This window comes from Mesorhizobium japonicum MAFF 303099 (assembly GCF_000009625.1).
Classification (GTDB): domain Bacteria; phylum Pseudomonadota; class Alphaproteobacteria; order Rhizobiales; family Rhizobiaceae; genus Mesorhizobium; species Mesorhizobium japonicum.
Genome location: NC_002678.2, coordinates 2,655,553 through 2,712,418 on the forward strand (window position 1 = coordinate 2,655,553; position 56,866 = coordinate 2,712,418).

The following is a 56,866-nucleotide window of genomic DNA, read 5'->3' on the forward strand; positions in this document are numbered from 1 at the left end:
GTCTATTTCCTCAACCGGCTGTCCTTCTGCGTCGATGGCAACCTGTGCTCGCGCAAGGTCACCGATGCCTATTTCCGCGACTACGCCGTCTCGTTCTGGAGTTATTTTGCCGGCTATGTCGACAAGCAGCGCAAGGCGGGTTCACCGACTTTTGCCACGGCGATCGAGGCCTATGTTCGCAACGGGCAACCAGGCGGCGAAGCCAGATAGCGATGGGGAAACCCGGAACCACCTTCCGCCTCATGCGTGCCAGCCGCTGGCTGGCCATGGCTGGAGCCTTGATCACGGCCTCGGCCGCCTGCGCCGAGGACGCCCCGGATTTCCGCCTCGACCTCGACACCGGAGGCCATACCGCCCGGATTGCCCGCCTCGCCTTCACCCCCGATGGCGAGGACATTGTCTCGGCATCCGATGACAAGACCATCCGCATCTGGGACTGGCAGAGCGGCGTGACGCTGCGCACCATTCGCGGCTATCTCGGCAATGGCAGCGACGGCAAGATCTTCGCGGTCTCGGTTTCGCCGGATGGCAAGACGATCGCCGCAGGCGGCTATTTCGGCGCCGGTCTCGGCGACAAGCCGCCCTATGGCGACATCAGGCTGTTCGACTTCGCCACCGGCAAGATGAAGGCCGTGCTCAGGGCCGCCGACTACGCGACCTACGACCTCGCCTTCTCGCCGGATGGCAAGACGCTGGCTGCCGGTGGTGGCGACGGCATGGTCTATCTCTGGCGGCTCGACGACAAATCAGCGACAGGCTGGACGCTGGACAAGAAGCTCGACGCCGATTCCTGGCACATCGACAAGCTGGCCTTTGCCGCTGCTGGAACCCGGCTGGCGGCCACCACCACCGACAATGGCATCCGGCTCTGGGATGTCGCCAAGGGCGAGGAAATCGCCTTGCCTGATGAAGCCGAGCCGTTGCGGGACGTCAGCGTGCTGGCGCTGGCCATCTCGCAGGACGGCAGCCTGTTCGCCACCGGCAGCAAAGACGGCCAGGTCCAACTCTGGCGAGCGGCTGACGGCACGTTGGTGCACGCCATGCCCAAGCAGGATTTCCTCATCGGCTCGCTGACCTTCGCCAAGGGATCGCGGCTGGTCGCCTCCTGCGGCTATCGCTGCGCCGACAAGCACCGCTCTATCGTCTGGAACACCGACAGCGGCGAGAAGCTGCTCGACTACAGCGGCCATGACGGCACCGTCTATGCCAGCGCCGCCAATGCCGACGGCTCGCTGGTGGCGACGGCCGGCGGCACCCGCAACGCCATCCAGGTCTGGGACCCGGCGACCGGCGAACGCAAGGCCTTGCTCCAAGGAGTGGGCGAACCGGTGACCGCGATCGGCATCGATGCGGCAAACGGCATCATCGCCTGGGGAAATACCAACCCCTGCCCCGAGCGCGTGGCTTGCCCCGAGCAATTGGGCGCATTGGACAAGAGGTTGGAACTGCCCACAACGGAGCGGTTCTTCGATGACCCTCAGCCGCTGACGGAGCCGGGCTCGTTTGCCCGCGCCGCTCAGAGCGATGGCGAGTGGTCGCTGCACGCCACAAAGGGCGGCAAGGACGCGCTGGAGAACGCGGTTCTGGAGATCGCCAATGGCGGCAAGGTGGTGCGCTCGATCGAGAACGACGCCACCAACGGCTTTGCGCATTCGGCTTTCACGCTGATCGACAACGGGCTTGGCCTGATCACCGGCGGCAATGACGGCACGCTGCTGGAATACAAGGCCGCGACCGCCAGGGTCTCCGGCGAATTCACCGGCCATACCGGTGAAATCAACGCCATGGCCGCCTCGGAGAAAGCCGGCCTGCTGGTCACCGGCAGCGCCGATCAGACATTGAGGCTGTGGAACCTGAAGACGCACGAGCTGATCGTGTCGATGTTCTTTGCCGGCCCGCAATGGATCGCCTGGATGCCGCAGGGCTACTATTATTCCTCCGATGAGGGCGACAAGCTGATCGGCTGGCACGTCAACCAGGGCCGAGACCATGAAGGCCGCTTCATCCGCGCCGGCCAGTTGAAGAAATACCTCTGGAGCCCGGAAATGGTGCGCCGCGCCATCATCCTGCGCAGCGCCAAACAGGCGGTGAAGGAGATGCGACCGGGCGTCGACAACGAGTTGCAGAAGCTCTTGCAGCGCAAGCCGCCGGAATTCGGCGTTCGCCTGGCCGACGACCAGAGCAAGGTCCGCGACGGTTATGTCGCCGTCGAGATAACAGGTGCCAAAGAAGCCGGAACTGATGTCGCCGGCTTCTCGATCCTGTCGAACAGCCGCAATGTCGGCGACATCGCCACGCGTTCGGCCGAAGGCGACAAGACAACAGTCGAGGTGCCGGTCGAGAATGGCCAGAACACCATCCGCATCACCGGCACTAACGAATATGGCTATCTGACCGAGCGCAGCGTGACGGCGCTGGCGAGGAAGACCGAAAAGGCCGAGGCCAAGGGCAAGCTCTATGTCGCTGTCATCGGCGTCGACAAATATCCGTTCCTGACCGACGCCTGCTCCGGCCACGCCTGCGATTTGCGCTACCCCGTCGACGACGCCACCGAATTCCTCGAGGTGGTTGCGCAGAAGTCGGCGCCTTTGTTCTCGTCGATGGAGACGCTGGTTCTGGTCAATCGCGAAGCGCTCGACGAGAGCCCCGACAAGGCCAAGCAAACCTACACCGTCGCCAGCGCCGACAACATCATGGAGCCGGACTCGCACACGATCGACGACCAGCTCGCCGATTTCCTCGACAGGCCTGGCGAACACGACACCACCATCGTCTTCGTCGCCGGCCATGGCATCAACATCGACGAGGATTACTATTTCATCCCGACCGATGGCCGCAAACAGGATGCCGACCGCTGGAAGCGATCCTCGCTTGTCGACTGGGGCGACATCCAGAAATCGGTCGAGCGGGCCAAAGGCATGCGCTTCATGCTGCTCGACACCTGCCATGCCGCCAACGCCTTCAATCCGCGCCTGGAAAAGGACGCACAGGACGCGCGCATCGTTGTGTTCTCCGCCACTGCGGCCAACAACACCGCCGCCGAATTGCCGGAGCTCGGCCACGGCGTCTTCACTTACTCGATCCTCGAGGGCCTGCGCGGCAAGGCGAGAACCTCCGACGGCGGCATCACGCTTTTCGGGCTCGCCGATTTCATCTCACACGAAGTGGTGCGGCTGACTGCGTCGAAGCAGAAGCCGTTCTACTATGTCGGCGGCGTGGAGAACATCGTGTTGGCCGAGCCGTGATAGCCCGCCTGCTGACGGTCATCATCTTCTCCCTGGTTCTCGGCGGCACGGCACAGGCCGCCCCGATCGTCTGCCCACCCGGCACCGAAAACTTTCCACCCTTCTACGACGACGCCACGCTGTTCAGGGACGCCATCGCCAGCGTCGCCACTATCCCGCCCTCCAACCAGCGGCTGACCGGCATCACCGTGCCACATCACTTGCTGGCCGCCGACCTCGTGGCGCTGGGTTTTCATGCCGTCTCCGGCTTTCGTTACAAGCGCATCGTCATCCTATCGCCGGATCATTTCCACAAGACGCACAAGCTCTACGCCACCACGGCGCGCGGCTTCGACACCGTGCTTGGTCCGGTGGCCGCCGACAGCGATGCCGTGCGCCTGCTGGAAGCACACGGCGACATGGTCGAGGAATCCTGTCTGTTCGATAAGGAACATGGCGTGCGCGCCATGCTGCCCTTCCTGCACCACTATTTCCCCGAAGCGAAGATCGTGCCGGTGGCGATGTCGGTGAAGGCGAAGCGCGGCGACTGGGACAGGCTGGCCGAAGCGCTGAAACCGATTGTCGACCAGGACACGCTGATCGTCGAATCCACCGACTTCTCGCACTATCTGCCCCAGCACGATTCCAGGCGTTTCGACCAGCAGACGCTGAACATGCTGGCCGCCGGATCGCTCGACGGCATCGCGGCGCTTCGCCAGCCCGATCATGCCGATTCCGTCGGCGCGCTCTACATCCAGACCAAGCTGCAGCGCGAATTGTTCGGCGCCCAGCCACTGGTCGTCGCCAACGAGAACTCGCAGGAACACACGTCCGACTATGTCGAGCGCACCACCAGCTATGTCGTGGCGCTGTTCGGCGCCTTCGGTCCCGGTTTCAACAACCCCGCGCTGCCAAAGGACAAGATCTACTATCTCGCCGGTGACGTGAATTTCGGCCGCGCCATGAAGAAGATCCTGGTCCGCGACGACGTTGCCGACAAGATCGTCGACAGCATACTGGCACTGACCGGAGCGCGACCGCTGATCGTCAATCTCGAAGGCGTCATCCTGCCCAACGTGCCGGAAGCGATCGACGACATGACGCTGGCCATGCCGGAAGACCTCGCCGCCAGCATGCTGAAGCGGCTGCACGTCGCCGGCGTCAGCCTCGCCAACAATCACGCCCATGATCTCGGCCCCTCCGGCTATGCCGAGACGCTGCGCGCGCTGGACGGAGCCGGCATCCCGCATTTCGGCCAGGGTGAGACGCTGGCGCTGGCCGGCCTCGACCTTGTCGGCCTGACCGACATCGACACCAACGGTTCGAAGAACACCGACCTGCTCACCCCTGCCTTGCTCGACCGCCTGCTGCACGAGAATGCGCAGCGACCGGTGGTGGCCTTCGCCCATTGGGGCCGCGAATACAAGACCGAACCGTCGGCGCGCGAAGAGATGCTTGCTGATGAGATGCGGCTGCGCGGCGTCTCGGTCATTGTCGGCGGCCATCCGCATGTCTCGAGTGAGGCGATCGTCCCGCTCGCCGGCGGCGATGTGGCGGAGGTCTACTCGCTCGGCAATTTCCTGTTCGACCAGAGTGCGCAACGCTCCTCGGGTTCGATGGTGGAACTGCGCGTCTTCGCCCAGGGCACGATCTTTGTCAGGCTCATTCCGCTTCCCAACTATTTCGAGATGGGCCGAAAGTAGGCACTCCCCAGGGTGTCGAGATTCGGGTCAGGCCCAGCCGAGAATGGTGGTCTCCGGGGTCGCTCTTGCGACGAGCGGAGCGTACTTTTGGGTACGTGAGCTCAGTTCTACTGCGACGCAGTAGAACGGGGAAGCGCAGGAGAGTGCCATTCGCAGGCCGGCCTCACCTGAATATCAATACACCCTAGCCGCAGCCAATCATCTGGCGGGGCAAATAGCACGCCGCCGGCTCGGTCTTGGTCTCGAATAGCGATTGCTTCGGCCGGAAATAGAAAAAGGTCACCGGCTTGCTCTCGCGCACGCTGCCGTCGGCAAAATGCGCGGCGATGCTGAAACTGTGGATCGACGACATCGCCGACCACATCTTCAGCCGTGCCGTATAGGCGCTGATAGTCTTGTTGCCGCGCACCGGCATGGCGATCGTGTAATCGTGCTTGCCGATCGGGAATTCGATGTTCTGGTAGTGCATCGCTTCCGGGCTGCCGCCACCGCCATCGCCGCATTCGGCCATCGATTCGGGAGTCTCGAAGACCGCCATGGTTACCTGGGCGCGGAAAGGCTCGCTCTGCTGGTAGACGTTGCCCTGATCGTCAGCCCAGGAATAGTCCAACTTGCCGATCGCGTTCAGCATCATCGCCTGGTTCAAATTGGCGAGATAGTCGCCGACCTCGCCGAACTTGATCTTGTTGGTGAACTGGCTGCGGCAAACATTGAGGCTGTCGACCGAGGGACAGGGGAAACGTCCCGTTTCCAGGCTCGCCGTATCGACGCCGGCCTCGTCCAGCACGCTCTTGATCGACACGTCGACGCCTTCGCCGAAACCGCCGATGTCCTTGGTGAACATGCGGCTTGGCTGGCCGGTCGGATTGCCCTCCTCGTCCAGCGTGGTGAACTGGATCGACATCTTCATGTCCTTGGCGTCGCCCCAGCCATTGTTGACGATCGAGAAATCGGGCCGGAAGCCGATGCAGCCGAAATGCTCCGAGATCGACAGCATGGGTTTGCGGTAGGCGTCGCTGGCAGCGACCTTCATTTCCAGGCTGTCGAGCTTGACCCTGGACTCGTCCGTCGTCTTCAGATCGACCTCGGCAAAGGCCGGCGTGTTTTCCCAATCCGGACCGTCATAGACATTTGTGTTGTTGACCGTTCCGGTGCCGTTCCAGGCGTCGTTGTAGAGGGTGTCTTCGGGATAGATCGCGATGTCCTCGTCGCGCACCAGGTGCTGGTATTTCATGTCGGCCTGCTCGGTCACGCGCTGGTCGACGATGACGCCGATCTCGACCTTGTCGGCATCGCCGCCGCCAGCCTGCGCCTTGAGCAGGCCGCCGACCCTGGCATCGGCCAGGACGTCGGGACGCGAACCGCCGACCTCTTTGCCCATCACCCATTGCGATTCATAGACCGTGCCGCCGGCAAGCCGGGTCTGACCTTTGCCGTTCTTCAGGCCGTCAACAAAGGAGCCGGCGAATATTTCGCCTGTCTTCGAAAGCAACCGGCCCTCGCCATTCGGGACGCCGCCGACGAACTGCCCCTCATAGCGGTTGCCGTCGGCATCCACATGGATGCCTTTGCCGTTGAGTTCTCCGCCAAGCCAATGCCCGTCGAAAACCTCGCCTGAGCGCAGTTCGAGCCTGCCTTGCCCGTCGGGCCGGCCGTTCCTGACATCGCCGAAATAGCTGGAGTAGACGGTCTTCGGGTCATAGCTCGCCGAGCCGCGCACCCGCCACACCAGCCTGCCCTTGCCGTTGATGGTGCCGTCCTTGGCGATCGTCTTATCGGGTGACTGGCCCGCCGCCGGCTCCCAGACGAAGTCGAGGTTCTTCTCCGGATGGAAATCCCACACACGCACGGTCCTGCGCAGCACCGAGCGCGTGGCGGCCTGATAGAGGATCTGCACGCGCTCCGCCCAGGCGCCGCCGACAGGGGCGGGATCGGCAAAAGCCGATGAAAGCATCATCGCGCCCAACGTCGCTGCGGCCGCGACCCCCAACATTGCCCTTGTCCGCCCCATCTCCTTGAGCCCCCTGGACGCCTCGCCCCTTGGCAGGCCAAGCGTAGTCGGGGCGCCGGCCTCGCGCAAGGGAAGCCATGAGGGAAGGATCGGCACGAAAAAGGCGGCGGGATTGACCCACCGCCTTTGCCTTCACCGCGAACGCGCAGCGCCTATTTGTACAGGCTGTTGATCCACTGGACGTTGGCCGCGTTCAGGCGCACGGCGGTGTTCGCGTCGGGGCTTTCCGCGACGTTGACGCCGGTGATGATGCGCTGCTTGGACTTGGTGTCATAGGCATAGACCGAGCTGCCGCTCGACCCCGGGAACGTATCGCAATCATACTGGAAATATTCCGGGGCGATGTTCTCGGCATGCACTTCGCAGCTGGCCTTCCACATCGTGCCCATCGGCTTGTCCCCGGGATAGCCGACGAGGTTGGCGGTGAAGTCGCCGAGGTCGTCATAATTGGCGTAGCCCAGCCAGCCGAGGTTGGTGCCGACATCCTGCTTCAGCGTGATGATGCCAAGATCCCACGGGATCACCGAGCCGTAATAGCCCTGGTAGTTGTCGATGAAGCCTTGCAGCACATAGGCGCTTTCATAGGTGAAGGCACCGAATGGTGCGTCGTCGGCAGTGCTGCCGTTGAGGCCTGGCACGAACAGATACTCGGAGAGCCAGTCCTTGTCCTCATGGCTGTAGAGGCAATGCGCCGCGGTGAGCACCGTGCGCGGGCCGATCAGCGTTGCAGAACAGCTGCCATAGCTGCCCGTCTTCGCCGATTTGGCTTCCAGATAGCCGATGGCCGAGAACGGATAGGTCTTGGTGTTCCTGACCTGCTCGCGATCGTCGGGGCCGAAAACCTGGCGCCCGGCCTCGCCTTCGCCGAGCCCGGGGTCCTCGGTCTTGCGCTCAGCCCCGTCGGCGCCATTGGCCGGCGCGTTCAGTTCCTTGATGATGAGCTCGCGCAGCGCTTCGCTTGGTTCGATCTTGATCTCCTTGCCATCGGCGGAACGCCCGACGATGCCATAGGATTTGACAGCCGCCTTCTCGTCGGTGAGCGGCGCGGCGCGGCTGTCTTCATCAGTAAGCTCTGGAGTCGTGATCGGTTTTGCCCGACCGGCCTTGAAGTCGCCTGAAGTAACGTCCCGCATGCTTTCGCCATTGCCGGCACTGGCGGAACCAGGGTCGGCGGCGAAAACCGGGGCCGTCCACATTGCGGTGGAAAGCAATGCGGACGCAAAGATAGCATTTGTCAGTTTTGTCATGGTGAGACTCTCCCAAAAGTCAGCAAGGACTGGATCAAAATAGAGAAATATTGTCGAGATCGTGGTGACGCCGAAAAATGAGTCTGCTCGCTGGCATTCCCCGCGAGCGTTGTTCTAGGCTGTCATTTTCAAGGCCCCCGCCAAAAAAACTCTGCAATGGTATACTGCCTAAAATAATCCAAGATTGGCAATGACAAATCGCTTCCACCTAGCCCGTGGGGGGCTATAGGATTTTGTGCGGGTTCTGCTCGCGGGCACGGTTAGCAAAAGTGGGATTCGGTTTTGTGACCGATCGCGCGCCGTTTTCGATACGGCACGCGCGCGGATCGCCGGACCGGCAACATCTTCTTGCACAATGCCCGGCGTCGATCCGCACGCGAGAATTGTCTGAGGAGGTTCAGGTGCACATCACAAATCGGTTCGGGCCAATCGCCGCCGCATCGCTGCTTGGCATTGCCGCCGCCTTTGTATCGATCAACCATGGTCGGGCGGATGAAGGCGCCGCAAGGCCCGAAGCAGCGGTCTCGCCGATGCATCGGGTGACCGAGGCCAGGGCCAAGGCGGCCGCCGAGAACCCTGACGGCACCGACCGGGTCTACGGCGGCAACCAGGCCGAAAAGGGCGCCTATCCGTTCCAAGTCGCGCTGCTCACCACCGCCAGGCTGGACGATAACCCGGCCTCGCAGGCCAATGCACAATTCTGCGGCGGCAGCCTGATCGCCCCGCAATGGGTGCTGACGGCGGCACACTGCCTCAACGACAAGGGCCGGCCGATCTCGCCGGACTCCGTCACCGTGCTGACCGGCGCCACCGACCTCAGCGAAGGCAACCGCCACAAGGTCTTGGAGGTCATCGTCAACGAGGGTTACAGCGAGCAGACGCTAGACAACGACCTCGGCCTGCTCCGGCTTGCCGAGCCGGCCGATGCGCCGGCCATCAAGCTTACCCGCGAGGCGACCCCCGACACCGGCAAGACCACCGTCACCGGCTGGGGCAAGATGCAGGACGGGACATTTCCGACCACGCTGATGGTCGCGGACCTCGATCTGCAGCCGAACAGCACCTGCAACAGCGGCATCAAGGCCATCTATGCGCATGACCTCAAGGCCGCGCTCGGTGATCTGTCCCACCGCATGCGCTATTCGGAAAAGGGCATCGATGCCGCCGCCAATGCGATTGCCGCCGACATGACTGACCCGCTGACCGGCAACATGATCTGCGCCGGCACCACCAGCGGCGTACGCGATGCCTGCAATGGCGACAGCGGCGGTCCGCTGTTCATGACCGGCGCCGACGGCCCGGTCCAGGTCGGCGTCGTCAGCTGGGGCGAAGGCCCCGCCGACGGCAGCGCGGCCTGCGGCCACAAGGACGCCTATGGCATCTACACGCGGCTGGCCAACTACGGCGGCTGGATCGAGGCGAAGATGAAGACCCCTGCTCCCGCGCCGGAAAAGCCGAAAGCCGGGCTGGGCACCGCCCAGAAGCCGAAGACGCCCTGAAACCCGGCTATTTTGTCCGACATTTTGCTTGTCATGAAAACGGCGGGAGAGATTCCCGCCGTTTTTATTTGCCGGCTTGTCCGATAGCTTTATTTCCTCGGCGGGCCTTTGCGCTCGGCGGAGGCTGCCCACAGATTGATGTCGGATTCGCGTGCGTAGCTATCGATCTCGGCCAATTCGGCATCGCTGAAGTCGAGCACCTTCAGGGCGCCGACGCAGTCCTCGACCTGCTCCGGCCGGCTGGCGCCGATCAGCGCCGACGTCACCTTACCCTTGCGCAGCACCCAGGCCAGGGCCATCTGCGCCAGCGTCTGGCCGCGCTTGCCGGCGATGGCGTTGAGCGCCCTGATGTTGGCGATGGTGCGGTCGTTGATGAAGGCCGACTTCAGCGACTTGCCCTGCGAGGCACGGCTGCCTTCGGGGATGCCGCCAAGATATTTGTCGGTCAGCATGCCCTGGGCCAGCGGCGAGAACACGATCGAGCCGACACCGAGCCCTTCCAGCGTGTCGAGCAGGCCGTCTTCCTCCACCCAGCGGTTCAGCATCGAATAGCTCGGCTGGTGGATGACGCAGGGCGTGCCGAGCTGCCGCAATATGTCGGCAGCCTCGCGGGTGCGCTGCGAATTGTAGGACGAGATGCCGGCATAGAGCGCCTTGCCCGAGCGCACCGCATGGTCGAGCGCCCCCATGGTTTCTTCCAGCGGCGTGTCGGGGTCGAAGCGGTGCGAATAGAAGATATCGACATAGTCGAGCCCCATCCGCTTCAGGCTCTGGTCGAGGCTGGCCAGCATGTATTTGCGCCCGCCCCATTCACCGTAAGGGCCGGCCCACATTTCATAGCCGGCCTTGGTCGAAATGATCAGCTCGTCGCGATAGGCGGAAAAATCGGTGCGCAGGATTTCGCCGAAAGCGGTTTCGGCCGAGCCGGGCGGCGGTCCGTAATTGTTGGCGAGATCGAAATGCGTGATGCCGAGGTCGAACGCCTTGCGCACGATCGCCTGCTTGGTCTTGTGCGGCGTGTCATTGCCGAAATTGTGCCACAGGCCGAGCGAGATCGCCGGCAGCTTGAGGCCGGAGCGCCCACAGCGGTTGTAGATCATCTTTTCGTAGCGATTTTCGGCGGCGACATAGGGCATGGGGAAAGATCCTCGAATCTGAACAGGCCGGGCAGCTTCATCGCAAAAGCGGTGAGCCGGCCCGGCGCCCTTTTACCCTCTCCCCGGCCGAACGGGGAGAGGGGCAAATCAAAATTATCGATAATCTCTGCGCCTACTTCTTCGCCAGCAATTCCTTGGCTGCCTTGACGCCAAGTGCCGCCGGCCGCTCGCAAGTGGTCTGCATGGCCACGAACTTGCCAGTTTCGCCGGAACGCAGGATGCCGGTCATGACATCGACGGCATGCAGCGCCAGCTCCATCGAGCAACGATGCGGCCGCCCCTCGACTATCGCCAATGCCATGTCGGCGAGGCCTGCCGTGCGGTAGTTGGCCATCATGCCCTGGCCGTGCATTTCATTGGGCACACCCAACGGGTGCTTCCATTTCGGCAGCTTCTTGACCGGCTTGCCCTCTTCGGTGAAGCGCACGTCGCCGCCGAAGAAGTTCGGATCCGGCACGAACACCGTGCCCGCTTCGCCATAGAGTTCCATCGGCGCGTGACCGTGGGCCCAGACATCCCAGCTGGTGTTCAACGTCACCACGGCGCCGTTCTCGAATTCCAGCAGGCCATGGATGGTCGTCGGCGTGTTGACCGGGATTTTTTCGCCCGCGCGCGGTTTCGATGAAATCGTCCGCTCCTTGGCCGGGGTTGTCGCAAAGGCCGCCACCTGTTTTACCGGCCCGATCAGCTGGATCAGATTGGTGATGTAATACGGCCCGATATCGAGCACCGGTCCGGCGCCCGGCTGGAAGAAGAAATCCGGATTGGGGTGCCAATGCTCCATGCCGTGACCCATCACATGGCAGGTGCCGCTGGTGATCTTGCCGAGTTTCCCCACGTCGATCAGCTCACGCACCAGCTGGTGCGCGCCGCCGAGGAAGGTGTCGGGCGCCGAGCCGATGCGCAGCCCCTTCTTTTCAGCGCGCGCCTTGAGGTCCTTGCCCTCTTCGAGCGAGAGCACGAACGGCTTTTCCGAATAGACGTGCTTGCCGGCATCGAGCACCCGTTTCGACACCTCGTAATGCACCGCCGGTATCGTCAGGTTGACGATGATGTCGATGTCATCGGCCTTGAGCAGGCCCTCGACCGTCTCGGCGCGCAGCTTGAACTCCTTCGCCCGCGCTCTGGCCGCGTCCATGTTGATGTCGGCGCAGGCGCGCATTTCGATGCCGCGAAACAGCGGCGCCAGCGAGAAATACGCCTTCGAGATGTTGCCGCAGCCGATGACGCCAATACCCAGTTTCTTTGCCATGATGATTGTTCCTAGTAAGCCTTGACGGATGCGATCGAGCGGCGGGCGAAGCGCTCGATGTCGTTGGGGTTGTCCTGTTCCATGACAAAGTAATTTGCCGCGCTCTTGGCCCGCAACACCTTGATCAGGTTGGCCCAGTCGATCGTGCCGTGGCCGACATCCGACCAGCCATCCTCGTCCAGCCCTTCGCCCGGCCTGGCGATGTCCTTGACGTGGACGGCGACGATGCGTTTGCCGTGCTTCTCGATCCAGGGCAGCGGATCGGCGCCGCCGCGCACCACCCAGGCGAGGTCCATCTCCCAGCCGATATCGGGCGCCGAAGACAGGATGTGATCTTGCGGCACCGACCCGTCGGCGAGTGCCTTGAACTCGAAATCATGGTTGTGCCAGGCAAAGCCGTAGCCGGCCTTCGAGGCGACCTCGCCGACCTTGGCCAGGCGCTCGCCAAAGCCGCGCCAGCCGGTGGCGTCGGACGGCCTGTCCTCTGCCATCAGATAGGGGCAGATCAGAAGCTTGATGCCGAGCGCTTCGGCCGTTTTGCGCACGCCGTCGAAATCCTTCTCCAGCGCATCGATGGAGAAATGCCCGGTCGGCATCGAAAGCCCGTTCTTGTCGAGTTCCGCGCGGAAGGCCTTGGGATTTTCATAGACGCCACCGAAGCCTTCAACCTCGGTGTAGCCGAGCTTGCCGAGCGTCGCGAGCACGCCCTCCCAGGGTTGAAAATTGCGGGCGCTGTAAAGTTGGAATGACCAGTTCATCGTCTCTGTCCGTTCTGCTTGGTAGGGTGGGTTCTTGGGAGGAGGGCCTGGGAGCTATAGGCGGTTGCCGGATGGGGTGTCGAACAGCGAGGCGCGAGCTGGGTCAAAGCCGATCCGGATTGGATCGCCGGTGCGCAGCGTCTTTTCCGCCTCGACGCGGAAGGAAAAATTGCGGCCGCCAAGCTTGGTCCACACCAGCGTGTCGGAGCCCATCGGCTCGACGATCTCGACGGCGGACTCGGCGGTGAACGGCATGGCCTTGGCCGCATCTCCAAAGGCGACGTGCTCGGGCCTGATGCCGAACACACAGGGCTTGCCGGCGCTGCCGCGGTCCTTGTCGAACTCATAGCGGTCGAGCGGTATCGAAACCCCGTCGGCGGTGAACGCCGCGGCATCGCCGGCTCCCAATTGACCCTCGATGAAATTCATCGCCGGCGAACCGAGGAATCCCGCGACAAAGCGATTGACCGGGCGGTTATAGATAGTCTGCGGGGCGTCGAGCTGTTGGATGACGCCGCCCTTCATCACCGCGATCCGGTCGGCGAGCGTCATCGCCTCGATCTGGTCGTGGGTGACGTAGATCATGGTGTTCTGCAATCTGCGATGCAGCAGCTTGATCTCGACGCGCAATTCGGATCGCAGCTTGGCGTCGAGGTTGGACAGCGGTTCGTCGAACAGGAACACGTCGACATCGCGCACCAGCGCCCGCCCGATCGCCACGCGCTGGCGCTGGCCGCCGGACAGTGCGGAGGGCTTGCGCTGCAACAGCGGTTCGATCTGCAGGATCTCCGCGGCGCGCGCGATGCGCTTGGCGATTTGGTCCCTGGGCAGGCCCGCGACGCGCAGGCCGAAGGACAGGTTCTTCTCAACCGTCATCTGCGGATAGAGCGCATAGGACTGGAATACCATGCCGATGCCGCGATCCTTGGGCTCTTCCCAGGTGACGTTCTTGCCCTTGATGAAGATGCGGCCCTTCGAAATGTCGAGCAGCCCGGCAATGCAGTTGAGCAAGGTCGACTTGCCACAGCCGGAGGGCCCCAGGAGCACGATGAACTCACCCTCGGCGATATCGAGATTGAGTGTCTGCAGAACCGACACCGCGCCATAGTTCAGCGACAGGTTCTGGATCGATACGCTGGGTTTCGCGATTTCTGCCATCATCACCCTTTCACCGCGCCGGCAGCGATGCCACGCACAAAAAGCCTGCCGGAAATGAAATAGATAACGAGCGGCACCAGCCCGGTCAGGATGGTCGCCGCCATATTGACGTTGTATTCCTTCACGCCCTGCACGGAGTTGACGATGTTGTTGAGCTGAACCGTCATCGGATAGGTGTCGGGGCGCGTGTAGACGACGCCGAACAGGAAGTCGTTCCAGATGCCCGTCACCTGCAGGATGACGGCAACGACGAAGATCGGCAGCGACATCGGCAGCATGATGCGCAGATAGATGCCCCAGAAGCCGGCGCCGTCGACACGCGCCGCCCGGAACAATTCCTCCGGCATGGAGGTGAAATAGTTGCGGAACAAAAGTGTCAGGATCGGCATGCCGAAAATGGAATGGACGATCACCAGGCCGGTCAGGCTGCCATAGAGGCCGATCTCGCGCAGGATGATGACGATCGGATAGATCATCACCTGATATGGGATGAAGGCACCGACGATCAGGATGATGAAGAATGTGTCGGCGCCCTTGAAGCGCCAGTTGGCCAGCGCGTAGCCGTTTACGGAGGCGATCGCGATCGACAGGATCACCGAAGGTACCGTGATACGAACGGAGTTCCAGAAGCCGCGTGAAAGCCCGTCGCAATTGAGGCCGGTGCAGGCTGTCGACCACGCCTTGACCCAAGGCTCGAACGTGATCTCGAGCGGTGGCGAGAAGATGTTGCCGAGGCGGATTTCGGGCATGCCCTTGAGCGAGGTGACGATCATCACATAGAGCGGCAGGAGATAGTAGAGCGCCGCCATGATGAGCGTGCCATAGAGGAAGATGTTGCGGCGCGAGAATATGTGACGCGGCTTCGGTCCGCTCGGTCCCGAGGCATCCGTATGGCCGACGCCGGACGGCGCGGACAGGGAAACGGTTTGGTCAGACACGCTTCCTGCCTCCGAATTCGAGATAGGCCCACGGCACGATGACAATCATCACCGAGAGCAGCATCATGGTCGAGGCTGCGAAACCCTGGCCGAGATTCTGGGCGAAGAACATGTAGTCGTAGACATACTTTGCCGGCACTTCGGAGGCGATGCCCGGCCCGCCGCTGGTCTGGGCGACGACAAGGTCGTAGACCTTGACGATGCCGGACGCGATGATGACGAGCGTGGTGATGAAGACCGGCCGCATCATCGGGATGATGATGAACAGATAGGTCTTCCACATCGGAATCCCGTCCACCCGCGCGGCCTTCCAGATATCCTCGTCTATGCCGCGCAGGCCGGCCAGCATCAAGCACATGATCAGCCCGGTGCCCTGCCAGAGCGCGGCGATCGATATGCCGTAGATGACGATGCTGGAATTGTAGAGAGGATCGAAAGCGAAGCTCGTCCAGCCAAGCTTTCGTATCACGCCCTGGATGCCGAAATCCGGATTGAGCAGCCATTGCCAGACAAGGCCGGTGACGATGAAGGAGAGCGCGAAGGGATAGAGAAAGATCGTGCGGAACGTGTCCTCGAAACGGATCTTCTGATCGAGCAGGGCAGCGAGGACGAAACCGATCACCAGCGAGAAAACCAGCGAGATCACGCCGTAGATCAGCAGGTTTTCGATCGAGATCAGCCAGCGCGGGGTCGCCCACAACCGGTAATACTGGTCGAGGCCGACGAAATTCAGCCGCGGCAACAGCTTCGAATTGGTGAACGAATAGAGCACCGTCCACGCCGTACCGCCGACGAAAACCACCAGCGCGGTGAGGATCATGGGGATCGACGCGACCTTCGCATTGAGATTGCGAAACAGTCGGCTGGGGCGTTCGCTCTTGCTCATCGGTGCAGCCATGCTGGATCGGGTAAGGGCGCGCCCTCCCGGCCTGGAGTTCACCAGACCGGGAGGAAGGGACTTTGCCGGCGGTATCAGTCAGCCGTGGCGATGATGGCGGCGAAGCGCTTCTGCGCCTCTTCCACGGTCATCTCGGGCTTGGCGAAGAACTCGGAGAACAGGTCCTCCTTCTGCTTCTGGCTGTCTTGCGAAAGCAGCTGATCGGTCCATGGGATGACGGCGCCCTTGGCCAGGATGGCGAGACCCTTCTTCATGCAGTCATTGGCGGCGTTAAGGTCGACGTCGCCACGCACCGGCAGCGAGCCCTTCTTGAGATTGAAGGCGACCTGGGTCTTGGGATCGAGCAAGGTTTCGGCCAGGACTTCCTGCGCCTTGGACTTGTCGGCATCCTTGAGCACTGGGAAATAGAAGGCATCGCCACCGGTGGCGATGACCTCGTTCAGGCCAAGGCCGGGAAGACAGGTATAGTCCTTGCCGGCGGTCTTGCCGGCAACCTGGAACTCGCCCTGCGCCCAGTCACCCATGATCTGGCCGCCGGCCTTGCCGGTGATGACCATGTTGGTGGCCTGGTTCCAGTCCTGCACATTGGTGTTCTTGGCCATCTTGCGCGCATCGTCGGCCGCCTTGAACACCTTGGCGACTTCGGGGCCGGCCGCGAACTTGGCGTCCTTGTCCTTGTAGACCTTGAGGAAGGTGTCGGTGCCGCCGACCGCCGCAAGCAGCACGTCGAAGGCACCGGACGACTGCCAGGCCTGCCCGCCCACCGCCAGCGGGACGATGCCCGCCTTCTCGAGCGCCGGGGCGGCGGCCACATACTCATTCCAGTCCTTCGGCACCGGCACGCCAGCCTTCTGGAAGGCGTCGTTCGAGAGCCACAGCCACTGCCAGGAGTGGATGTTGACGGGCACGCAGTAAATCTTGCCGCCGATGGTGCAGCTGTCGAGCAGGCTCTTGGGCCGCACGACCTCTGTCCACTTGCCCTTGGTGGCGACATCGGTCAGGTCGCGCATCAGGCCGGCCTGCACCAGCTCTTCTGCTTGCCGGCCGTGATTGAACTGGGTGGCGCCCATCGGATCGCCGCCGGTGATCCGGCTGATCATGATCGGCCGTGCCGTGCCGCCGGAGCCGGCAATGGCGCCGTCGACCCAGTGGTTGCCGGTGGCGTCGAAAGCCTTGGCGAGTTCCGCGACCGCCGCCGCTTCGCCGCCGGAAGTCCACCAATGAGTGACTTCCAGGTCCGTCGCGGCGGCCGGGCCGGCGAACTGCAGCGCGGCCGTGGCCGCCAGGGCAGCGGTCAAAAGTTTGTATCGCATTTCGGTTCCTCCCAGAATCTGAAACGTTACAGATTTTCGATACGGCAATTGCGGGGATGGCGCAACCCCAGGCGTGACGACCGTTCGATATTTTTTCGAGCCGCGAATAAAATCTATCGACCGACCGTGTCGTTGTGCGCCGCAATATGAGCAACTGCAGTGCAAAATAAGAAACGATCCATGAAAGCCGGCGAAGAGCGTCGCCAGCACGGCGTTTCGCTCTGGATTCTCAAGGGAATTCGCGTCTCATGTCGTGCTGCGAATTCGCCGGCCAGCGCGGCGCGATTGGCAATCTGTAACGTTTCAGTATATTGACGAATTGCCGGGCTTGAAATCATGCCGCGCCGCCAATCATGGCGATTGCCGACCCGGCCTGCGGCTGCTATGCGCCTGACGGGCGGGACGAATGGACAGACGGCATACGGAAAAGAACGCGGAAGCGTCGGCGCAAGGGCGGCCAACGCTGAAGACGCTTGCCTTCATGACCGGGCTCGGCGTCACCACCGTGTCGCGCGCCTTGAAGGATGCGCCTGAGATCGGCGCCGAAACCAGGCGCCGCGTCCAGCTCGTCGCCAAGCAGATCGGCTACCGCCCGAACCGCGCCGGCGTCAGGCTCAGAACCGGCAAGACCAATGTCATCAGCCTCGTGCTCAACACCGAGCAGGAGATCATGAGTTTCGTCTCCGACATCATCTACGGTGTCTCGGAGGTCATTGCCGACACGCCCTACCATCTGATCGTCACGCCCTATTCGCGCTCGCAGGATCCGCTCGACCCGATACGCTACCTTGTCGAGACCGGCTCGGCCGACGGCGTCATCATTTCACGCACGCAGCCGAACGATCCCCGGGCCCGCTACATGCTGGAGCGCGGCATTCCCTTTGCCACGCATGGCCGCACTGAGATGGGGCTGGTCCACCCCTATCATGATTTCGACAATCACGCCTTCGCGGTCGAAGCCGTCCGGCGCCTTGCGAGCCTGGGACGCCGCAAGCTCGCTCTGCTGACGCCACCCGCCGGGCTGACCTATTACGGCCATACGGTCAACGGCTTTGCCGATGCGTTGAGCGAGGTCGGCGCCAGCGAGATCCCGTTCAGCACCGTATCGATCGACCATTCGATCGAACAGATCCGGACGAGGACCGCCCAGCTGATGCGCCGCGACATCAGGCCGGACGGCTTTGTCAGCAGCGCCGCCGCCGCCACCCTTGCGCTCGTCGCCGGCATCGAGGATGCCGGCCTCAAGCTTGGCCGCGACGTCGACATCGTCTCCAAGCAATCATCGGACCTTTTGCATCTGTTCCGGCCGGAACTGCTGATCGTCAACGAGAACTTCCGGCTGGCGGGCTCCGAACTCGCCCGCTCCGTGCTCGGCTGGATCGGCGGCGCCGCACCCGGCTCGCTGCAAAGTCTCAGCGTGCCGGGCGAGGTCCTGGCCTACCAGCGCTCCACGGACTAACCGGCGGCGCCGCTGCCCCACGGGCCGTGGAAGGCACCCTGCTCGTCGATGCGTTCGAAGCCATGCGCGCCGAAGAAGTCGCGCTGTGCCTGGATCAGGTTCGAAGTGCCGCGGCCCTGGCGATAGCTGTCGAAATAGGCAAGTGCCGAAGACAGCGCCGGCACCGGCGCGCCGGCCTCGGAAGCCTTTGCCACGATGCGCCGCAGCGACGGATGCGCTTCCTGCATCAAGCTGATGAAAGCCGGCGCCATCAAAAGATTGGTCGAAGCGCCGCCGCTGCTGAAGGCCTCGGCCATCGTATCCAGCATCTGCGAGCGGATGATGCAGCCGGCGCGCCAGATCCGGGCGATGGTCGGCATCGGCAGGTTCCAGTTGAACTCCTTCGAGGCGCCGCTCATCACCGCGAAGCCCTGCGCATAGGCCGCGATCTTGCCGGCGAACAGCGCCAGTTCGAGATCTTTCAGCAGCGCATCCTTGTCGCCGGAAATCTTCGATACCCCGATGTTACCGTAGGCTTTCTCGGCCGCCAGCCGCTCGTCCTTGATCGACGACAGCACGCGGGCCGCCACGGCCGCCTCGATCGCTGTCGCCGGAATGCCGAGCTGCTGCGCCTCGATGACGGACCATTTGCCGGTGCCCTTCTGGCCGGCGCGGTCGAGGATAATGTCGACCACCGGCTTGCCGGTCTTGGGATCGTCGGCGGCCAGCACCTTGGCGGTGATCTCGATCAGGTAGGAGTTGAGCCGGCCCTTGTTCCAGTTGGAGAACACCGTGCCGATGTCCTTCGGCCCCATGCCGAGCCCATCACGCAGGATGCCGTAGATCTCGGCAATCATCTGCATGTCGGCATATTCGATGCCGTTGTGGATGGTCTTGACGAAATGCCCGGCGCCATCGGTGCCGAGCCAGGCGGCACAGGGCTCGTCCTTGAACTTGGCGGAGATGGCGGTCAGCACTTTCTCGACCCGCTTCCACGAATCCTCCGTGCCGCCGACCATGATCGACGGACCATGGCGCGCGCCCTCCTCGCCGCCGGACACGCCCATGCCGATGAAGGTCAGCCCGGAACCGGACAGTTCGGAGAAGCGCCGCATCGTATCGCGGAAATTGGCGTTGCCGGCATCGATGACGATGTCGTTGCCGGACAGCACGCCACGCAAGGCTTCGATCTGCTCATCGACCGGCTTGCCGGCCAGCACCATGATGATGATCGGGCGCGGCGGCCGGATCGCGGCGGCAAGTTCTTCCAGGCTGTAGCAGGGCACCACCATGTCCTTCAGCGCGCCGGCATTCTCGACGAAAGCGTCGGTACGTGCCCTGGTGCGATTGAAGACGGCGATGCGGTGTCCGTGTTCGGCGATGTTCAGCGCCAGGTTGGAGCCCATCGTGCCAAGGCCGATCAGGCCGATTTCGGCTTTTTCCATCGTTTCTTCCCTGCTTTCGGATCTTGTTGGTTGGAGCCCGCGATTTTACCGGATGCCCGTTCTTCCCGGGATGATTGACGGGCCTTTCGGGCCGCGTCAACCGCCTCGCCGAATTGTGTTGCTGTTGCACAGCGCAGACGTTCGACAACGTTCACATCTGTCGGCTACGGCCGGATGTCCACAGGCGCTTCGATCTTCACCATCTTGAAATCCGAGACCAGAATGTCGATGCGCACCGTCCAGCGGCCGGGAACCGGGATGACGAGGTTGTCGACACGCCAGCTGCCGTCGCCGGGCTTGGTCGCCGCGCGCTTCAGCGGCTCGATGCCTGAATCGGGCTTCGACAGCACCAGCGTCACCTCCTTGGCGTCGAGCGGCCCGAAATCACCGGTCATGATGATCATCGAGGCAGCGACAGGCCCGGCATGGCCTGGCGTGATGCTGAGATCGGCCATCGCCTCCAGCGCGTGGATGTGGACCGAGACCGGCTGCGCCGCCGCGATCGCCAAAGCCCGTGGCGGCGGCGTGAAGCGCCAGCCCGCGGCAACGCCGAAGATCGCCAGCACGATCAGAATTTCGACGCCGATCGAACGGGTGAGCCTGCGCTGCACCTCCGTGGCGCCCGCCTCGGCTGAAGCAGTGAGTTTCCATCGATTGACCGCGGCCAGCGTGAAGAGGAAGACCAGCAGCGCCAGCTTGACCAACAGCAGCCGGCCATAGGCGGTGCCGACCAGCGCCGAGGTGGTTTGCACCTGGATGACGGCGATTACGACGCCGGCCGCGGCAAGCACGGCCACGACAGGCAGGATCGCCGAGGAGAAGCGGCGCAGGAAAGCGACGGCGCCAGCCGCCTGGCGCTTCAGCGCGAAACCGAGCGGCACCAGCGCGCCGGCCCAGAAGGCAATGCCGATACCGTGCACGAACACCAGCGGCCGCGTCAGCCATTGCGGTTCGGCCGCGCTGGCGTGGCCGCTGGCGGCAAGCGCGACGCCGACGCCAGCCAGGCCGGCGAGCGCCAATGGCCTGGCGAGGACACGCGGTCCGGCCAGCGACAGCAAAGCGAGACCCAGCGCCGTCAGGGCGACCAGCACCGTCCAGCCGAAGGAGGTGCCGAGCCCGGTCCGCCAGATCACCGGCTGTGCCAGATGGGAGAGCGGCGCTCCGAGCGCATCGAGCCCCTGAAAGCCGAGCGACAAGGGTGCCGCCACGAGCCCGCACAGGATCGCGGCCGTGACAAAACGCTGACCGACGCGTCCGTTGCCCGCCAGCCAGGCAAGGGCGAAGGCGCCGCCGACGCCCAGGAAAAGACCGATGTAGAGAAAGACCTTGCCGATCCAGATCGACGACCGCAGCGGCCAGTCGACGGCTTCGGACACGACGGGCGGCTCGGTCGGCGCACCGATGGAAAACAGCAGCGAACCGCCGACCGGGTGGCCGTCGGCGGAAATGACACGCCAGCTCAGCACATGCGTGCCGGATTTGAGCGCCTGCGGATTGTCGATCTCGAGCGTCTGGTCGGTGAGCCGAAAGGATGTCAGCGCAACCGGCGTGCCGTCGGGCTTCACCAGCGTCAGCACCAAGGGCGAAACCGGTTCGCTGAAGGTCAGTGAGAACTGCGCCGGAGCCTGCGCCAGGACGGCACCGTCGGCCGGGTCGGTCTTGATCAGCGCGGCATGGGCAACGGCCGGACTGGTCGAGGCCATGACCATAAGCGCCATGAGCACGGCCAGCAGCCCGCCGGCAATCCGACCGACGCGCTTGCCGTTGGTATCGACCATCCGGGAGGATATTGCGGTCATGCCATGCCACGAGGATGCGGCGCGCTCCGGCAAGCGGAGCGCGCCAGGGGAGAAACTATTTCTTCGGTGTGAGCTTGATGCCGGGCGCCGGTGTCTCCAGCGCGTCTTCATCCTGCCCCGCCGCCGGGATCTCGATCCAGCGGTCGGCGGCATCGCCGCATTCCTGCACCACCGGGAAATAAAGCTTCTGGCCGACGGGCAGATCCGCCGTCAGCGTCGCGCGGAAGACGAACTCGTCGTAGAATTCATCCGGCAGATTGCCGCCGCTCCAGTCGACTTCCTTGACGCCGTCGCTCACCGCCTGGCCATAGAGCTGGTAGGATTTTTCAAATTTGCCCTTCTTGGTCTGCAGCGTCCAGCCGGATTTCGGCATCGGCTTCACTGCGATCACCCCTTCCGGAATCTGCACGCGCACGGCGGTCGTCGCCTTGCCGTCGCAACCATGCGGCACCCGCAGCACTGCCTTGTAAGTCGAGCCGACCGCCGCTTCCTGGGTTTCCAGCGTGATATGCGCGAAGGCGGTATTTGTCCCCAAAGTCAGTGTCGCGCCGGCAGCCAAAAGATACTTGTTCATCATGGTCCCTCTAGAATCTTGATCGGTACGATGGCCGGTTCAGTCGTTGTCTTCTTGAGGCGCCGCGCTGCCCATGGCCTGCACGGCGAATTTGATCGTCACCGTCCCTGCCTTTTCGAAGGTCAGCGTGGCGGCGAACATCTCGCCTTGCTTGGGTGGCTGCTTCAGATCCATGAACATCACGTGATAGCTGCCGGGGCCCAAAACGACCTTGCCGCCGGCTGGAATCTCCAGGCCGCCGACAACGGGCCGCATGGTCATGACGCCGTCCTTGACACCCATCTCATGCAGTTCGGCCTTGTCCGAGATGTCGGACGAAATCGATAGCAGCCGGTCCGGCGCGCTGCCGTTGTTTGTAATGGTTAAATAGCCGCCGGCAACCTTGGCGCCGGCCGGCGTGGCGCGTGACCAGGGATGGCCGATCTCGATATCGCCGACCTTGAACTCATGCGCCAGGACAGACTGTGCGCCGGCGAGCATGATCGCCAAGGCCAGCACGGCAGTGCCGAGACGCTCCTGGACGCGGGACAGAATGCGGCTGAACAGAGTGCCCGCCGCTATATCGGAAAAATGGGACATGGTTGCTCCATGAAGTGATGATCGCGCCGTCGCCGGTCGCGAGCCGTTTGGTCGTTGGATGGGTGCGCCCGCGAAAGGTTCCGCCGGGCAAGCAAGCTCAGGCCGCAAGTGGCGGCGCGCGGGGGTTCGACGGCGAGCGTTCGCGCGCGAAGTCGAGATGAATGCTCGCGGGAAAAACGAACGCGACCGCTTCAAAGGAAAGGCTGGCCAGGGCCAGCCCGGCATCGGGCAGCGGCGCAAAGGCGGATGAAAACATGCTGCAGCCAAGCATGCAGCAGGCCGGCAGATGGGACGGGTGCTGGTCACCGCCGGGAAGCTGGGTGGCGCCGTCGCGGGTACAGATGACATTGCCGAAGGCGTCGAGTTGCGCGGCATTCGGCCCGGTAGCAAAGGCGAAGGCGCCGAGCGTCGACTGGAGCAGCAGCAGGCAGGCCGCGACAAACGCGGTCGGCATGCTCCAGCGTCTCCCCCGGCGGTTCAAGCCATCTGCCTCTTCAAGCAATTCCTGGAAGGATACCTATCATGGCGGCGGCAGGTCGAAAATCGCCAATTCGATGCTGCGGCAACGCGGCGCGATCAGGATTTCAGCAAGGGCCGGCTTTCGGGGATGGAGGTCAACAGCGTGTGGCGCGCCGATTTCAGGTGCTTGCGGCAGGCGGCGTCGACCTTGCCGAGGTCGCGCGATTTGAGCGCCTCGATATAGGCAAGGTGCTCGCCGACCGCGACTTCGTTGCGCTCGCGCTCCTGCGCCTTGTTCCACTGGTAGTGGTAATGGAAGATCATGGCGATGACGTCGTAGAAATCGACGATGAAACGGTTGTGCGAGGCCCGGTGGATGAGCCGGTGGAAGCGCTCGTCCAGCTCGGAAAACGCGTTGAAGCGCGTGGCGATCTCTCGCGCCAGCAGACGATGTTCGTCCTCCAGGCGGTCGAGATCGGCCCAGACCGGGCTGTCCTGCGGCAGCGCGGCGAAGGCAGCCGCCGAACGCAGTTCGAACATCTCGCGGATCTCGGTCAGTTCGAGCGCGAAAGCCCGCGTAAAACCCTTCAGCACCCAATGGCTGTTGCGGCGCTTCTCTATCAGGCCGAAGCGCGAGAAGCGGATCAGGAACTCGCGCACGCTGGTGGTGCCAACGCCGATCTCGCGCGCCAGTTCGAGTTCGTTGATTTGCATGCCGGCCTCGGCGCCGCCGGCGAGCAGGCGCCGCATGAACGACCGCTCGATGATCTCGGCCAGTGTGTCGGTCTCTTCCTCGGGGAAGAAATCGTCGGGACGCGGGTCGCGAAGCACCGTCTTGGCGCGCTTGTTCCAGGCGATCAGCCCGGTTTCCTCCATGCGCGCCAGGATGCTGCGCACGGTCGTGCGGCTGACGCCGAGCAGCGTGCCCAATTCCGGTTCCGACGGCAGGCTGCGCGTTTCGTCGAGCAGCCTGAGGCACCTGTTATAGGCGTCCTTGTAGACGTTGTTGCTCTTGGACATCCCCTGACCCATTCATGCCGGCGCTTGCGGCGGCCGGCTTGAAGCGCAATATGACGTTCCCATGACCCTGAAAAGCAGGAATCGCTTTCGCCGGGGCACGGTCCATTGTTTGCAGCGCCGCCGCCAGCCAGAGGCGTGCGGAACGCCTGCGAAAAAACAATTGACGCAAAACTGTTTTTTCACGATAAAAGACATTAACTCTTAACAGGCGCGTGTCAATCCGCGCATCCCAGGATCACCCAGGAAACCGCCCGTGAACGTCTCGAACACCATTCTTCTGTCCCCCGCCGACAATGTCGCCGTTGCCAATGGCCGTATCGAGATCGGCACGGCTCTGCCGGGCGGCGCACTTGCCACCGCCGTCATCGAGCCCGGCCACAAGGTGGCGATCAAGCCGATTGCCGCCGGTGAAGCCGTGGTCAAATATGCCCAGGCGATCGGCCGCGCCACGCAGGACATCGCGCCGGGCGAGCATGTCCATTCGCACAATCTGGTGTTCGAGGCCGGCCGCCTTCCGGTGGTGCCGCCGAGCGAGGCCGAGCATGCGACAGCGGCCGACCGCGCCCGTACTTTCATGGGCTATCGCCGCGCCGATGGCCGCGCCGGCACGCGCAACTTCATCGGCATCATCGCCAGCGTCAATTGTTCGGCCACGGTCTGCCATTCCATCGCCGACACCGCCAACCGGACCTTGCTGCCGAAATATCCCGGCATCGACGGTTTCGTGCCGATCGTCCACGGTCAGGGCTGCGGCATGAGCGGCACTGGCGACGGCATGATGGTGCTGCACCGCACGCTTGCCGGCTATGCCCGCCACCCGAATTTCGGCGGCGTGCTGATGGTCGGCCTGGGATGCGAGGTCAACCAGCTCACCCTCTATGGCCAGAAGGGCGCCGCCGCCGGAAAACGCCATTTCAACATCCAGGACGCCGGCGGATCGCGCAAATCGGTGGAAAAGGCGATGGGCGTGCTGGCCGAAATCGCCGAGGAAGTCGGTCAGTTGAAGCGCGAGCCGATCCCGGTCAGCGAGATCGTCGTCGGCCTGCAATGCGGCGGCTCCGACGGCATGTCGGGCATCACCGCCAATCCGGCTCTGGGGGCGGCCGTTGACATTCTGGCCGGTGTCGGCGGCATCGGCATCCTCTCCGAGACCACGGAAATCTACGGCGCCGAGCATCTGCTCGCCTACCGCGCCGCGACGCCCGAGATCGCCAAGAAGCTCGATGGCTATGTCAAATGGTGGGAAGATCACGTCGCCAAGCATGGCGCCTCGATCGACAACAACCCCTCGCCTGGAAACAAGCGCGGCGGCCTCACCACCATCCTGGAAAAGTCGCTGGGCGCGGTCGCCAAGGGCGGACAGACGCCGCTCAATGGTGTGTTCGGCTATGCCGAGAAGGTCACCGGCAACGGACTGGTGTTCATGGACACGCCCGGCTACGACCCGGTCTCGGCCACCGGCCAGGTCGCTGGCGGCGCCAATGTCATCGTCTTCACCACCGGCCGCGGTTCCTGCTTCGGCTGCCGGCCGACACCGTCGATCAAGATCGCCACCAACTCGACCATGTATAACCAGATGGAAGAGGACATGGACGTCAATTGCGGCGTCATCGCCTCGGGCGAAAAGACCATCGCCGGCATGGGCCGCGAGATCTTCGAACTCATCGTCGAGACGGCTTCCGGCCGCAAGACCAAGAGCGAGGATTTCGGCTATGGCGACAACGAGTTCGTGCCCTGGCATCTCGGCGCGACGCTCTGAATTCAACTGAAATGTGGTAGAACTGCCGGGCTGGACAACGGCCGGCAACGGGGAGGGTTTGCATGAAAAAACGCCGCATCGGCAAGACGGCGCTCGAGGTCACCGAAGTCAGCTTCGGCGGCGCCGCGATCGGCGGCCTGTACCGCGCCTGTCCACGCGAGGCGGCGATGGAAACGCTGCAAGGCGCCTGGGACGCGGGCTTGCGCTATTTCGACACCGCGCCCTTCTATGGTTTCGGCCTGTCGGAACGGCGCTTTGGCGATTTCCTGCGCTACAAGCCGCGTGATTCCTACGTGCTGTCCACCAAGGTCGGACGCCTGTTCCGCCCGGTGCCTGAAGACCAGGTGCCCGATCACTCCTATGTCGATCCGCTGCCCTTCGCGCTCGACTACGATTATTCCTATGACGGCATCATGCGGTCGGTCGACTTCAGCTATGCGCGGCTTGGGCTGAACAAGATCGATATCCTGTATGTGCACGACATTGGCGCCTACACGCATGGCGTCGAGAAGAACAAGCTGCACTTTCGCCAGTTGATGGATGGCGGGCTTAAGGCGCTCGAGGAGTTGAAGCGGGCCGGCACGATTTCCGCCTACGGTCTCGGCGTCAACGAAGTCCAGATCTGCCTCGACGTGATGCGCCGGGCGCCACTCGACTGCATCCTGCTCGCCAGCCGCTATTCCTTGCTCGACCGCAGCGCCGAAGCCGAACTGCTGCCGCTGTGCCGGCAGCAGCAGACATCGCTGGTGATCGGCGGCGTGTTCAACTCCGGCATATTGGCGACCGGGCCGGTGCAAGGAGCGCATTTCGATTACCAGCCCGCCGGCCGCGATATACTCGATCGGGTCGACACCATGGAAAAGATCGCCGGCGAAGGCGGTTACCCGCTGGCCGCTGCGGCCTTTCAGTTTCCCCTGCACGAGCCGACGGTCGCCACCGTGCTGACCGGCACCGCCAAACTGGCAAACCTGACACGCAACCTCGAACTGCTCGACACCGACGTGCCAGGGACGGAATACGCCAAATATCGTCCCTACACGGTCGTGCAGAGCCTGGCGTGAAACCGGCGTCCACCAGCCTTGACGGAAGAGGCTCGACTTCACAAACGCGCGACTCCACAGAAAGAATGAACGTTCCATATTGACTAATGAATGGAATTAATATTCCATGTATTCACGAAACGGGAGCGTTCGGCTGCGTCCAGGGAGGAGCGGCGCGTGAATGTGTCAGTGCCTGAGATGGGGATCAGGTGCGAAACACCGCTTGCATCGTCCAGATCGATGCACTATCAAAACAGCGTAAATGTTTTTTATTGATAAAGTTCTGTTTGGGCCACGCCTATCCGAACGGAGCTTCCGTAACGTTCACCGGGCGACTTAGGGAGGAATCCTATGAAATTCGTGACCAGCATTCTCAACCGCCGCGCCGTGATGGCTCTGGCAGCAGCATCGATCCTCGCCGGCGTCATGCATTCGGCGCCGGTTTCGGCGGCGGACGTGACCATTCCGATCATCGTCAAGGACACCACGTCCTTCTACTGGCAGATCGTGCTCGCCGGCGCCCGCAAGGCCGGCAAGGATCTCGGCGTCAACGTGCCGGAACTCGGCGCCCAGGCTGAAACCGACGTCAACGGCCAGATCTCCATCCTCGAGAACGCCGTCGCCGGCAACCCGGCCGCCGTCGTCATCGCGCCGACCGAAGCCAAGGCGCTCGGCAAGCCGATCGACGAGGCAGCGGCCAAGGTCAAGGTCATCGGCATCGACTCCGGCGCCGACTCCAAGGCCTTCACCTCGTTCCTGACCACTGACAACGTCCAGGGCGGCCGCGTCGCCGCGGACGGTCTTGCAGCAGCCATCGGTGCGGCCAATGGCGGCAAGGTCGAAGGCAAGGTTGCCCTGATCACCGCACTGCCTGGCGCCGGCTCGCTCGAGCAGCGCGCCCAGGGCTTCAAGGAACAGCTCAAGGCCAAGTACCCCGGCCTCGAGCTGATCGCCGACAAATATGCCGACGGCCAGGCCACCACCGGCCTCAACATCGCGACCGACCTGATCACCGCCAATCCGGACCTGAAGGGCATCTTCGCCTCCAACCTGATCATGGCGCAGGGCGTCGGCCAGGCGATCGCCGAGAACAAGCTTGCCGGCAAGGTCGGCCTGATCGGCTTCGACAGCGACGAGAAGCTGATCAAGTTCCTGAATGACGGCGTCATTTCCGGCCTCGTCGTCCAGGACCCCTACCGGATGGGCTATGACGGCATCAAGACCGCGCTCGCCGCTTCGAAGGGCGAGAAGGTTGAGGCCAATGTCGACACCGGCGCCAACCTTGTCACCAAGGCCAACATGAAGGATCCCAAGATTGACGCGCTGCTCAATCCGAAGCTCAAGTAAGCAACGGTAGAGACGCACAGTTTCCGGGGCCTCGTGCCCCGGAAACGACAGCGATATCGCTTGGAAATCCGGCAGCCTGGGCTAGGTTGCTCTGGCGGGCATTTCGAATGCCTGCCGCGTGCCAGATCGTGAGGCCAATCTGGGAAGCCAATCAGGGAGGATTGTCATGACATCGACGGCGCAAGACCTGCACCCTGCCCCCGTGCTCGAGCCCGGCAGGACGATCCTCGAACTGCGTGGCCTCGAGAAGAAATATCCGGGCACCCATGCGCTGAAGCCGGTGACACTGGCCTTCAAGTCAGGCGAAATCCACGCCATCGTCGGCGAGAACGGTGCCGGCAAATCCACTCTGATCAAGCTTCTGACCGGCGTCATGCCGCGCACCTCTGGCGATGTCATCTGGGAAGGCAAGCCGGCGGCGCTGGCGACCCCGCATGAGGCGATGGCGCTCGGCATCAATGCCGTGCACCAGGAAGTCGTGCTCTGCCGTCATTTGACCGTCGCCGCCAACATGTTCCTCGGCGAGGAGAATTCGCGCTTGGGCATCCTGCAGCAGCGCGCCATGGTCAAGGAAGCGCAGAAGATCATCGACGATCTCGGCTTCGATCTGCCGGCGCATGTCGTGCTCGGCGACCTCACCATCGGCCAGCAGCAGCTGATCGCCGCCGCTCGCGCCACCGTGCGTGGTACCAAATTCCTGATCTTCGACGAGCCGACCGCCTACCTCACCCGCAAGGAGGCCGACCAGCTCTTCACCCTGATCCGCCGCCTGAAGTCCGAGGGCGTGACGATCATCTACATCAGCCATCGCATGGAGGAAGTCTTCGAGCTCGCCGATCGCGTCTCCGTGCTGCGTGACGGCACGCTGGTCGGTACCAGAAACATCGCTGAGACCAACGATGCCGAACTGGTCAAGCTGATGATCAATCGCTCGATCGAGCAGGTCTATCATAAGGAGCACTTCACGCCGGGTGCCGCGATCGTGGAAACGAGGAACCTGTCGGGCAAGGGCTTCGAAAATGTCTCGATGACGGTCCGCGCCGGCGAGATCGTCGGGCTCTACGGGCTGATCGGCGCCGGGCGCAGCGAATTCGTCACCACGCTCTACGGCCGCCATCGCAAATCGGCCGGCCAGATCCTGTGGGAAGGCAAGCCGGTTCAGGTCAATTCGGAGCATGACGCGATCAAGCTCGGCATGGCGCTGGCGCCGGAAAGCCGCCGCGATCAGGGTCTCTGTCTCAATTTGCCGGTCGGCCTCAACCTCAACCTGCCGATCTACAAGCGCATCTCCAAAAACATGTTGATTTCCGGCGCGCAGGAGAAGACCCAGGCCGACCGCCAGATCGCCGATCTGCGCATCAAGACGCCGACACGCCACGCGCTGGCCTCCAGCCTGTCGGGCGGCAATCAGCAGAAGATCGTCATCGGCAAATGGCTGGCGCATGGCGCCAAACTGTTCATCTTCGACGAGCCGACAGTCGGCGTCGATGTCGGCACCAAGGCCGAGATCTACCGCCTGTTCGGCGCGCTCTTGTCGAAGGGCGCCGGCATCATCCTGATCTCGTCCTATCTGCCGGAAGTCTATGAACTGGCCGACACGCTGCATGTGTTCCGCCGTGGCAAGCTGGTGGCGACACACGGATTCCGCACCGCCGATCACGAGGAAATTCTCACACAGGCGCTCGCCGAGAAACAAGAAAAGCTGGGAGGAAAGATATGAGCACCGAGGCGATTGCTGCCGAAAAACCCAAGCGCAATTACAACGCACTGTTCGGGCTGACGCTGCTGGCGCTGCTGGTGTTGCTCTGGGTCATCCTGTCGCTGTCGACATCGAGCTTCGCCTCGGCCAACAACATCTCGAACCTTTTGCGTCAGGGTTCGATGATCGCCATCCTGGCGGTCGGCCAGACCTTCGTCATCATCACCGGCGGCATCGATCTGTCCGTCGGTGCGGTGGTCGGCTTCGCCACCGTCATTGCCGCGATGCTGATCAATGCCGGCATACCGGTCTTCCTCGCCATCCTGATCACGCTGCTGGTCGGCGTTGCCATCGGCCTGTTCCACGGCTTCGGCATCGTCAAGATGGGCCTGCCGCCCTTCATCATCACGCTGGCGACGCTGACCTCGCTGCGCGGCATCGGCCTTCTGATGACCAACGGCAACTCGATCTCCATCAACAATGATGCCTTCCAGGAATTCTCGCGCAACTCCTTCCTCGGCGTGCCCAATCTGTTCTGGATGGTCATCCTGGTCGGCATTCCGGCCTATATCTTCCTGCATCACAGCCGCTGGGGCCGCTACCTCTTCTCGGTCGGCTCCAACGCCGAGGCCTCGCGCCTCTCCGGCGTCAATGTCCAGCGCACCATCTACATGGCTTACACGCTGTCGGGCCTCTGCGCAGCCTTTGTCGGCGTGCTCCTGGCCTCGCGCATCGGCATCGGCAACCCGACCCAGGCCGAGGGCTGGGAATTGCAGGCGATCGCGTCCTCGGTCATCGGCGGCACCTCGCTGTTCGGTGCGGTCGGCTCGGTGCACGGTCCGCTGCTCGGCGCCTTCATCCTCGCCACCATCAACAACGGCGCCAACCTGCTCAACGTCAACGCCTTCTGGCAGCGCATCATCACTGGCGTGCTGATCATCGTCATCGTCTATTTCGACGGTCTGCGCCGCCGCGGCGGCAAGTGACCACTGCTGAAATCGATCTCCGGCCCGGCGTGAAGACGGGTCGGAAACCCAACTGGACTGAAACATGAAAGCCGTTATCTGCCGCTCGCCCGGGGAACTCGTCCTGGAAGACCGCCCCGCGCCCGGCGCGCCTCCTGCCGGCTGGGCGCTGGTCGCCGTCAGCCATGTCGGCATCTGCGGCACCGACTACCACATTTTCGAGGGCAAGCACCCGTTTCTCGCCTACCCCCGCATCATGGGCCATGAAGTCTCCGGCACCGTCATCGAGACCGGCGAGGGCCCCGACCTTGCCATTGGCGAACCGGTCGTCATCAACCCCTACCTCTCCTGCGGCAAGTGCATCGCCTGCCGGCACGGCAAACCGAATTGCTGCGTCAAGATCGAGGTGCTGGGCGTCCATCGCGACGGCGCCATGTGCGAACGCATTCTTGTCCCGGCGCAGAATCTCTATCCGGCCAATGGCCTGTCGCTGGCCGACGCCGCCGCTGTCGAATTCCTGGCCATCGGCGCGCATGCGGTACGTCGCGCCCGCGCCGATTCTGGCGCCCGCGCGCTGGTCATCGGCGCCGGCCCGATCGGGCTCGGCAACGCCATCTTCGCCCGCATCGCCGGGCTCGACGTGACGCTGCTCGACATGAGCAGTGAACGCCTCGCATTCGCCGAAAACGAACTTGGGTTCAGTATCCTCGACGGCTCGCGCGGAGCGGTGCCAGACCTGGTCAAGGACGCGACATCAGGCGAAGGCTTCGACGTGGTCTTCGACGCCACCGGCAACACCCGGTCGGTGCAGTCGGCCTTCGCCCATGTGGCGCATGGCGGCACACTGGTGCTGGTCAGCGTCGTCAAGGACGACATCGTCTTTTCCGATCCGGAATTCCACAAACGCGAAATGACGCTGGTCGGCAGTCGCAATGCCTTGCGTGCCGATTTCGATCATGTCGCTGCCTCGATCCGAAACGGCGCGGTGCCGTTGGCCAAGCTCGTCACCCACCGCACCACGCTTGCCGATACGCCGAGCGATCTCGCCCGCTGGGCGCACGAGAAATCCGGCCTGATCAAGGCCGTGATCGAGATCGGATAGTCGGCAGAATCCGGCTCACAGCGCCGACAATTTCAACTCCACCCGTTCCGCCGGAAAGCGCGACTCCGAAAACTGGATCGGCTGGCCGTCCGGCGTGATGTTGACGGCCACCGTGACCAGCACGATGGCGCCTGGCTGCAGGTCGAGGTCGGCGAGATCGGCCGCATCGGCATGGCGCGCCGACAGCACGGTCGATTGCCTGAGATAATCGTCTATACCGAAGCGGGCCAGCGATGCAGTGATCGAGCCAGTCTCAGCCATCGCCTTGTCGATGCCGGCAAAGCGCCTGGCATCGAACCAGCCGGCAGCGCGCGACACAGGCCGCCCGTCGGCCTCACCGCGTGTCTCCAGCCGGATCACCTCGGCGCCCCTGGTCAGGCCAAGCCCCTCGGCGACGCGCTGGCTGGCCGGCTCGACCGACGAGGAGAGCAGCACGATATGCCGTTCCGAGGTCTGCCCTTGCAGGCCGGTCGAAAAGCGTGTGCGCGCGCCGATCGGATAGGACAACCGCTTGCGCGACAGGACGAAGGTGCCCCGCCCCTGCTCGGCCCGCAGCACCCCTTCCTGCACAAGCGCGGATATGGCGCTGCGCACCGTGTGGCGATTGACGCCATAGCGCTCGGCCAGCGCCACCTCCGGCGGCAGCGCGGCATTCTCGGCGAAATCGCCAGTGGCGATCGCCTGCAGGATTCTGTCGGCGATCTGCCGCCACAGGGAGACACCGCTGCGCCGCTCGATGCTGTCGGCTTCCTGTTGCCCGATCATGAATTGCCCCCGGCTTTCCGCCCCTGTCATCCACCCGTCATGGACTCGCGTTAGGTAATATGTATAATTTGTATAATTGTCTATATCAATAGACAAATTTAGCAAAGAGGAATGCTGCTGATGCGAGGACAGGAAGCCCGCGACCAGGCCGAACGCAAGGCCGCCATGGCGACGCTGGCGCAATCGAGCGGCGACGACATCGTCCGGCTCTGGAACGAGGCCGGCCTGCCGTCGCAAGCCGAGCTGCTGCGCGGCCCCGAGACCGGGCTGGTGACGCTGCGCGGCCGCATCGGCGGCGGCGGCGCGCCGTTCAATATCGGCGAGGCGACCGTCACCCGCGCCACCGTCCGGTTGCCATCCGGACAGGTCGGCCATTGCTACGCGCTTGGCCGCGACAAGCAGAAGGCGAAGCTGGCGGCGATAGCCGACGCGCTCTGGCAGGACCCTGCCCGCCGCGCCGAGGTCGAGACCAGGCTGATCGCGCCTTTGAGGTCGGCGATCGCCACTGCCCAGGAAAAACGCCGTGCCGAGACGGCGGCAACGAAGGTGGATTTCTTAACCATGGTTCGCGGAGAAGACTGATGGACATCGCAGCGCAATCGATCGAGGGCGGCTTTGCCGATCCGGTCTTCGACGCCCAGACAGTGTTTCGCGCGGTCATGGACGCGATGGCGCGGCCAGGCAGCGTGCAGCCTCTGCCGGCTCTTGCCCGTCCGCCCGCGCCGCTCTCGGCAACCGCTGGCGCCGTGGCACTGGCGCTGTGCGACAACGACACGCCGCTTTGGCTCGACCCGGCCCTGCACACCTCCGCCGTGATCGGCTCCTGGCTTGGCTTCCACACGGGCGCGCCGCTCGCCAACACGCCTGCCGACGCGCATTTCGCCTTTGTCGCCACGCCGGCCGAGATGATGGCGCTCGACGGCTTTGCGCAGGGAACGCAGGATTATCCCGACAGGTCGACCACCCTGATCCTGCAAGTCAGCGACCTCGTTTCAGGCACTCCGTTGCTGCTGGAGGGCCCCGGCATCGAAACCAGCGCCGCGATCGCGCCGGCACAGATGCCACGTCATTTCATCGAGCAGTGGAAGCAGAATATCCAGCGCTTTCCGCGCGGCGTCGACATCATCCTCGCCACCGCTGAAGGCATAGCCTGCCTGCCGCGCACCACGCGCATCAAGACGATGGAGGCATAGGATGTATGTCGCGGTAAAAGGCGGCGAAGCCGCTATTGCCAACGCCCACAGCCTGCTTGCCGACCGCCGGCGCGGCGACCGTTCGGTGCCGGCCCTGCGCCTCGACCAGATCGTCGAGCAGCTGGCGCTCGGCGTCGACCGGGTGATGAGCGAAGGCTCGCTCTATGACCGGGAGCTCGCCGCACTCGCCATCGTCCAGGCGCGTGGCGACATGATCGAGGCGATCTTCCTGGTACGCGCCTATCGCACCACGCTGCCCCGCTTCGGCTACAGCAAGCCGATCGACACCGGCGCCATGCTGGTAGAGCGACGCGTCTCGGCAACCTACAAGGACCTGCCCGGCGGCCAGTTGCTCGGCCCGACCTTCGACTACACGCACCGGCTGCTCGACCCCGAGCTTGCCGCTGGCGCCAACGTCGCCGCACCCTTGCGGCGCGAGACGGAAGCGCAGGCCATGCCGCGTGTCTCGGCGATCCTCGCCCGCGAAGGCCTGATCGAACCGGATGGCGAGATGCCGCAGGACCATGTGCCCGGCGACATCACCCGCGAGCCGCTGGAATTCCCGATGGCGCGCGACATCCGCCTGCAGGCGCTGTCGCGTGGCGATGAGGGTTTTCTCCTGGCGCTCGGCTATTCAACCCAGCGCGGCTATGCCCGCAACCATCCCTTTGTCGGCGAAATCCGCATTGGCGAGGTCGAGCTGGAACTCGATGTCCCCGAACTGCCCTTCGCAGCCCCCCTCGGCACGGTGCGGGTCACCGAATGCCAGATGGTCAACCAGTTCAAGGGCTCGGCCAAGGCGCCGCCGCAGTTCACCCGCGGCTACGGCCTCGTCTTCGGCCAGAGCGAGCGCAAGGCGATGGCCATGGCGCTCTGCGACCGGGCGCTGCGCGCCTCCGAGCTCGGCGAGGACATTGTCGCCGCCGCCCAGGATGAGGAGTTCGTCATCTCACATTCCGATAATGTCCAGGCGACCGGTTTCGTCGAGCATCTGAAGCTGCCGCACTATGTCGACTTCCAGGCCGAGCTGGACCTCGTGCGCCGCATGCGCGCCGAATATGAGGCCCGTGAAAACCCCACCAGGGTGGAAGAAAAGCGGGAGGCCGCGGAATGATCGAAGGCCTGTCCCACATGACCTTCATCGTTCGCGACCTCGAGCGAATGACAAGGATACTCGAGGGCGTCTTCGACGCGCGCGAGGTCTATGCCAGCGACACCGAGCAGTTCTCGCTGTCGCGCGAAAAATTCTTCCTGATCGGCGACATCTGGGTCGCCATCATGCAAGGCGAGAAGCTGGCCGAGCGCAGCTACAACCACATCGCCTTCAAGATCGATGACGCCGATTTCGACCGCTATGCCGAGCGCGTCGGCAAGCTAGGCCTCGACATGCGCCCGCCGCGCCCACGCGTCGAGGGGGAAGGCCGCTCGATCTATTTCTACGACGACGACAATCACATGTTCGAACTGCATACCGGCACGCTCACCGAGCGGCTGGCGCGCAAAGCCAAGGGGTTGGAGGCTGCGCAATGAACTTAGTGCCCGCCCCCGTGGCCGCCACCGTCGTGGGAATGACCGCCATAGCTATCATACCCGGAGTAGCCGCCACCTCCGACGCCCATGGATTCACCTTGAGAGCCCTCTTTGGGAGCGGGAAAAACCATGCGCCGAAGGAAAAAGAGAACGACGCCGGCGAACACCGCCAGCACAATTCCGAGATGCATCCATCCGGTCGAGTTCATCTGAATTCGCCCCTGTTTCCGCGTCCTGGACGCCAATTCGATACCACAATGTGGATGTGATCGCCATGACCGACATCGCCACCTACAACTTCGCCTATCTCGACGAGCAGACCAAAAGGATGATCCGCCGGGCGATCCTCAAGGGCATCGCCATTCCTGGATACCAGGTGCCGTTCGCCTCGCGCGAAATGCCGATGCCCTATGGCTGGGGCACTGGCGGCGTCCAGGTCACAGCCTCGATCATCGGTCCCGACGATGTGCTGAAGGTCATCGACCAGGGCGCCGACGACACCACCAACGCGGTATCGATCCGCGCCTTCTTCAAGAAGGTCGCCAATGTCGCTGTCACCACCAATACCGCCAGCGCCACCATCATCCAGACCCGCCACCGCATCCCCGAACATCCGCTGACCGCGGGCCAGGTGCTGGTCTACCAGGTGCCGATCCCCGAGCCGCTGCGCTTCCTCGAACCACGCGAGACCGAGACGCGCAAGATGCATGCGCTTGAGGAGTATGGCCTCATGCATGTGAAGCTCTATGAGGACATCGCCAAGCACGGCCGCATCGCCACCACCTATGCCTATCCGGTCAAGGTCGAGGGCCGCTATGTGATGGACCCCTCGCCGACGCCGAAATTCGACAATCCCAAGATGCACCGCTCGCCGGCGCTGCAGCTGTTCGGCGCCGGCCGCGAAAAGCGCATCTACGCGGTGCCGCCCTTCACCGATGTCGTCAGCCTCGATTTCGAGGATCATCCGTTCGAGGTGCAGACCTTCGACCAGCCCTGCGCGCTGTGCGCGGCCGAGAATGTCTATCTCGACGAGGTCATCCTCGACGACCATGGCGGCCACATGTTCGTCTGTTCCGACACCGACCATTGCGAGAAGCGGCGCGAAGAGGGCCATCGCGGCCATCTTGCCCCGGAAACCCACCTTGGCTCCGAAAAAATGGAGCCGGCACAATGACCGACGAACCGCTGTTGCGCGTCTCGGCGCTCTCCAAATTCTACGGTTCGCGCGTCGGCTGCGACAACGTCTCCTTCGACCTGTGGCCGGGCGAAGTCCTGGCTGTCGTTGGCGAATCCGGTTCCGGCAAGACGACGCTGCTCAACTGCCTGTCGACGCGGCTCTTGCCCTCCTCCGGCACCGCCGGCTACCGCATGCGCGACGGCCAGTTCCGCGAGCTGTACCGCATGAGCGAGGCCGAGCGCCGCTTCCTGATGCGGACCGACTGGGGCTTTGTCCACCAGAACCCTGCCGATGGCTTGCGCATGACGGTGTCGGCCGGCGCCAATGTCGGCGAGCGGCTGATGGCGGTCGGCGACCGCCACTACGGCAAGATCCGCGCCACGGCCGTCGACTGGCTGTCGCGCGTCGAGATCGAGCAAGACCGTATCGACGACGAGCCACGTGCCTTTTCCGGTGGCATGCGCCAGCGCCTGCAGATCGCCCGCAACCTCGTCACCGGCCCACGGCTGGTGTTCATGGACGAGCCGACCGGCGGCCTCGACGTCTCGGTGCAGGCACGCCTGCTCGACCTGCTGCGTGGACTGGTCACCGATCTCGGTCTCGCGGCCATCGTCGTCACTCATGATCTCGCCGTGGCGCGCCTGCTGTCGCAGCGCATGATGGTGATGAAGGACGGCCGCGTCGTCGAAAGCGGCCTCACCGACCGCGTGCTCGACGACCCGCGCGCGCCCTATACGCAGCTTCTCGTTTCTTCCATTTTGCAGGTGTAACGATGCCAACCCCGCTCGTTGTTTCCGACGTCGCCAAGAGCTTCACCATGCATCTGCGCGATGGCATCAAACTGCCTGTCGTCGCCGCTGTCTCGTTCTCGATCAAGGCGGGAGAATGCACCGTGCTCGGCGGCCCGTCCGGCGCCGGCAAGAGCTCGATCCTGAAGATGCTTTACGGCAACTATGCCGTCGACGAGGGCCAGATCATCGTCAGGCACGAGGACGGACTGATCGATCTTGCCAATGCCAGCCCGCGCACCGTGCTTGCCGTTCGCCGGCAAACGATCGGCTATGTCAGCCAGTTCCTGCGCACGGTGCCGCGCGTCTCGGCGCTCGACGTCGTCGCCGAACCGCTGGTCGAGCGCGGCGAGGAGCGCGAGGTTGCACGCGGCAAGGCACGCGCGCTGCTGGCGCAGCTTAACCTGCCGGAAAAACTCTGGGCGCTGCCGCCGGCGACCTTCTCCGGCGGCGAGCAGCAGCGCGTCAACATCGCGCGCGGCTTCATCACCGAGCACCCTATCCTGCTGCTCGACGAGCCAACCGCCTCGCTCGACGCCACCAACCGCGACGTGGTGATAGAACTCATCGCCGCCAAGAAGGCGGCGGGCGTCGCCTTGCTCGGCATCTTCCACGATCATGATGTGCGCGAGGCGGTAGCCGACCGCATCATCGACGTCACCGCTTTTGCTCCAGGAAAACTCGCCGCATGACCAGGAAATTGTCAGAGACGCCGCTGGTCCACCCGACGGCGGAGGTGCACAATTCGACGCTCGGCCGCTGGACCGAGATCGCCGACCGCAGCCGGGTTTCGGAAAGCGAACTCGGCGACTATTCCTACATGATGCAGGATTGCTCTGTCTGGTGCGCGACAATCGGCAAGTTTGCAAACATTGCCGCCTCGGTGCGCCTCAACGCCACCAACCACCCGACCTGGCGGCCGACGCTGCACCACTTCACCTACCGCGCCTCGGACTATTGGGACGACGCCGAGCACGAGAGCGAATTCTTCGCCCAGCGCCGCGCCAAGCGCGTCACCATCGGCCACGACACCTGGCTCGGTCACGGCTCGACCGTCCTGCCGGGAGTCACTGTCGGCGATGGCGCGGCGGTTGGTGCCGGAGCGGTCGTCTCGAAGGATGTCGCGCCCTACACCATCGTCGCCGGCGTACCGGCCAAACCGATCCGCGAGCGCTTCGACCGCCGCACCGCCGAACGCTACCAGGTGCTTGCCTGGTGGGACTGGGACCACGCGCGGCTGCGCGCGTCGCTCGAGGATTTTCGCGAGCTGTCGGCAGAGGCATTCCTGGAGAAATACGGGGGATAGTTCCTCACATCATCGTAATCAGGGGGGGCCCGTTCATATCCCTGACACAGGACTCGGACAGGACGCCATCTCCCCCAAGGAGATCGCCATGCTCGACACCGTCAAACCCTCGCTCGCCGGATTCTTTGCCGGCTCCAACCCGGCCACCCCGGCGCATCTCGGCACGCGCTACGACATCTCAGGTAATTTCCTGACCGAGCCCGGCAACACGGTTGTCAGCCATCTCGTCAGCGGCTCGCCCTCCGAAGCCGTGGTCCTGGAGATCCGTGAGCGGATGCTCGCCATGCCCGATGCCGACCGTCTGGCTTTCACCCCTGTTTCCAGCCTGCATATGACGCTGTTCCAGGGCATCATCGAATATCGTCGCCGCTTGCCCTACTGGCCGCAGGACGTGCCGCTAGACACCAGCATCGACGCCATGACCCGGCTCTATCTGGAGCGCCTGAAGGGCTTCGAGGGCTTCGGCCCGTTCAACATCAAGGTGGTCGAGGTCGTGCCGACCGGTCTCACCGTGGCAGGTGCAACCGACGAGGATGTGCGCATCATGCGTCAATGGCGCGATGCGCTGGCGGTGCCGTTCGGCTACCGGCACCCCGATCATGACGCCTACGTCTTCCACATCACCTTCGCCTATCAGATCCAGCGCCTTGCGGATGACCGTGCGGCAGCGTGGCAGGCTCTATTCGACGATTGCCTGGCGCTTTTCGCAAGGCAGGCACCGATAATCGAGATCAAGGCGCCCTCCTTCTGCGCTTTCCGCGACATGAAGCATTTCGAGGAATTGCTGGTGCTCGGCTGATCGACGGCCAGGCACCAATGCATGTCGCCCGAAAGCGGCCCCGGTCTTGGGAGAACGACATGCATAAAACAAAGACCCGAAGCGCGTCGCATGAATTCGTTTCCGCGCGACGCGCTTCAGCCGTCGCGCCTGTGGAGCGTAACAAAACTGACATGCTGGCGACACGGCAGGTTCATGTGGCTGCGCTAGGCGAGAGCCTGATGATCAATAAGGTCCGGACTGGAACCTGCTCATGTCAAGCTCTGCCACACTCGAAATCCGCGGCGTCAGCCGACGATTTGGCAAGAACACCGCCGTCAGCGACATCAACATCTCGATCCCGCAGGGTCAGATGGTTGGCGTCATCGGCCGTTCGGGCGCTGGCAAATCGACCCTTCTTCGCATGATCAACCGTCTTGTCGACCCCAGCCAGGGGTCGATTTTTTTTGACGGCGCCGAGGTCTCCCGGTTGCGCGGCTCGCCGCTGCGGCGCTGGCAGCGCGACTGCGCCATGATCTTCCAGCAGTTCAACCTGGTGCCGCGCCTCGACGTGCTGACCAACGTGCTGCTTGGCAAGTTGAACCACCGTTCGACCCTGTCCAACCTTCTCGGCATGTTCTCGCGCGCCGAATGCGCGGAGGCAGTCGCCGCGCTCGAGCGGCTCGACATAGCCCGCACAGCGCTTCAACCCGCCGGCACCTTGTCCGGCGGACAGCAGCAGCGCGTCGCCATCGCCCGCGCCCTGATGCAGCAGCCCAAGGTGATCCTCGCCGACGAGCCGATCGCCTCGCTCGACCCGCTCAACGCCAAGGTGGTGATGGATTCGCTGCAGGACATCAATCTGCGCGAGGGCATCACCGTCGTCACCAATCTGCACACGCTGGATACCGCACGCACCTATTGCAACCGCATCATCGGCATGGCCGCCGGCAAGGTCGTCTTCGACGGCCCGCCGGAAGAGCTCAACCGTGAGGCCGTGCGCCTCGTCTATGGCGCCGACAGCAGTGGCGCAGAGATATCGGAGGCCATCACCTCCACCAGCGTTGCCTTCAAGCCGAAGATTGCAGCATCCGCCGGACCGCTCGAACCCGCATTTCCGGGATACTGAGCGCACTGGATCGTCCGCCCGCGTCAAGGGCACTTGTCAAGATCAAGAACGCTGCCGGCGCGGGGCCGGAACTTACAGGAGAGACATCAAATGTTCAGGAAGATGGTTTTCAGCGCCGTTTCGGTGCTCGCCATGGCGACCAGCATGGCCCACGCCGCCGACATGAAGGAATTCCGCGTCGGCATTCTGGGCGGTGAAAACGAGACCGACCGGCTGCGCAACTACCAGTGCCTGGCCGACCATCTGAAGGCCGAATTCGGCTTCGAGAAGGTCTCGCTGTTCCCCGCCGCCGACTATGACGGCGTCATCCAGGGCCTGCTCGGCGGCACGCTCGACTTCGCCGAACTCGGCGCCTCCGGCTATGCCAGCGTCTATCTCAAGGACCCGAAGGCGGTAACCCCGATCCTCACCACCAAGCAGACCGACGGTTCCACCGGCTATTATTCGATCGGCCTGGCTCTGAAGACCTCGGGCATCACCGACATCAAGTCGGCCAAGGGCAAGAAGCTCGGCTATGCTGACCCGGATTCGACCTCCGGCTACCTGATCCCGCTGACCCAGATTCCGAAGACCACTGGCGCCTCGAACGAAGCCTTCTTCGCCTCGACCCAGTTCAATGGCGGCCATGAGAACAACATCCTGGCCGTGCGCGACGGCAAGGTCGATGTCGCGGTCGACGATTCATCCGGCATCGGCGACTTCAAGAACGGCTTCACCTCCGGCACCTTCCACAAGGTCGTCGCCAAGGGCGCCGTCGACCCGAACGACTTCGTCGAAGTCTGGCGCTCGGGCCTGATCCCGAACGGCCCGCTGGTCGTGCGCACCGCGCTCGGCGACCAGATGACCGCCAAGCTCGCCGCCTTCTTCACCGAGCTGCCGAAGAAGGACAAGGCTTGCTTCGAGGGCGTCGAAGGTGGCGATTTCACCGGCTACGTTCCGGTGAAGCCAGACTTCTACAAAGTCATCGTCGAAGCCCGTAAGGCAGCCATCGGCGGCTAACGGCGAAATCGGAAAGGGCGGTGCTGAAGCACCGCCCTTTTTGCATCTCCGATCATGACCCTTTCCGTGACAGCCCCCTCATTGACGGCCTCTTCTGGCGCCACCCACCCGATGGCCGATGCCTGGCGACGCCAGACGTCGCTGCGCCGGTTCTATACCGTGCTCGGCGTCGGTCTGCTGCTCGCCGCGATGCTCGCCAGCATGTGGTTCGCCGACGAAGCAAATGCCGGGCACTTCTTCGACAGGCTGCCGCATATCCTGGATTTTCTGAGCTGGCTGGTCCCCAAGGACTGGAACGACGTCTGGCGGGCACTGTTCGACATTGCCTCGCCGCATGACACCGGAACCCAGGAATACAATTTCCCGCTCGGCCGGATCTATGTCTGGGGCGGTTTCTACATCCCCGAATATTTCGAGCTGATGATCACGACGGTCAATGTGGCCCTGGTCTCGACCTTCGTCGGTTTCATCTTCGCCGTGCCGTTTTCCTTCATCGCCGCACGCAACCTGACGCCCCATCCGGCGCTGCGGCTGGTGGTCAAGCGCTTCATGGAACTGCTGCGCGCCTTCCCCGAGATCGTCATTGCCGGCCTGTTCGCGGCCATCGTCTCCATCGGCCCGATCGCCGCCATCATCGCCATCGGCCTGCATTCGATCGGCGCGCTCGGCAAGCTGTTCTACGAGATCAACGAGAACATTGACATGCGTGCGGAGGAAGGCCTGCGCGCGGTCGGAGCCAATTGGTTCGAGCGCGTGCGCTTCGCCGACCTGCCGCAGGTGCTGCCCAATTTCATGTCCTACACACTGCTGCGCGTCGAGATCAATGTCCGCGCCTCGACCATCATCGGCGCCGTCGGCGGCGGCGGCATCGGCGAGGAATTGAAGCTCTCCATCTCGCGTGGCTTCGGCGCCAAGACGCTGGCGCTGGTGCTGCTCTTGTTCACGACCATCTTCATCATCGACCAGTTCTCCGCCTGGCTGCGCCGCAAGCTGGTCGGCGAGCAGGCCTTTATGATGGGAGCGTGAACCATGGCGACCTTGACCGCCGAAGAGGTATTGTCGATCGAGGAGCGCTATCCGCAAGTGTTCCGGCGGCCGCTGTACAAACGCTTCGCTCCGCTGTTCCTGTTCGTCGGCATCCTGACCTATCTCATCTATGTCCTGTGGTTCTTCAGCCTGCCGCAGGTGCTGCGGGAATCGCACTGGGAACGTCTGCCGCTGTTCCTGACACAATGGATCAGCTACGACCTGCAGCCGGAATTCCGCCTCGACCAGCCTGAGATCACGCCAAAATACCCCCGCTTTTCCGCGCTTGGCGAGAACCCGAACCCCGACTGGGTGATCAGAAACCCGGACGGCACCTTCACCGTGCTGATCGATGGTCCGGCAAAATCCGTCACCTTCGACAAGGCGCAGGCAACGATCGTAGCCAACGGCCAGACCGTGCCGGTTTCGCTGACAAGCGGCAAGCCGTTGATATCAGGCCCGGTGCCGGACTGGATCACCGCGCATGACGACGAGGTGGTCGCCAAGATGGGTTTTGTCGGTGAGGTGCGCGTAACCGCCGATCGCGTCAAAGTGCGCAAGCGTTTCCTCGGCTGGGCGAATTTCGTCTTCGACACACGCTCGCCCTTCTTCGGCAAATCGGCGGGAGAGGTGATCTCGCTGATCGTGTCCGGGCCCGAACTGAAGCCGGGCACCTCGAACCTGGCGCTGGCCGGCGACAACATCTGGAACAACGCTCAGTGGCAGCACGGCGACGTCTGGACAAAGCTGCTGCAGACCATCGTCATGGCGTTCCTGGGCACGCTGCTTGGCGGCATCGTCGCCTTCCCGCTTGCCTTTTTTCTCCGCCCGCAACATCACGCCGAGCGGCGTGCTCAGCCAGGTCCTGAAACGCTTCTTCGACTTCATGCGCTCGGTCGACATGCTGATCTGGGCGCTGTTCTTCACCCGCGCCTTTGGCCCCGGTCCGCTTGCGGGCAGTGCCGCGATCTTCTTCACCGAGATCGGTACGCTCGGCAAAACCTACTCCGAGGCGCTGGAGAACATCGACGACAAGCCGCGCGAAGGTGTGCTGTCGACCGGCGCCAACGGCCTCCTGGTGCAGCGCTATGGCGTCATGCCGGAAGTCATCCCGGTCTTCATCAGCCAGACGCTCTACCAGTGGGAATCCAACACCCGCGGCGCCACCATCATCGGCGCCGTCGGCGCCGGCGGCATCGGCCTGAAACTGTGGGAAGCGATGCGCACCAATTCCAACTGGGCCAACGTCTTCTACATGGTGCTGCTGATCCTGCTGGTCGTCTTCATCTTCGACAACATCTCGAACTTCCTGCGCCGCCGGCTGAGCCGGACGATTCACGACTACAACAGGATCCAGGCCGAGCAGGGGTGATGCACTCCGCTCCAGGATCGACAGCGGCTCACCGCGCCTTCGTCATCCACGGGCGGAGCAAGGAGCGAAGCGACGCGGCGCAGACCCGAGGATCCATTCCGTGACGTCTGGGCTAGAATGCAACGGTGCAAAAAAGGCCTCCATTCGCATCCCTGTCAGCACCGCTGCGGCGCTCGAATGTCGCGGCATGGATCCTCGGGTCTCCGCGTCCGCTTCGCTCCCGCTCCGCCCGTGGATGACGAAGAGAGGAGCCTAAGCCGCCTTCTTCCACCCATTCCTGATATGCTTATACCCCTCGCGATAAACCGCTTCCGGCGTTTCGGAAAAATCGCGCCAAACCTTGGTCGCCGCCGCCAGATCCTTCAGCGACCGCCCGAACGCCTCGATAGTCAGCCAGTCGTCATAGCCGCTCTTGCGGATCGCCGCGAACGTCTCTTTCCACGGGATGTTGCCGCGTCCCGGCACGCCGCGATCGTTCTCTGATATGTGGATGTGCACGACATTCCGGCGATGCTTAGTATAGGCGCCGATCGGGTCGGCCTCCTCGATATTGGCATGAAAGGTGTCGTACATCGCCTTGATGTGCGGTCGGCCGACGGCATCGATGTGCTCCGACAGGTCCGCCATCGTGTTGAAAAGATAACATTCGAAGCGGTTCAGCGCCTCCAGCCCGATGGTCACGTTGCGCGTGCCGGCATGGTCGCCGATGGCGCGCTGCGAGGCGATGGAACGGTTCTTCTCGGCGGGTGTCGGCCCGCTGCCGGAAAAGGCGCCGAGCGTCGAGTGCAGCGGTCCGCTGAGCGTTCTGGCGCCAAGCGCATCGGCACAATCAACAGCCCATTTCATGTAAGCGATACCGGCCTTGCGCGTTCCCGCATCGGCCGAGATCAGGTTCATCGTGGGATCGCCCATCGCCGAGACCGCGGTCCGCTCCAGCCCGATGCGATCGAGCAGGTCGCCGAGCTTTTTATAATCGTCCGGCATGCCGGCGAAGATCGGTATTTCGACACCGTCGAAGCCCGTCGCCTTGATGTCGCGAAGCAATGGCTCATGCTTCTTCGACACCGCCGTCGTCCACAAAAACATGCACATGCCGATTTTCATCGACGGCCCTCCCCCCCCGTTTGATCCCCCCGGATCATTTTTGTTTTAGAGCTTGGTCCACGCTCCATTCTTCTTCGACGATTTCACGCAGGCTTCGATGAAGGCCATGCCTTCGACGCCATCCTGGATGGTCGGGAAGATGACGTCCCTTGCCGGCTTGCCACCCTTCTTGCGCGCCGCACGAATGGCGCGTGCGGCCTCCTGATAGATGTTGGCGAAGCCTTCGAGATAGCCCTCGGGATGGCCTGACGGCACGCGGCTGACACGGCCCGCCACCGGCAGCGCGCCGGCGCCGTTGCGGGTGATCAACTGCTTGGGCTGGCCGAACGGCGTGTACCAGAGATAGTTCGGATCGGCCTGCACCCATTCCAGCCCGCCCTTCGAGCCATAGATGCGCAGCTTCAGCCCGTTCTCGTGGCCCGGCGCCACCTGGCTGGCCCAGATCATGCCCTTGGCCGGATGCGTCTTGCCGGTGGGCTTGAAGCGCAGCATGACGTTGACATTGTCGTCGAGCAGCCGCCCCGGCACGAAGGCATCGAGATCGGCCGACAGCGAATCCAGCTCCAGCCCGGAGACGAAGCGGGCGAGATTGTAGGCATGGGTGCCGATGTCGCCCAGCGCGCCGCCGGCGCCCGCCTGCTTGGGATCGCCTCGCCATGAGGCCTGCTTCTGGCCGGTGGCTGCGAGATCCTCGGTCAGCCAGTCCTGCGGATATTCCGACTGCACGATGCGGATGTCGCCAAGTATACCCTTGGCTACCATTTCGCGCGCCTGCCGCACCATCGGATAGGCGGTGTAGTTATGGGTGAGCACGAACACCTTGCCGGTCTTCTCGACGATCGCCGCGAGCTTTTTTGCCTCGGCCAGTGTCGTCGCCAGCGGCTTGTCGCAGATCACGTGGATGCCGGACTCGAGGAAGGCCTTGGCAGCCGGCACATGGACATTGTTGGGCGTGACGATGGCCACCGCCTCGATGCCGTCGGGGCGCTTGGCCTCGGCCTTGGCCATCTCGGCATAGGAAGCGTAGCTACGGTCCGGATCGAGCCCGAGTTCGGCGGCTGAAGCCTTGGCGCGCTCGGGGTTCGCCGAAAGCGCACCAGCCACCAGCACGAACTCATTGTCCAGGCGCGCCGCGATGCGGTGCACCGCGCCGATGAAGGCGCCTTGCCCGCCGCCGACCATACCATAGCGGATCGGGCCGCCTCCCGTTTCCGATTTCGATGCGCCGACCATGTTTTCTCCCTCGTGTCTTGGATGCTCCTCCCCTGAAGGGGAGGGAAAGCCCTGTCAAATTCCCATCATCGCGCGCAGCACTTTCTTGTCCGTCGCGCCGCCGGCAAAGTCGTCGAATGCCTTCTCCGTCACACGGATGATGTGGTGCTGGATGAAAGGCGCCCCTTCGGCTGCTCCATCCTCGGGGTGCTTCAGGCAGCACTCCCATTCCAGCACCGCCCAGGAATCATAATTGTACTGCGTCAGCTTGGAGAAGATGCCGCCGAAATCCACCTGCCCGTCGCCGAGCGAGCGGAAGCGTCCTGCGCGGTTCGTCCAGCTCTGATAGCCGGAATAGACGCCTTGCCGGCCGGTCGGGTTGAACTCGGCGTCCTTGACGTGGAAGGCCTTGATGCGCTCGTGGTAGATGTCGATGAATTCGAGATAGTCGAGCTGCTGCAGCAGGAAGTGCGACGGGTCGTAGTTGATGTTGCAGCGCTTGTGGCCGCCCACAGCGTCGAGGAACATCTCGAAGGTGGCGCCGTCGAACACGTCCTCGCCGGGATGGATTTCGTAGCCGACATCGACTCCATTGTCCTCATAGACGTCGAGGATCGGCTTCCAGCGCTTGCCGAGTTCGGCGAAGGCCTCTTCGATCAGACCGGCCGGCCGCTGCGGCCAGGGGTAGAGGTAGGGGAAGGCCAGCGCACCGGAGAAGGACACCGAAGCCTTGAGGCCGAGATTCTTCGAGGCCTTGGCGCCGAACTTCATCTGTTCGACCGCCCATTTCTGACGCGCCTTGGGATTGTTGTGGACCGAGGCCGGCGCGAAGCCGTCGAACTGCGCGTCATAGGCCGGATGCACCGCCACCAACTGTCCCTGCAGATGCGTCGACAATTCGGTGATCTCGACGCCGGCATCGGCGCAAATGCCCTTCACCTCGTCGCAATAGGTCTTGGAAGACGCCGCTTTCTCGAGGTCGAACAGGCGCGCGTCCCAGGTCGGGATCTGCACGCCTTTATAGCCGAGACCGGCGGCCCATTTGGTGATCGCGGCCAGCGAATTGAACGGCGCTGCGTCACCCGCGAACTGCGCCAGAAACAGTCCAGGGCCCTTCATTGTCGTCGGCATCGGCATCCTCCCTCATTGTGTCGCGACCAAGCATAGCGCCGATTGGAAGCAGGGCCAGCCATTTTGGTCTTTTCGCATCGGGCGCTTTGCAGGCACTGCCATTCTGGTATTACCAAATAAGGGAATTTGGTCAAGCCTGACAATGCATCGGCCGAGATCTCCGGATGTCCGAAGCATCGGCATATATCACAATATAATCAATGGAATAATTCGCACGGAAAGTTGCGCATCCGCGCTTCTTGCCGTTCCAGGCAATTTGCTGTAGACCTCACTTCAGGCCCAATTGGTCGAACCAGTTTGCAGAAAAAAGGCTGGGGATGCCTTGGGGAGGAACCTTTGCGTCGTCTTTCGGCGACGCATGTCGAAGGCAAACGATACGGACGAATTTGGGAAGGACAGACCATGCATCTTTCGACGCACAACTGGATGCGGGCGGAACCGTTGGAGACGACGCTCAAGCGCATTAAGAAGTTCGGCTATGAGTCGATCGAGATTTCCGGCGAGCCCGAGCAGTACAAGACGAAGGAGACACGGGCGCTGTTGAAGGAGCATGGCATTCGCTGCTGGGGCGCGGTGACCTTGATGCTGGGCGAACGCAACCTTGCCGCCAAGAACCAGGGCCAGCGCGAGCGCTCGGTGCAATATGTCAAGGACGTGCTGACCATGGTCAGCGAGCTCGATGGCGAAATCATCACGCTCGTCCCCGCGACGGTCGGCAAGGTGGTGCCGGACGGCACGGAGGAAGAGGAATGGAAATGGGTGGTCGACGCGACCCGCGAATGCTTCACCCATGCCAAGAAGGTCGGCGTCAAGATCGCCGTCGAGCCGCTCAACCGCTTCGAGACCTATCTGTTCAATCGCGGCGCCCAGGCGCTGGCGCTGGCCGACGCGGTCAGCCCCGAATGCGGCGTCTGCCTCGACGCCTACCACATCCATATGGAGGAATTTAACGTCTACGACGCCATCCGTAAGGTCGGAAAGCGCCTGTTCGATTTCCATGTCGCCGACAACAACCGCTTCGCCGCCGGCCTCGGCCAGATCGACTGGCCGAAGATCGTCGCCACCTTGAAGGAGGTCGGCTATGACGGCGCGCTGACCAATGAATTCGTCGCCCCGGTCGACCGCACGCCGGCGGCGCCCTACCCCGAAATGGTCGAGCGCCACCCGGTCGATATCTCGCCTGAGCAGCTGAAGTTCATCCAGGACCACGGCTCCAGCGTGCTGACCGAGAAATTCTACACCGACCAGATGCGCATCACCGCCGAAACGCTGCTGCCTCTGATCAAGTAGTCGACGACTGTTGGGAATTTGCCCTTTCGCCCTGACCGGCGGCGGGGCTGGGGAAAGACATGCGTATCAAGACCGTCCAAGCCTGGTGGGTCCGCATCCCGATCGAAGCCGCTCGGCAGCACCGCAGCGACTTCGGTCAGGTGACGACCTTCGACGCTGCCATCCTGCGCATCGAAACCGATGACGGACTGGTCGGCTGGGGTGAAGGCAAGAACGCAGCCGGCAGCGCGGGCAGCTACGGCGCCCTCGTCCACCTGCTGAACCAGGAGGTCGGGCCGCAACTGATCGGCCGCGATCCGGCCGATGTCGGCATCATCTGGGAAATGCTCTACAATGGCGTGCGCCATGACAGTGCCGCCCGCGCTGGCCACGCCATGCCGCAACTGGCGCGCCGCGGCATGAGCATCGCCGCCATCAGCGCCGTCGACATCGCGCTTTGGGATATCCTGGGCAAGTCGCTCGGCCAGCCGGTGTGGCGGCTGCTCGGCGGCCGCAAGATCGACCGCATGCAGGCCTACGCCTCGGGCGGCTGGGCGTCCGCCGATGCCATCGGCGAGCAGTTGAAATCCTACATCGCCCGGGGCGGCTTCAAGGCGCTGAAGATGCGGGTCGGCGCCATGGATGGCGCGGCGCACGTCTCCGCTGCCCGTGTCCGCGCCGCGCGCCAGGCGCTTGGCCCCGATGTAGAGCTGATGGTGGACGCTCACGGCACCTATACGGTGGCGGAAGCCAAGCGCTTCATCCACCTCGTCAACGACCTCGATCTGGCCTGGTTCGAGGAACCGGTGATCGCCGACGACAAGCCGGGCATGGCGGAAGTGCGCGCCTCCGGCGCCGTGCCGATCGCCACCGGCGAAAGCGAGGCGACGCGCTATGCCTTCCGCGATCTTGCCGTGCTCAAGGCCGCCGACATCTTCCAGCCCGATCCCGCCTTTTGCGGCGGCATCAGCGAAGCGATGAAGATCGGCACCATCGCCAGCGCCTTCAATCTGCGCTTTGCGCCGCATCTATGGGCCGGCGCACCCTGCTTCTTCGCCGGGCTGCATGTCTGCGCCGCCTCGCCATCGAGTTTCACCGTCGAATATTCACTCGGCGCCAACCCGATGATCCACGATCTGATCGAAGAGACTGTCGAAGCACAGGACGGTATGATAGCGATCCCGGAAAAGCCCGGATTGGGATTCACCGTTTCTGAGCGATTCCTGGAGGCGCACGCGCAACGCAATTGACGATGAAAGAAAAGAACCTTCTCGCGGAACTCGCAGCCTATCTGTTCTCCCACTCGGACAAGGAGAGCGGCCGCACCCCATCCGAACGTGAGCTGGCGGAGCATTTCGCCGTCAGCCGCGGCCAGATCCGCGAGGCGCTGGCCATCCTCGAAGCCATGCGCATCGTCGAGCGGCGCGCCAAATCCGGCATCTACATCGACACCAAGCAGGCGAGCGTCGAGGCGCTGGCGCTGTTCGCGCGCGCCGGCCTGCCGCTCGATCCCTTGCAGATCTACGAGACGGTCGAGTTGCGCAAGATCCACGAGATCAAGGCCGCCGAACTTGCCTGCTCGCGCGCCACCGAGGAGAATTTCGAGCGGTTGCGCGAGATCCTCAAGGCTTCCGAGGAACGCATCGCTGCCGGCGAAGGTCTGGCCAAGGAGGACCGCGAGTTCCACCTGGAGATTGTGCGCGCCACCAAGAACAGCGTTTTCCACAACATCTGCAGCGTCTACTATCTGATGGGCGAACAGCGCCTGCCGATCTATTTCAACGATCCCGAACGCAGCGTGCGTTCGCATGCCGAGCATGTGCAGATCTACGAGGCGCTGCTGCGCCGTGACGGCAATCTCGCCCAGGCGCTGATGAGCGCCCACCTGCAAGGGGCGGAGAGCTATTGGAAGGGCCTGATCGAGGGCGGGAATGCGGCTGCGCCCGCGAACTCGGCGCTCGAACAGGCCTGAGCGTGGCCCGGACCGTGCCCAAGATCCTGTCGACCCATCCGCTGCATCCGCGCGCCTCGGCCAAGCTGGCCGGCGCCGGCCAGCTCGTCATCGCATCGGCGCTCGATCCTGCCACCTTGACCGGGGAGGCCAAGAACGCTGACATCGTCATCGTCCGCGCGCCCCTGCCGCCGGCGCTGTTCGAGGGCGCCTGGAAGCTACGGGCGGCCATCCGCCATGGCGCCGGGCTCGACATGATCCCGATGGAGGCGGCGACCGCCGCCGGAGTGCTGGTGGCCAACGTGCCGGCGGTCAACGCCCGTTCGGTGGCGGAACATGTGATGTTCACCGCACTTGCGCTGCTGCGGCAATTCCGCAGGGTCGACCGCGACCTGCGTGCCAAAGGCTGGCTTGCCGGACGCGAGCACGCCAACGCCAACATCGAGCTCGCGGGCAAGACAATCGGCATTGTCGGTCTCGGCGCCGTCGGCCAGGCTGTCGGCCATATCGCCGCGCACGGCTTCGACCTGAAGGTAGTGGCAACGACGCGCAGCATGCAGCCGGCACCCGAAAAAGTCGGCTTTCTGTCGATCGACGCGCTGGTCGAGCAGAGCGACATCATCGTGCTCTGCTGTCCGCTGACGCCGGAGACGCGCGGCCTGATCAGCCGCGAGCGCATCGCCCGCATGAAACCCAATGCGCTTTTGATCAACGTTTCGCGTGGGCCGGTCGTCGATGACGACGCCCTGATCGAGGCCTTGCGAGAAGGTCGCATCGGCGGTGCGGCGCTCGATGTGTTTTCGACACAGCCGCTGTCGTACAATCATCCCTATTTCGGCTTCGACAACGTCATCATCACCCCGCATATGGCGGGCATTACCGAGGAATCGATGATGCGCATGGGCGTCGGCGCGGTGGGCGAAGCCCTTCTGGTGCTGGCGGGCAAGCTGCCGGTCAATCTGCGCAATCCGGAAGCGGTCGATCACTACCGGCAGCGCTTTCCGCTCGACCTATAGCAATCGCGGTTTCGCCCCAATTCTCCGCGACGTTGCAGCCATGTCCAGTTTTCGCCTCGCCTTCCTGATTGCCGCAACCTCGTCGATCGGCCCCTTGCCGGCATTCGCCGCGGCTCAGAGCAGCTATGTCTATTGCGACAATGGGCTGCGCTGCTTCAAGGCTCCCTGCCCGTCGAACAGCGCGCTCGACCTTGCCACCGGCAAGATCGTCAAGGGCGTGTCGATCGACGCCAGCCAACTGCCGCAGGCCGACAAAGCGATAACGGACCAGTCCGACGTGCTCTACAGCGGCAAGATCGTCGTCAGGGGCTCGATCGAGCAGCGTACCCAGAGCATCACAGGCAAGGACTATAGCCTGCCATGGCTGGTCGCGACCCGTATCGTACGCACCGCCAAGGACAGCGAACGCAAGCACTGTTCATCGCCCTGATCCGCGATTGCGATTCACGACTGGTCAGCCACCAAGCAGCCGTTCCACTTCGGCGGCTATCCGCAGCAGACGCCGGTCATGGCCGTTGCGCGCCACCAGCATCAGTCCGGCCGGCAGCGCCATGTCGGGCATCGGCAGCGAGATCGCGCAGAGGTCGAACTGGTTGGCCACCTGCGTGTTGCGCAGCAGCAGGCCTTCGACATGGTCACGCAGTTCGGCATCCTCGGCCAGGGAAACGATGGTCGGCGCCGTCACCGGCGTGGTCGGCAGGGCCAGCACATCGACCGACGCCAACCGGTCGTCCATGGCGGCAATGAGAGCGCTGCGGCGGCGCAGGACCCTGATATAGACGGGCACCGGCAGCATTGCCGCCCGCGACAAAGGCCCGCTGACATGCGGGTCGACCGGCACCGATGCCCCTGTCGCCAGCCAGTCGGCATGCACTTCGGCCCCTTCCATGGCAGCGATCGAGCCACGCTTGGTGGCGGTCCTGAACTCTGCGATCATGTCGTCGATTACCAGATCGGCCATGCGCGCGCCGGCCTGTTCGATCTTGCCGAGACAATGCTCGAACGCCGCGGCAACTTCACCTTCCGTGTCGCCAAAAAGAACACCACGCGGCACACCGACTCGAAGTCCCGCGAGCGATATGGCCGCCAGTTCGGCCGGCGCCTCGCCGGCCATCACCGCGTCTGTGGCGGCACATTGCGCGACGGTTCGGGCAAGCGGCCCGATCGAGTCCAAAGTGCCAGATAGCGGAAAGGCGCCGATCAGCGGCACCCGCCGCGCCGTCGGCTTGAAACCGACGACACTATTGAGCGATGCCGGAATGCGGATCGAGCCACCGGTATCGGATCCGATGGAGATGTCGCTCGTCCCCTCACCGACGGAAACGCCGGCGCCTGAGGACGAACCGCCGGGAATACGGCTGGCATCGATGGCGTTGCCGGGCGTGCCGTAATGCATGTTGTCGCCGATCGCCGTGAAGGCGAATTCTGTCATGTTGGTCTTGCCGATGATGACCGCGCCGGCTTGCCGAAGCCGGCTGACGATAGCGGCATCGCGCATAGCCGGTGCGGCTGTCTTGCGCATCAGCGAGCCGGCCGTGGTCACTTCGCTGGCGACGTCGAACAGATCCTTTATCGAGACGATGACGCCGTCGAGCGGTCCGAGCGTCACCCCGGCTCGGTTGCGGGCGTCGCTGGCGTCAGCCGCGGCCCGCGCGGCCTCGATATAGAGCTTGGTGAAGACCTTTTCGTCGGCCGCACGATTGGCAAGACGTGACAGGATGATTTCGAGACGGTCGCGGATGGATTGCATGTCGATGTCGGACTCCGCCAGGATGCAACGTCTTTTAGGCAAGCGGTCGATAGGCTTGCGGAAGGGATAACCCGGCCAGCGTGCCTTTGCACCTGCCAGCGATAGGAAGATACTGATGCTGTACAAAGGCAGCTGCCACTGCGGCAAGGTCGCCTTCCAATTCAAGGCGGAACTGACGGGCGCCGTGCGTTGCAATTGTTCGATCTGCTCACGCAAGGGCGCGCTCTTGTGCGCCATCCCGCACGAGGACCTGACGGTCCTGGCCTGGGGCGACGATCTCGGCACCTATACATTCGGCAACCACGCCATGGCGCACCGCTTCTGCCGCACCTGCGGCATCCATCCTTTCGCCGAGGATGTCCGGGAAGGTGGTGAGCGCAGCGCCTATGTCAACCTCAACTGCGTCGCCGACATCGACCCATCCACTCTGTCGATCTTCGACTTCGACGGGCGCTCGGCCTGAGGCGATTCCCGATTGCTCTATCGATACCCCGTTGCGTCGGCGGGTTTGCCGGCGTCCTGAACCTCCGGCACATAGCGCCAGGCATCGGGCCGCGAGCCGTCGAGATCGGTAAAGCCGTAGACCTGCGCCAGGCCGCCGCTGGACAGCGACTGCCCGTTCCAGCGCGAGCGGTCCGTGTCCGCCGCCAACGCAGCAACGGCACGGCCGATGAAGCGCGGTGTCTCCGAAATAATGAAATGCGGCACCTTTGCCGTGGCATCGCGCCAATTCACCTCGCGCACGCCAAAGGCCTCCAGCATCATCTCCGACCGCAGCCAGCCTGGCGTCAAAGAGACGGAGGTGGCGCCGTGCTTCGCAAGATCCTTGGCGTGAGCCCATGCCATCCGGTTCACCGCGACCTTGGCAAGGTCATAGAAGGGCGACAGGCGGTAGTGCTCGGCATTGTATTCAGCGGTGCCGTCGGTGACTTCCACCAGCAGTCCGCCCGGCTGCTCGATCATCAGCGGCAGCGCATGGTGTGCGGTGATCAGATGTGTGTCGATGGCCAGACGCAGCATACGCAAGCCATTGTCCAGATTGTGCTCCCAGACCGGCTTGTCCCATTCGAACAGCTTTTCACCGCCCCAGATGTCGTTGACCAGTATGTCGAGGCGGCCCTGTTCCTTGCGGATGCGCTCGATCAGCCCGCGCACATCATCGGCCACGAGATGATCGGCCTGGACGGCGATGCCGCTGCCACCGTTCGCTGTGACCAGTTCCGCCGTCTCCTCGATTGTTTCCGGCCGGGCATATTCGGATTGCTGGGCACGCGTGCTCCGCCCCGTGACATAGACTGTGGCGCCGGCAGCGCCGAGCTCGACCGCTATGCCGCGTCCGGCACCCCTTGTGCCGCCGGCGACCAGGGCAACTTTTCCTTGCAACGTCATTGAACTCTCCCAAGAACGGCACCATCGATGAAATCCGAGCTGGCTTGCGCCGCGCGCATCATATATAAATGATCATTCGGTTATGTCAGGATGTCAAGATGACCCGACCCAAAACCCAGCCCGACGAACAGGTGCTGGAAGCTGCATTGCGATTGATCCACGAGCATGGCCCGGAAGCGCTCACCTTCGAGCGCCTCGCAAAAGCCTGTGGCCTCTCCGGCGCAACCCTGGTGCAGCGCTTCGGGAACAAGGCGCGGTTGAAGCAGCGCACCTTGCTGCACGCCTGGGACGGTCTTGACGACAAGACCAGGACGCTGGCGGCCGCTGTTCCCAAAACTCCGGCTGGCGCGATCGAATTGCTGGTCGCACTGTCGCAAGGCTATGGCGGCATCGAATCCTATGCCGAGGGCCTGCTCGTCCTGCGCGAGGATCTGCGTGACCCCATGCTCAGGACGCGCGGTGCCGCCTGGAAGACAGCCCTGTGCAATGCGCTCGCGGCTTGTTTTGTCGGAACGCCCAGCCCGCCGCAGGATATCGGCCTGCTGATGGCGTCGCATTGGCAGGGATCGTTGCTTTGGTGGAGTTTCGATCCGACGATCGAAGTCGCCGTCTACGTCGAGGACAGCCTCAACCGCTTCGTTGCCGCCATGACGACGGCAGCGGCCCGAAAACCATGATGGTTCTCGGGCCGCCGGATAGGTCGGTGATGAGAGCTTATTCGGCTTGCTTCGGGCCGCGCAGGAACACCACGATGGCCGCCAGCAGCGTTGCGATGCCGCAATAGGCGAAGGCGCTGGCCACGCCGGCATGATCGACCAGCAGACCGCCGAAGACGGCGCCCAGCGCAATCGCCACCTGGAAGGTCGCCACCATCAAGCCGCCGGCGCTTTCAGCCTGGTCGGGTGCCGCCCGCACCAGCCAGCTCTGCAGCCCGACCGGCACCGCGCCGAAGGCAAAGCCCCAGGCGGTGACGGCGGCCGCGGCAATCGTCGGCGAGGGACCGAAGATCAGCATCGAGGCGGCCGCCAGGGCGATCAGCAGGGGCGCCAGCGCCACGGCTATCTTGAGGTTGCGTTCGGCCAGGAAGCCGCCGGCGATATTGCCGAAGAAACCGCCAATGCCATAGGCCAGAAGCACCAATGAGATTGTCTCGATGTGGAGCACCGGCACCTTTTCGAGGAAGGGGCGCACATAGGTGAAGCCGGCAAAATGCCCCGACGCGACCAGCAGCACGACCAGCAGAGCCACCCGGATCGACGGCCGCTTCAAAACATCAAGCAAGGTGAGGAAGCTCGCGACACCCATCGGCGGCAGCTTCGGAATGGTGGCCAATTGCACCAGCAGCGCCAGGGCACCGACGATGGTCGCAATCATGAACGCCGTGCGCCAGCCCCAGATGTCACCGACATAGGCGCCGAGAGGGGCGGCGGTGACCGTGGCCAGCGAAACGCCGGTCAGGATGATCGACATGGCGCGCGGCATCAGCCGCATCGGCACCAGCCGCAGCGCCATGGCCGCCGACATTGCCCAGAAGCCGCCGAGCGCCACGCCGAGCACGACGCGGGCCAACAGAAGCATGGGCAGCGACGCAGCAAAGGTGGCGAGAAGGTTGGACAGG

Annotated in this window: 53 protein-coding genes and 1 pseudogene (2 of these 54 running past the window's edge); 32 read left to right on the plus strand and 22 right to left on the minus strand. The window is 63.5% G+C overall.

Translation table 11 applies throughout. The annotated features are described in order from the left end of the window. The 3 genes in view from MAFF_RS13980 to amrB are tightly spaced (at most 32 nt apart) and all read left to right on the plus strand, a layout consistent with a single transcriptional unit that may run on beyond the window. A protein-coding gene (locus MAFF_RS13980; protein ID WP_010911571.1) for a DUF4760 domain-containing protein crosses the window boundary here: on the plus strand, nt 1–210 show its end. It extends 498 nt beyond the left edge of the window; only the last 210 of its 708 coding nucleotides appear in the window; its start codon lies off the left edge, out of view; the stop codon is at nt 208–210. Nucleotides 211–242: 32 nt separating this feature from the next. Beyond that, entirely contained in the window at nt 243–3,245 is a 3,003-nt protein-coding gene (locus MAFF_RS13985) for a caspase family protein (RefSeq protein ID WP_044548332.1), read from the plus strand. After that, nucleotides 3,242–4,927, plus strand: coding sequence for an AmmeMemoRadiSam system protein B (gene amrB / locus MAFF_RS13990; protein ID WP_010911573.1), 1,686 nt, complete (start codon nt 3,242–3,244; stop codon nt 4,925–4,927). The genes MAFF_RS13985 and amrB overlap by 4 nt, the downstream gene beginning before the upstream one ends. A 184-nt stretch (nt 4,928–5,111) precedes the next feature. Here amrB and MAFF_RS13995 read toward each other — a convergent pair whose 3' ends face one another. Then, nucleotides 5,112–6,920: an MORN repeat-containing protein gene (locus MAFF_RS13995; RefSeq protein ID WP_244420788.1), complete on the minus strand. Its 1,809-nt coding sequence runs from the start codon at nt 6,918–6,920 to the stop codon at nt 5,112–5,114. Between the two features lie 170 nt (nt 6,921–7,090). Next, nucleotides 7,091–8,185: a trypsin-like serine peptidase gene (locus MAFF_RS14000; RefSeq protein ID WP_010911575.1), complete on the minus strand. Its 1,095-nt coding sequence runs from the start codon at nt 8,183–8,185 to the stop codon at nt 7,091–7,093. Nucleotides 8,186–8,586: 401 nt separating this feature from the next. On the opposite strand from MAFF_RS14000, the gene MAFF_RS14005 reads away from it, so the two are divergent. Continuing rightward, the gene (locus MAFF_RS14005; protein ID WP_044550912.1) at nt 8,587–9,684 is read left to right on the plus strand and encodes a S1 family serine peptidase; all 1,098 of its coding nucleotides are present in this window, start codon (nt 8,587–8,589) and stop codon (nt 9,682–9,684) included. An 89-nt stretch (nt 9,685–9,773) separates the two neighbouring features. Here MAFF_RS14005 and mgrA read toward each other — a convergent pair whose 3' ends face one another. The 7 genes from mgrA to MAFF_RS14040 form a co-directional block, all read right to left on the minus strand. Next, nucleotides 9,774–10,820, minus strand: a complete 1,047-nt coding sequence (gene mgrA, locus MAFF_RS14010) for an L-glyceraldehyde 3-phosphate reductase (RefSeq protein WP_010911577.1) — start codon at nt 10,818–10,820, stop codon at nt 9,774–9,776. 133 nt (nt 10,821–10,953) lie between these two features. Next, a complete protein-coding gene (locus MAFF_RS14015) occupies nt 10,954–12,093 on the minus strand; it encodes a Gfo/Idh/MocA family protein (RefSeq protein ID WP_010911578.1) in 1,140 nt (379 codons plus the stop codon). 11 nt (nt 12,094–12,104) lie between these two features. After that, nucleotides 12,105–12,851 (minus strand): sugar phosphate isomerase/epimerase family protein, encoded by a 747-nt coding sequence (locus MAFF_RS14020; protein WP_010911579.1) that lies wholly within the window; start codon nt 12,849–12,851, stop codon nt 12,105–12,107. 54 nt (nt 12,852–12,905) lie between these two features. Continuing rightward, on the minus strand, nt 12,906–14,009 hold the full coding sequence (locus MAFF_RS14025) for an ABC transporter ATP-binding protein (protein WP_010911580.1): 1,104 nt from the start codon (nt 14,007–14,009) through the stop codon (nt 12,906–12,908). A 2-nt stretch (nt 14,010–14,011) separates the two neighbouring features. Further along, nucleotides 14,012–14,947 (minus strand): carbohydrate ABC transporter permease, encoded by a 936-nt coding sequence (locus MAFF_RS14030; protein WP_010911581.1) that lies wholly within the window; start codon nt 14,945–14,947, stop codon nt 14,012–14,014. Then, nucleotides 14,940–15,833 (minus strand): carbohydrate ABC transporter permease, encoded by an 894-nt coding sequence (locus MAFF_RS14035; protein ID WP_032931737.1) that lies wholly within the window; start codon nt 15,831–15,833, stop codon nt 14,940–14,942. Before MAFF_RS14035 ends, MAFF_RS14030 begins: the two co-directional genes overlap by 8 nt. 86 nt (nt 15,834–15,919) lie before the next feature. After that, on the minus strand, nt 15,920–17,158 hold the full coding sequence (locus MAFF_RS14040; protein WP_010911583.1) for an ABC transporter substrate-binding protein: 1,239 nt from the start codon (nt 17,156–17,158) through the stop codon (nt 15,920–15,922). A gap of 406 nt (nt 17,159–17,564) precedes the next feature. On the opposite strand from MAFF_RS14040, the gene MAFF_RS14045 reads away from it, so the two are divergent. Continuing rightward, complete coding sequence (locus MAFF_RS14045; RefSeq protein WP_010911584.1) at nt 17,565–18,617, plus strand: LacI family transcriptional regulator; 1,053 nt, start codon at nt 17,565–17,567, stop codon at nt 18,615–18,617. Here the strand turns inward: MAFF_RS14045 and gndA are convergent. The 6 genes from gndA to MAFF_RS14075 form a co-directional block, all read right to left on the minus strand. Continuing rightward, on the minus strand, nt 18,614–20,041 hold the full coding sequence (gndA, locus tag MAFF_RS14050) for an NADP-dependent phosphogluconate dehydrogenase (protein ID WP_010911585.1): 1,428 nt from the start codon (nt 20,039–20,041) through the stop codon (nt 18,614–18,616). The two genes, MAFF_RS14045 and gndA, sit on opposite strands and share 4 nt — an antisense overlap. Nucleotides 20,042–20,205: 164 nt before the next feature. Continuing rightward, nucleotides 20,206–21,840, minus strand: coding sequence for a copper resistance CopC/CopD family protein (locus MAFF_RS14055; RefSeq protein ID WP_044548333.1), 1,635 nt, complete (start codon nt 21,838–21,840; stop codon nt 20,206–20,208). Nucleotides 21,841–21,895: 55 nt separating this feature from the next. Beyond that, nucleotides 21,896–22,414 (minus strand): YcnI family copper-binding membrane protein, encoded by a 519-nt coding sequence (locus MAFF_RS14060; protein ID WP_044550915.1) that lies wholly within the window; start codon nt 22,412–22,414, stop codon nt 21,896–21,898. A 39-nt stretch (nt 22,415–22,453) separates the two neighbouring features. Further along, a complete protein-coding gene (locus tag MAFF_RS14065) occupies nt 22,454–22,993 on the minus strand; it encodes a copper chaperone PCu(A)C (protein WP_010911588.1) in 540 nt (179 codons plus the stop codon). Between the two features lie 97 nt (nt 22,994–23,090). Further along, entirely contained in the window at nt 23,091–23,447 is a 357-nt protein-coding gene (locus tag MAFF_RS14070) for a DUF2946 family protein (protein ID WP_010911589.1), read from the minus strand. A gap of 122 nt (nt 23,448–23,569) precedes the next feature. Continuing rightward, nucleotides 23,570–24,472: a GntR family transcriptional regulator gene (locus MAFF_RS14075; RefSeq protein WP_032933779.1), complete on the minus strand. Its 903-nt coding sequence runs from the start codon at nt 24,470–24,472 to the stop codon at nt 23,570–23,572. 253 nt (nt 24,473–24,725) lie between these two features. On the opposite strand from MAFF_RS14075, the gene MAFF_RS14080 reads away from it, so the two are divergent. The 6 genes from MAFF_RS14080 (at nt 24,726) to MAFF_RS14105 (ending at nt 32,384) form a co-directional block, all read left to right on the plus strand. Then, nucleotides 24,726–26,231 (plus strand): UxaA family hydrolase, encoded by a 1,506-nt coding sequence (locus MAFF_RS14080; RefSeq protein ID WP_010911591.1) that lies wholly within the window; start codon nt 24,726–24,728, stop codon nt 26,229–26,231. Nucleotides 26,232–26,293: 62 nt separating this feature from the next. Further along, nucleotides 26,294–27,292, plus strand: a complete 999-nt coding sequence (locus MAFF_RS14085; protein ID WP_010911592.1) for an aldo/keto reductase — start codon at nt 26,294–26,296, stop codon at nt 27,290–27,292. 330 nt (nt 27,293–27,622) lie between these two features. Further along, on the plus strand, nt 27,623–28,618 hold the full coding sequence (locus MAFF_RS14090) for an ABC transporter substrate-binding protein (RefSeq protein WP_010911593.1): 996 nt from the start codon (nt 27,623–27,625) through the stop codon (nt 28,616–28,618). 166 nt (nt 28,619–28,784) lie between these two features. Beyond that, the gene (locus MAFF_RS14095) at nt 28,785–30,338 is read left to right on the plus strand and encodes a sugar ABC transporter ATP-binding protein (protein WP_044548334.1); all 1,554 of its coding nucleotides are present in this window, start codon (nt 28,785–28,787) and stop codon (nt 30,336–30,338) included. Beyond that, nucleotides 30,335–31,303, plus strand: a complete 969-nt coding sequence (locus tag MAFF_RS14100; protein ID WP_010911595.1) for an ABC transporter permease — start codon at nt 30,335–30,337, stop codon at nt 31,301–31,303. Before MAFF_RS14095 ends, MAFF_RS14100 begins: the two co-directional genes overlap by 4 nt. A 64-nt stretch (nt 31,304–31,367) precedes the next feature. Then, a complete protein-coding gene (locus MAFF_RS14105) occupies nt 31,368–32,384 on the plus strand; it encodes a zinc-binding alcohol dehydrogenase family protein (RefSeq protein ID WP_010911596.1) in 1,017 nt (338 codons plus the stop codon). Nucleotides 32,385–32,399: 15 nt separating this feature from the next. Here the strand turns inward: MAFF_RS14105 and phnF are convergent, their stop codons facing one another. Beyond that, entirely contained in the window at nt 32,400–33,149 is a 750-nt protein-coding gene (gene phnF / locus MAFF_RS14110; protein WP_010911597.1) for a phosphonate metabolism transcriptional regulator PhnF, read from the minus strand. Nucleotides 33,150–33,269: 120 nt separating this feature from the next. Here phnF and phnG point away from each other — a divergent pair, with 120 nt between their 5' ends. The 14 genes and pseudogenes from phnG to phnE (MAFF_RS14180) all read left to right on the plus strand — a co-directional run bounded on the left by phnG (nt 33,270) and on the right by phnE (MAFF_RS14180) (nt 44,426). Further along, nucleotides 33,270–33,731, plus strand: coding sequence for a phosphonate C-P lyase system protein PhnG (gene phnG, locus MAFF_RS14115; RefSeq protein ID WP_010911598.1), 462 nt, complete (start codon nt 33,270–33,272; stop codon nt 33,729–33,731). Next, nucleotides 33,731–34,342: a phosphonate C-P lyase system protein PhnH gene (gene phnH / locus MAFF_RS14120; RefSeq protein ID WP_010911599.1), complete on the plus strand. Its 612-nt coding sequence runs from the start codon at nt 33,731–33,733 to the stop codon at nt 34,340–34,342. The genes phnG and phnH overlap by 1 nt, the downstream gene beginning before the upstream one ends. 1 nt (nt 34,343) lies before the next feature. Then, nucleotides 34,344–35,456, plus strand: a complete 1,113-nt coding sequence (locus MAFF_RS14125) for a carbon-phosphorus lyase complex subunit PhnI (protein ID WP_010911600.1) — start codon at nt 34,344–34,346, stop codon at nt 35,454–35,456. Beyond that, nucleotides 35,453–35,872, plus strand: coding sequence for a FosX/FosE/FosI family fosfomycin resistance hydrolase (fosX, locus tag MAFF_RS14130; protein WP_010911601.1), 420 nt, complete (start codon nt 35,453–35,455; stop codon nt 35,870–35,872). Before MAFF_RS14125 ends, fosX begins: the two co-directional genes overlap by 4 nt. Further along, on the plus strand, nt 35,869–36,141 hold the full coding sequence (locus tag MAFF_RS37690; RefSeq protein WP_080511859.1) for a hypothetical protein: 273 nt from the start codon (nt 35,869–35,871) through the stop codon (nt 36,139–36,141). The genes fosX and MAFF_RS37690 overlap by 4 nt, the downstream gene beginning before the upstream one ends. A gap of 5 nt (nt 36,142–36,146) precedes the next feature. Further along, the gene (locus MAFF_RS14140) at nt 36,147–37,046 is read left to right on the plus strand and encodes an alpha-D-ribose 1-methylphosphonate 5-phosphate C-P-lyase PhnJ (RefSeq protein WP_010911602.1); all 900 of its coding nucleotides are present in this window, start codon (nt 36,147–36,149) and stop codon (nt 37,044–37,046) included. Then, nucleotides 37,043–37,819, plus strand: a complete 777-nt coding sequence (gene phnK, locus MAFF_RS14145) for a phosphonate C-P lyase system protein PhnK (RefSeq protein WP_010911603.1) — start codon at nt 37,043–37,045, stop codon at nt 37,817–37,819. Before MAFF_RS14140 ends, phnK begins: the two co-directional genes overlap by 4 nt. A gap of 2 nt (nt 37,820–37,821) precedes the next feature. After that, a complete protein-coding gene (gene phnL, locus MAFF_RS14150; RefSeq protein ID WP_010911604.1) occupies nt 37,822–38,529 on the plus strand; it encodes a phosphonate C-P lyase system protein PhnL in 708 nt (235 codons plus the stop codon). Then, on the plus strand, nt 38,526–39,143 hold the full coding sequence (locus tag MAFF_RS14155) for a DapH/DapD/GlmU-related protein (RefSeq protein ID WP_010911605.1): 618 nt from the start codon (nt 38,526–38,528) through the stop codon (nt 39,141–39,143). The genes phnL and MAFF_RS14155 overlap by 4 nt, the downstream gene beginning before the upstream one ends. 88 nt (nt 39,144–39,231) lie before the next feature. After that, on the plus strand, nt 39,232–39,942 hold the full coding sequence (locus MAFF_RS14160; protein ID WP_044548335.1) for a DUF1868 domain-containing protein: 711 nt from the start codon (nt 39,232–39,234) through the stop codon (nt 39,940–39,942). Between the two features lie 232 nt (nt 39,943–40,174). Continuing rightward, on the plus strand, nt 40,175–41,029 hold the full coding sequence (phnC, locus tag MAFF_RS14165; RefSeq protein ID WP_010911607.1) for a phosphonate ABC transporter ATP-binding protein: 855 nt from the start codon (nt 40,175–40,177) through the stop codon (nt 41,027–41,029). A 90-nt stretch (nt 41,030–41,119) separates the two neighbouring features. Continuing rightward, a complete protein-coding gene (phnD, locus tag MAFF_RS14170) occupies nt 41,120–42,028 on the plus strand; it encodes a phosphonate ABC transporter substrate-binding protein (RefSeq protein WP_010911608.1) in 909 nt (302 codons plus the stop codon). Between the two features lie 54 nt (nt 42,029–42,082). After that, nucleotides 42,083–43,054, plus strand: a complete 972-nt coding sequence (gene phnE, locus MAFF_RS14175; RefSeq protein ID WP_010911609.1) for a phosphonate ABC transporter, permease protein PhnE — start codon at nt 42,083–42,085, stop codon at nt 43,052–43,054. A gap of 3 nt (nt 43,055–43,057) precedes the next feature. After that, nucleotides 43,058–44,426, plus strand: a pseudogene (phnE, locus tag MAFF_RS14180) (phosphonate ABC transporter, permease protein PhnE). 252 nt (nt 44,427–44,678) lie between these two features. Here phnE (MAFF_RS14180) and MAFF_RS14185 read toward each other — a convergent pair. From MAFF_RS14185 to MAFF_RS14195, 3 genes are read right to left on the minus strand one after another with little or no spacing between them, the layout of a single operon-like run. Next, nucleotides 44,679–45,530 (minus strand): sugar phosphate isomerase/epimerase family protein, encoded by an 852-nt coding sequence (locus MAFF_RS14185; protein WP_010911612.1) that lies wholly within the window; start codon nt 45,528–45,530, stop codon nt 44,679–44,681. A gap of 45 nt (nt 45,531–45,575) precedes the next feature. Continuing rightward, nucleotides 45,576–46,763, minus strand: a complete 1,188-nt coding sequence (locus tag MAFF_RS14190) for a Gfo/Idh/MocA family protein (protein WP_010911613.1) — start codon at nt 46,761–46,763, stop codon at nt 45,576–45,578. A gap of 54 nt (nt 46,764–46,817) precedes the next feature. Further along, on the minus strand, nt 46,818–47,873 hold the full coding sequence (locus MAFF_RS14195) for a sugar phosphate isomerase/epimerase family protein (protein ID WP_044550918.1): 1,056 nt from the start codon (nt 47,871–47,873) through the stop codon (nt 46,818–46,820). A 402-nt stretch (nt 47,874–48,275) separates the two neighbouring features. Between MAFF_RS14195 and MAFF_RS14200 the strand changes: the two genes are divergently transcribed. Genes MAFF_RS14200 through MAFF_RS14220 form a run of 5 tightly spaced genes read left to right on the plus strand, consistent with a single transcriptional unit; the run spans nt 48,276 to nt 52,539 of the window. Beyond that, nucleotides 48,276–49,163, plus strand: coding sequence for a sugar phosphate isomerase/epimerase family protein (locus MAFF_RS14200; RefSeq protein WP_010911615.1), 888 nt, complete (start codon nt 48,276–48,278; stop codon nt 49,161–49,163). Nucleotides 49,164–49,222: 59 nt separating this feature from the next. Beyond that, complete coding sequence (locus tag MAFF_RS14205) at nt 49,223–50,392, plus strand: mandelate racemase/muconate lactonizing enzyme family protein (protein ID WP_010911616.1); 1,170 nt, start codon at nt 49,223–49,225, stop codon at nt 50,390–50,392. A 2-nt stretch (nt 50,393–50,394) separates the two neighbouring features. Further along, a complete protein-coding gene (locus tag MAFF_RS14210; protein ID WP_010911617.1) occupies nt 50,395–51,114 on the plus strand; it encodes a FadR/GntR family transcriptional regulator in 720 nt (239 codons plus the stop codon). A gap of 2 nt (nt 51,115–51,116) precedes the next feature. After that, nucleotides 51,117–52,109: a hydroxyacid dehydrogenase gene (locus MAFF_RS14215; protein ID WP_010911618.1), complete on the plus strand. Its 993-nt coding sequence runs from the start codon at nt 51,117–51,119 to the stop codon at nt 52,107–52,109. A 40-nt stretch (nt 52,110–52,149) separates the two neighbouring features. Next, nucleotides 52,150–52,539: a hypothetical protein gene (locus MAFF_RS14220; protein ID WP_010911619.1), complete on the plus strand. Its 390-nt coding sequence runs from the start codon at nt 52,150–52,152 to the stop codon at nt 52,537–52,539. A gap of 24 nt (nt 52,540–52,563) precedes the next feature. Here MAFF_RS14220 and MAFF_RS14225 read toward each other — a convergent pair whose 3' ends face one another. Beyond that, the gene (locus MAFF_RS14225; RefSeq protein WP_010911620.1) at nt 52,564–53,859 is read right to left on the minus strand and encodes an amidase; all 1,296 of its coding nucleotides are present in this window, start codon (nt 53,857–53,859) and stop codon (nt 52,564–52,566) included. A gap of 115 nt (nt 53,860–53,974) precedes the next feature. Here MAFF_RS14225 and MAFF_RS14230 point away from each other — a divergent pair, with 115 nt between their 5' ends. Beyond that, on the plus strand, nt 53,975–54,322 hold the full coding sequence (locus tag MAFF_RS14230) for a GFA family protein (protein ID WP_044548336.1): 348 nt from the start codon (nt 53,975–53,977) through the stop codon (nt 54,320–54,322). 17 nt (nt 54,323–54,339) lie between these two features. On the opposite strand, the gene MAFF_RS14235 is transcribed toward MAFF_RS14230, so the two are convergent. Next, nucleotides 54,340–55,248, minus strand: coding sequence for an SDR family oxidoreductase (locus MAFF_RS14235; protein WP_010911622.1), 909 nt, complete (start codon nt 55,246–55,248; stop codon nt 54,340–54,342). Nucleotides 55,249–55,346: 98 nt separating this feature from the next. Here MAFF_RS14235 and MAFF_RS14240 point away from each other — a divergent pair, with 98 nt between their 5' ends. Continuing rightward, nucleotides 55,347–55,925: a TetR/AcrR family transcriptional regulator gene (locus MAFF_RS14240; protein WP_244420789.1), complete on the plus strand. Its 579-nt coding sequence runs from the start codon at nt 55,347–55,349 to the stop codon at nt 55,923–55,925. Nucleotides 55,926–55,962: 37 nt separating this feature from the next. On the opposite strand, the gene MAFF_RS14245 is transcribed toward MAFF_RS14240, so the two are convergent. Further along, nucleotides 55,963–56,866, minus strand: the 3' portion of a protein-coding gene (locus MAFF_RS14245) for an MFS transporter (RefSeq protein ID WP_010911624.1). The gene runs 311 nt beyond the window's last position; the window shows 904 of its 1,215 coding nt (coding positions 312–1,215); its start codon lies off the right edge, out of view; it ends in the stop codon at nt 55,963–55,965.

Coding starts and splice junctions, on each gene's coding strand:
- phnF (WP_010911597.1), bottom strand. CDS start 33,149: ATGATCGGGCAACAGGAAGCCGACAGCATCGAGCGGCGCAGCGGTGTC.
- MAFF_RS14230 (WP_044548336.1), top strand. CDS start 53,975: ATGCTGTACAAAGGCAGCTGCCACTGCGGCAAGGTCGCCTTCCAATTC.
- MAFF_RS14220 (WP_010911619.1), top strand. CDS start 52,150: ATGTCCAGTTTTCGCCTCGCCTTCCTGATTGCCGCAACCTCGTCGATC.
- MAFF_RS37690 (WP_080511859.1), top strand. CDS start 35,869: ATGAACTTAGTGCCCGCCCCCGTGGCCGCCACCGTCGTGGGAATGACC.
- MAFF_RS14195 (WP_044550918.1), bottom strand. CDS start 47,873: ATGCCGACGACAATGAAGGGCCCTGGACTGTTTCTGGCGCAGTTCGCG.
- MAFF_RS14100 (WP_010911595.1), top strand. CDS start 30,335: ATGAGCACCGAGGCGATTGCTGCCGAAAAACCCAAGCGCAATTACAAC.
- MAFF_RS13995 (WP_244420788.1), bottom strand. CDS start 6,920: ATGTTGGGGGTCGCGGCCGCAGCGACGTTGGGCGCGATGATGCTTTCA.
- phnE (WP_010911609.1), top strand. CDS start 42,083: ATGACCCTTTCCGTGACAGCCCCCTCATTGACGGCCTCTTCTGGCGCC.
- phnG (WP_010911598.1), top strand. CDS start 33,270: ATGCGAGGACAGGAAGCCCGCGACCAGGCCGAACGCAAGGCCGCCATG.
- MAFF_RS14090 (WP_010911593.1), top strand. CDS start 27,623: ATGAAATTCGTGACCAGCATTCTCAACCGCCGCGCCGTGATGGCTCTG.
- mgrA (WP_010911577.1), bottom strand. CDS start 10,820: ATGCCCTATGTCGCCGCCGAAAATCGCTACGAAAAGATGATCTACAAC.
- phnC (WP_010911607.1), top strand. CDS start 40,175: ATGTCAAGCTCTGCCACACTCGAAATCCGCGGCGTCAGCCGACGATTT.
- MAFF_RS14140 (WP_010911602.1), top strand. CDS start 36,147: ATGACCGACATCGCCACCTACAACTTCGCCTATCTCGACGAGCAGACC.
- MAFF_RS14210 (WP_010911617.1), top strand. CDS start 50,395: ATGAAAGAAAAGAACCTTCTCGCGGAACTCGCAGCCTATCTGTTCTCC.
- MAFF_RS14060 (WP_044550915.1), bottom strand. CDS start 22,414: ATGAACAAGTATCTTTTGGCTGCCGGCGCGACACTGACTTTGGGGACA.
- gndA (WP_010911585.1), bottom strand. CDS start 20,041: ATGGAAAAAGCCGAAATCGGCCTGATCGGCCTTGGCACGATGGGCTCC.
- MAFF_RS14155 (WP_010911605.1), top strand. CDS start 38,526: ATGACCAGGAAATTGTCAGAGACGCCGCTGGTCCACCCGACGGCGGAG.
- MAFF_RS14190 (WP_010911613.1), bottom strand. CDS start 46,763: ATGGTCGGCGCATCGAAATCGGAAACGGGAGGCGGCCCGATCCGCTAT.
- MAFF_RS13985 (WP_044548332.1), top strand. CDS start 243: ATGCGTGCCAGCCGCTGGCTGGCCATGGCTGGAGCCTTGATCACGGCC.
- MAFF_RS14070 (WP_010911589.1), bottom strand. CDS start 23,447: ATGCCGACCGCGTTTGTCGCGGCCTGCCTGCTGCTGCTCCAGTCGACG.
- MAFF_RS14225 (WP_010911620.1), bottom strand. CDS start 53,859: ATGCAATCCATCCGCGACCGTCTCGAAATCATCCTGTCACGTCTTGCC.
- phnK (WP_010911603.1), top strand. CDS start 37,043: ATGACCGACGAACCGCTGTTGCGCGTCTCGGCGCTCTCCAAATTCTAC.
- phnH (WP_010911599.1), top strand. CDS start 33,731: ATGGACATCGCAGCGCAATCGATCGAGGGCGGCTTTGCCGATCCGGTC.
- MAFF_RS14020 (WP_010911579.1), bottom strand. CDS start 12,851: ATGAACTGGTCATTCCAACTTTACAGCGCCCGCAATTTTCAACCCTGG.
- MAFF_RS14125 (WP_010911600.1), top strand. CDS start 34,344: ATGTATGTCGCGGTAAAAGGCGGCGAAGCCGCTATTGCCAACGCCCAC.
- fosX (WP_010911601.1), top strand. CDS start 35,453: ATGATCGAAGGCCTGTCCCACATGACCTTCATCGTTCGCGACCTCGAG.
- MAFF_RS14015 (WP_010911578.1), bottom strand. CDS start 12,093: ATGGCAAAGAAACTGGGTATTGGCGTCATCGGCTGCGGCAACATCTCG.
- MAFF_RS14105 (WP_010911596.1), top strand. CDS start 31,368: ATGAAAGCCGTTATCTGCCGCTCGCCCGGGGAACTCGTCCTGGAAGAC.
- MAFF_RS14040 (WP_010911583.1), bottom strand. CDS start 17,158: ATGCGATACAAACTTTTGACCGCTGCCCTGGCGGCCACGGCCGCGCTG.
- MAFF_RS14200 (WP_010911615.1), top strand. CDS start 48,276: ATGCATCTTTCGACGCACAACTGGATGCGGGCGGAACCGTTGGAGACG.
- MAFF_RS14045 (WP_010911584.1), top strand. CDS start 17,565: ATGGACAGACGGCATACGGAAAAGAACGCGGAAGCGTCGGCGCAAGGG.
- MAFF_RS14085 (WP_010911592.1), top strand. CDS start 26,294: ATGAAAAAACGCCGCATCGGCAAGACGGCGCTCGAGGTCACCGAAGTC.
- MAFF_RS14160 (WP_044548335.1), top strand. CDS start 39,232: ATGCTCGACACCGTCAAACCCTCGCTCGCCGGATTCTTTGCCGGCTCC.
- MAFF_RS14055 (WP_044548333.1), bottom strand. CDS start 21,840: ATGACCGCAATATCCTCCCGGATGGTCGATACCAACGGCAAGCGCGTC.
- phnL (WP_010911604.1), top strand. CDS start 37,822: ATGCCAACCCCGCTCGTTGTTTCCGACGTCGCCAAGAGCTTCACCATG.
- MAFF_RS14235 (WP_010911622.1), bottom strand. CDS start 55,248: ATGACGTTGCAAGGAAAAGTTGCCCTGGTCGCCGGCGGCACAAGGGGT.
- MAFF_RS14185 (WP_010911612.1), bottom strand. CDS start 45,530: ATGAAAATCGGCATGTGCATGTTTTTGTGGACGACGGCGGTGTCGAAG.
- MAFF_RS14240 (WP_244420789.1), top strand. CDS start 55,347: ATGACCCGACCCAAAACCCAGCCCGACGAACAGGTGCTGGAAGCTGCA.
- MAFF_RS14035 (WP_032931737.1), bottom strand. CDS start 15,833: ATGAGCAAGAGCGAACGCCCCAGCCGACTGTTTCGCAATCTCAATGCG.
- MAFF_RS14025 (WP_010911580.1), bottom strand. CDS start 14,009: ATGGCAGAAATCGCGAAACCCAGCGTATCGATCCAGAACCTGTCGCTG.
- MAFF_RS14205 (WP_010911616.1), top strand. CDS start 49,223: ATGCGTATCAAGACCGTCCAAGCCTGGTGGGTCCGCATCCCGATCGAA.
- phnD (WP_010911608.1), top strand. CDS start 41,120: ATGTTCAGGAAGATGGTTTTCAGCGCCGTTTCGGTGCTCGCCATGGCG.
- MAFF_RS14075 (WP_032933779.1), bottom strand. CDS start 24,472: ATGTCCAAGAGCAACAACGTCTACAAGGACGCCTATAACAGGTGCCTC.
- MAFF_RS14000 (WP_010911575.1), bottom strand. CDS start 8,185: ATGACAAAACTGACAAATGCTATCTTTGCGTCCGCATTGCTTTCCACC.
- MAFF_RS14065 (WP_010911588.1), bottom strand. CDS start 22,993: ATGTCCCATTTTTCCGATATAGCGGCGGGCACTCTGTTCAGCCGCATT.
- MAFF_RS14095 (WP_044548334.1), top strand. CDS start 28,785: ATGACATCGACGGCGCAAGACCTGCACCCTGCCCCCGTGCTCGAGCCC.